At 72.9% G+C, this 56273-nt stretch carries 51 protein-coding genes and 1 pseudogene (1 of these 52 running past the window's edge); 23 read left to right on the top strand and 29 right to left on the bottom strand.

What is annotated here, in order from left to right; genetic code table 11:
- Window positions 1–354 carry the 5' portion of a hypothetical protein gene (locus tag IF19_RS0132825; RefSeq protein ID WP_030119288.1) on the bottom strand. 231 nt of this gene lie to the left of the window's left edge, so the window shows 354 of its 585 coding nt (coding positions 1–354); its start codon is at window positions 352–354; the stop codon falls past the left edge of the window.
- A gap of 487 nt (window positions 355–841) precedes the next feature.
- Here IF19_RS0132825 and IF19_RS0132820 point away from each other — a divergent pair, with 487 nt between their 5' ends.
- Entirely contained in the window at window positions 842–2347 is a 1506-nt protein-coding gene (locus tag IF19_RS0132820) for a glutamate-cysteine ligase family protein (protein WP_030199300.1), read from the top strand.
- A 318-nt stretch (window positions 2348–2665) separates the two neighbouring features.
- On the opposite strand, the gene IF19_RS0132815 is transcribed toward IF19_RS0132820, so the two are convergent.
- On the bottom strand, window positions 2666–4459 hold the full coding sequence (locus IF19_RS0132815) for a substrate-binding domain-containing protein (protein WP_169749629.1): 1794 nt from the start codon (window positions 4457–4459) through the stop codon (window positions 2666–2668).
- Window positions 4460–4641: 182 nt separating this feature from the next.
- Between IF19_RS0132815 and IF19_RS0132810 the strand changes: the two genes are divergently transcribed.
- Entirely contained in the window at window positions 4642–5421 is a 780-nt protein-coding gene (locus tag IF19_RS0132810; protein WP_030119291.1) for a CPBP family intramembrane glutamic endopeptidase, read from the top strand.
- 38 nt (window positions 5422–5459) lie between these two features.
- On the opposite strand, the gene IF19_RS0132805 is transcribed toward IF19_RS0132810, so the two are convergent.
- Complete coding sequence (locus tag IF19_RS0132805) at window positions 5460–6281, bottom strand: PhzF family phenazine biosynthesis protein (protein WP_030119292.1); 822 nt, start codon at window positions 6279–6281, stop codon at window positions 5460–5462.
- Window positions 6282–6586: 305 nt separating this feature from the next.
- Here IF19_RS0132805 and IF19_RS0132800 point away from each other — a divergent pair, with 305 nt between their 5' ends.
- Complete coding sequence (locus IF19_RS0132800) at window positions 6587–7147, top strand: dihydrofolate reductase family protein (protein ID WP_030119293.1); 561 nt, start codon at window positions 6587–6589, stop codon at window positions 7145–7147.
- 86 nt (window positions 7148–7233) lie between these two features.
- On the opposite strand, the gene IF19_RS0132795 is transcribed toward IF19_RS0132800, so the two are convergent.
- Window positions 7234–8670 carry an MFS transporter gene (locus IF19_RS0132795; protein ID WP_078581030.1) on the bottom strand — a complete coding sequence of 479 codons (1437 nt, stop codon included), beginning with the start codon at window positions 8668–8670 and terminating at the stop codon, window positions 7234–7236.
- A 384-nt stretch (window positions 8671–9054) separates the two neighbouring features.
- On the bottom strand, window positions 9055–9450 hold the full coding sequence (locus tag IF19_RS0132790) for a RidA family protein (protein WP_030119295.1): 396 nt from the start codon (window positions 9448–9450) through the stop codon (window positions 9055–9057).
- A gap of 184 nt (window positions 9451–9634) precedes the next feature.
- Between IF19_RS0132790 and IF19_RS0132785 the strand changes: the two genes are divergently transcribed.
- Window positions 9635–10609, top strand: a complete 975-nt coding sequence (locus tag IF19_RS0132785) for a helix-turn-helix transcriptional regulator (RefSeq protein WP_030119296.1) — start codon at window positions 9635–9637, stop codon at window positions 10607–10609.
- Between the two features lie 67 nt (window positions 10610–10676).
- Here IF19_RS0132785 and IF19_RS0132780 read toward each other — a convergent pair whose 3' ends face one another.
- The 7 genes from IF19_RS0132780 to IF19_RS0132750 all read right to left on the bottom strand — a co-directional run bounded on the left by IF19_RS0132780 (window position 10677) and on the right by IF19_RS0132750 (window position 16106).
- Window positions 10677–11411, bottom strand: a complete 735-nt coding sequence (locus tag IF19_RS0132780) for a formylglycine-generating enzyme family protein (protein ID WP_050494060.1) — start codon at window positions 11409–11411, stop codon at window positions 10677–10679.
- 172 nt (window positions 11412–11583) lie between these two features.
- Window positions 11584–12150 (bottom strand): DinB family protein, encoded by a 567-nt coding sequence (locus tag IF19_RS0132775; RefSeq protein ID WP_030119299.1) that lies wholly within the window; start codon window positions 12148–12150, stop codon window positions 11584–11586.
- A 55-nt stretch (window positions 12151–12205) separates the two neighbouring features.
- Complete coding sequence (locus IF19_RS0132770) at window positions 12206–12496, bottom strand: barstar family protein (RefSeq protein ID WP_030119300.1); 291 nt, start codon at window positions 12494–12496, stop codon at window positions 12206–12208.
- A gap of 406 nt (window positions 12497–12902) precedes the next feature.
- Window positions 12903–13160 (bottom strand): hypothetical protein, encoded by a 258-nt coding sequence (locus IF19_RS0132765; protein WP_050494061.1) that lies wholly within the window; start codon window positions 13158–13160, stop codon window positions 12903–12905.
- A gap of 336 nt (window positions 13161–13496) precedes the next feature.
- Window positions 13497–14105, bottom strand: a complete 609-nt coding sequence (locus IF19_RS0132760; RefSeq protein WP_030119302.1) for a Fic family protein — start codon at window positions 14103–14105, stop codon at window positions 13497–13499.
- Window positions 14092–14814: a hypothetical protein gene (locus tag IF19_RS0132755; RefSeq protein WP_030119303.1), complete on the bottom strand. Its 723-nt coding sequence runs from the start codon at window positions 14812–14814 to the stop codon at window positions 14092–14094. The genes IF19_RS0132760 and IF19_RS0132755 overlap by 14 nt, the downstream gene beginning before the upstream one ends.
- Window positions 14815–15242: 428 nt before the next feature.
- Window positions 15243–16106 carry a sigma-70 family RNA polymerase sigma factor gene (locus tag IF19_RS0132750; RefSeq protein WP_030277930.1) on the bottom strand — a complete coding sequence of 288 codons (864 nt, stop codon included), beginning with the start codon at window positions 16104–16106 and terminating at the stop codon, window positions 15243–15245.
- A 97-nt stretch (window positions 16107–16203) separates the two neighbouring features.
- Here IF19_RS0132750 and IF19_RS0132745 point away from each other — a divergent pair, with 97 nt between their 5' ends.
- From IF19_RS0132745 to IF19_RS0132730, 5 genes and pseudogenes are all read left to right on the top strand, one after another.
- A complete protein-coding gene (locus IF19_RS0132745) occupies window positions 16204–16494 on the top strand; it encodes a hypothetical protein (protein WP_128647721.1) in 291 nt (96 codons plus the stop codon).
- On the top strand, window positions 16491–16844 hold the full coding sequence (locus IF19_RS0132740; RefSeq protein WP_030119307.1) for a DoxX family protein: 354 nt from the start codon (window positions 16491–16493) through the stop codon (window positions 16842–16844). Before IF19_RS0132745 ends, IF19_RS0132740 begins: the two co-directional genes overlap by 4 nt.
- Window positions 16841–16996: pseudogene (locus IF19_RS1000000137290) on the top strand (IS481 family transposase); the annotation flags it as partial. The gene IF19_RS0132740 and the pseudogene IF19_RS1000000137290, both read left to right, overlap by 4 nt.
- A 172-nt stretch (window positions 16997–17168) precedes the next feature.
- Window positions 17169–17699: a hypothetical protein gene (locus tag IF19_RS0132735; RefSeq protein WP_030119308.1), complete on the top strand. Its 531-nt coding sequence runs from the start codon at window positions 17169–17171 to the stop codon at window positions 17697–17699.
- 398 nt (window positions 17700–18097) lie between these two features.
- On the top strand, window positions 18098–18706 hold the full coding sequence (locus tag IF19_RS0132730) for a PadR family transcriptional regulator (RefSeq protein ID WP_078581036.1): 609 nt from the start codon (window positions 18098–18100) through the stop codon (window positions 18704–18706).
- 96 nt (window positions 18707–18802) lie between these two features.
- On the opposite strand, the gene IF19_RS0132725 is transcribed toward IF19_RS0132730, so the two are convergent.
- A complete protein-coding gene (locus IF19_RS0132725; RefSeq protein ID WP_030119310.1) occupies window positions 18803–19234 on the bottom strand; it encodes a type II toxin-antitoxin system Rv0910 family toxin in 432 nt (143 codons plus the stop codon).
- A 79-nt stretch (window positions 19235–19313) separates the two neighbouring features.
- Complete coding sequence (locus IF19_RS0132720) at window positions 19314–19520, bottom strand: hypothetical protein (RefSeq protein WP_030119311.1); 207 nt, start codon at window positions 19518–19520, stop codon at window positions 19314–19316.
- A 256-nt stretch (window positions 19521–19776) separates the two neighbouring features.
- On the opposite strand from IF19_RS0132720, the gene IF19_RS0132715 reads away from it, so the two are divergent.
- Entirely contained in the window at window positions 19777–20319 is a 543-nt protein-coding gene (locus IF19_RS0132715) for a Clp protease N-terminal domain-containing protein (protein WP_030119312.1), read from the top strand.
- Window positions 20320–20403: 84 nt separating this feature from the next.
- Entirely contained in the window at window positions 20404–21459 is a 1056-nt protein-coding gene (locus IF19_RS0132710; protein ID WP_050491133.1) for an EamA family transporter, read from the top strand.
- A gap of 186 nt (window positions 21460–21645) precedes the next feature.
- On the opposite strand, the gene IF19_RS0132705 is transcribed toward IF19_RS0132710, so the two are convergent.
- Window positions 21646–22377 (bottom strand): pyridoxamine 5'-phosphate oxidase family protein, encoded by a 732-nt coding sequence (locus IF19_RS0132705; protein ID WP_030119314.1) that lies wholly within the window; start codon window positions 22375–22377, stop codon window positions 21646–21648.
- Window positions 22378–22412: 35 nt separating this feature from the next.
- Here IF19_RS0132705 and IF19_RS0132700 point away from each other — a divergent pair, with 35 nt between their 5' ends.
- Window positions 22413–23744, top strand: coding sequence for an aminotransferase class I/II-fold pyridoxal phosphate-dependent enzyme (locus tag IF19_RS0132700; RefSeq protein ID WP_030733108.1), 1332 nt, complete (start codon window positions 22413–22415; stop codon window positions 23742–23744).
- Here the strand turns inward: IF19_RS0132700 and IF19_RS0132695 are convergent.
- Window positions 23731–24897 (bottom strand): DMT family transporter, encoded by a 1167-nt coding sequence (locus tag IF19_RS0132695; protein ID WP_078625103.1) that lies wholly within the window; start codon window positions 24895–24897, stop codon window positions 23731–23733. The two genes, IF19_RS0132700 and IF19_RS0132695, sit on opposite strands and share 14 nt — an antisense overlap.
- Before the next feature lie 73 nt (window positions 24898–24970).
- Here IF19_RS0132695 and IF19_RS0132690 point away from each other — a divergent pair, with 73 nt between their 5' ends.
- On the top strand, window positions 24971–25885 hold the full coding sequence (locus tag IF19_RS0132690; RefSeq protein WP_030119318.1) for a LysR family transcriptional regulator: 915 nt from the start codon (window positions 24971–24973) through the stop codon (window positions 25883–25885).
- Between the two features lie 107 nt (window positions 25886–25992).
- Here IF19_RS0132690 and IF19_RS0132685 read toward each other — a convergent pair whose 3' ends face one another.
- Window positions 25993–26430, bottom strand: coding sequence for a pyridoxamine 5'-phosphate oxidase family protein (locus tag IF19_RS0132685; RefSeq protein WP_030119319.1), 438 nt, complete (start codon window positions 26428–26430; stop codon window positions 25993–25995).
- A 240-nt stretch (window positions 26431–26670) separates the two neighbouring features.
- Between IF19_RS0132685 and IF19_RS0132680 the strand changes: the two genes are divergently transcribed.
- On the top strand, window positions 26671–27351 hold the full coding sequence (locus IF19_RS0132680; protein WP_030119320.1) for a cysteine hydrolase family protein: 681 nt from the start codon (window positions 26671–26673) through the stop codon (window positions 27349–27351).
- Between the two features lie 34 nt (window positions 27352–27385).
- Here the strand turns inward: IF19_RS0132680 and IF19_RS0132675 are convergent, their stop codons facing one another.
- From IF19_RS0132675 to IF19_RS0132630, 10 genes are all read right to left on the bottom strand, one after another.
- Complete coding sequence (locus tag IF19_RS0132675; protein WP_078581043.1) at window positions 27386–28519, bottom strand: DUF4185 domain-containing protein; 1134 nt, start codon at window positions 28517–28519, stop codon at window positions 27386–27388.
- A 37-nt stretch (window positions 28520–28556) separates the two neighbouring features.
- Window positions 28557–29546, bottom strand: a complete 990-nt coding sequence (locus IF19_RS0132670; protein ID WP_030119322.1) for an alpha/beta hydrolase — start codon at window positions 29544–29546, stop codon at window positions 28557–28559.
- A gap of 95 nt (window positions 29547–29641) precedes the next feature.
- Entirely contained in the window at window positions 29642–30364 is a 723-nt protein-coding gene (locus IF19_RS0132665; protein ID WP_030119323.1) for a C39 family peptidase, read from the bottom strand.
- 235 nt (window positions 30365–30599) lie between these two features.
- On the bottom strand, window positions 30600–31622 hold the full coding sequence (locus IF19_RS0132660; protein WP_030119324.1) for a winged helix-turn-helix domain-containing protein: 1023 nt from the start codon (window positions 31620–31622) through the stop codon (window positions 30600–30602).
- Between the two features lie 320 nt (window positions 31623–31942).
- Window positions 31943–32752: an SAM-dependent methyltransferase gene (locus tag IF19_RS0132655; protein WP_030119325.1), complete on the bottom strand. Its 810-nt coding sequence runs from the start codon at window positions 32750–32752 to the stop codon at window positions 31943–31945.
- 166 nt (window positions 32753–32918) lie between these two features.
- Entirely contained in the window at window positions 32919–34571 is a 1653-nt protein-coding gene (locus IF19_RS0132650; protein WP_030121588.1) for a SpoIIE family protein phosphatase, read from the bottom strand.
- A 274-nt stretch (window positions 34572–34845) separates the two neighbouring features.
- Window positions 34846–35109 (bottom strand): hypothetical protein, encoded by a 264-nt coding sequence (locus IF19_RS0132645; RefSeq protein ID WP_030119328.1) that lies wholly within the window; start codon window positions 35107–35109, stop codon window positions 34846–34848.
- A 14-nt stretch (window positions 35110–35123) separates the two neighbouring features.
- A complete protein-coding gene (locus tag IF19_RS0132640; protein ID WP_050501547.1) occupies window positions 35124–39149 on the bottom strand; it encodes a hypothetical protein in 4026 nt (1341 codons plus the stop codon).
- A gap of 88 nt (window positions 39150–39237) precedes the next feature.
- Entirely contained in the window at window positions 39238–40845 is a 1608-nt protein-coding gene (locus IF19_RS0132635) for an AbfB domain-containing protein (protein WP_050494063.1), read from the bottom strand.
- Window positions 40846–41505: 660 nt separating this feature from the next.
- Window positions 41506–42990, bottom strand: coding sequence for a short-chain fatty acyl-CoA regulator family protein (locus tag IF19_RS0132630; protein WP_030277950.1), 1485 nt, complete (start codon window positions 42988–42990; stop codon window positions 41506–41508).
- Window positions 42991–43296: 306 nt separating this feature from the next.
- Here IF19_RS0132630 and IF19_RS0132625 point away from each other — a divergent pair, with 306 nt between their 5' ends.
- The 3 genes from IF19_RS0132625 to IF19_RS0132615 all read left to right on the top strand — a co-directional run bounded on the left by IF19_RS0132625 (window position 43297) and on the right by IF19_RS0132615 (window position 47015).
- Window positions 43297–44814 (top strand): MmgE/PrpD family protein, encoded by a 1518-nt coding sequence (locus IF19_RS0132625; protein ID WP_030119334.1) that lies wholly within the window; start codon window positions 43297–43299, stop codon window positions 44812–44814.
- A gap of 76 nt (window positions 44815–44890) precedes the next feature.
- Window positions 44891–46024: a bifunctional 2-methylcitrate synthase/citrate synthase gene (locus tag IF19_RS0132620; protein ID WP_030119335.1), complete on the top strand. Its 1134-nt coding sequence runs from the start codon at window positions 44891–44893 to the stop codon at window positions 46022–46024.
- 136 nt (window positions 46025–46160) lie between these two features.
- Complete coding sequence (locus tag IF19_RS0132615; RefSeq protein WP_030119336.1) at window positions 46161–47015, top strand: isocitrate lyase/PEP mutase family protein; 855 nt, start codon at window positions 46161–46163, stop codon at window positions 47013–47015.
- 94 nt (window positions 47016–47109) lie between these two features.
- On the opposite strand, the gene IF19_RS0132610 is transcribed toward IF19_RS0132615, so the two are convergent.
- Window positions 47110–47883, bottom strand: a complete 774-nt coding sequence (locus IF19_RS0132610) for a glycosyltransferase family 2 protein (RefSeq protein WP_030119337.1) — start codon at window positions 47881–47883, stop codon at window positions 47110–47112.
- A gap of 178 nt (window positions 47884–48061) precedes the next feature.
- Here IF19_RS0132610 and IF19_RS0132605 point away from each other — a divergent pair, with 178 nt between their 5' ends.
- The 4 genes from IF19_RS0132605 (at window position 48062) to IF19_RS0132590 (ending at window position 53164) form a co-directional block, all read left to right on the top strand.
- Entirely contained in the window at window positions 48062–48490 is a 429-nt protein-coding gene (locus IF19_RS0132605; RefSeq protein ID WP_202479085.1) for a universal stress protein, read from the top strand.
- On the top strand, window positions 48487–49569 hold the full coding sequence (locus tag IF19_RS0132600; RefSeq protein WP_030121593.1) for an adenylate/guanylate cyclase domain-containing protein: 1083 nt from the start codon (window positions 48487–48489) through the stop codon (window positions 49567–49569). The genes IF19_RS0132605 and IF19_RS0132600 overlap by 4 nt, the downstream gene beginning before the upstream one ends.
- Before the next feature lie 313 nt (window positions 49570–49882).
- Window positions 49883–51922, top strand: a complete 2040-nt coding sequence (locus tag IF19_RS0132595; protein ID WP_050494065.1) for a SpoIIE family protein phosphatase — start codon at window positions 49883–49885, stop codon at window positions 51920–51922.
- 408 nt (window positions 51923–52330) lie between these two features.
- On the top strand, window positions 52331–53164 hold the full coding sequence (locus tag IF19_RS0132590) for a PIG-L family deacetylase (RefSeq protein WP_030119341.1): 834 nt from the start codon (window positions 52331–52333) through the stop codon (window positions 53162–53164).
- Between the two features lie 70 nt (window positions 53165–53234).
- Here the strand turns inward: IF19_RS0132590 and IF19_RS0132585 are convergent, their stop codons facing one another.
- Window positions 53235–54845, bottom strand: coding sequence for a sensor histidine kinase (locus tag IF19_RS0132585; protein WP_030277947.1), 1611 nt, complete (start codon window positions 54843–54845; stop codon window positions 53235–53237).
- Between the two features lie 114 nt (window positions 54846–54959).
- On the opposite strand from IF19_RS0132585, the gene IF19_RS01000000135180 reads away from it, so the two are divergent.
- A complete protein-coding gene (locus IF19_RS01000000135180) occupies window positions 54960–55730 on the top strand; it encodes a response regulator (protein ID WP_030119344.1) in 771 nt (256 codons plus the stop codon).
- Between the two features lie 207 nt (window positions 55731–55937).
- A partial coding sequence (locus IF19_RS0132575) for a Mur ligase family protein (protein WP_248782510.1) occupies window positions 55938–56273 on the top strand: 336 nt, incomplete at its 3' end.

Here is a 56273-nt window from a genome sequence, read left to right as displayed (position 1 = left end):
AGCGGCGGAGGTCTCCGCCTGCCGGACGGCCAGCTCGGTGGAGGCGAGATAGGGGCCCTCGAAGAAGTGCGAGAACGTCCAGCCGTCGGGGGTGAGCACCGTGTCCGCCGCGGCGACCGGGCGGCCCTCGCTCCGGATCAGGAAGCGCCAGGCCGCGAGATGCGTCAGCGGCGCCGTCCCGTCGGTGGAGGCCCGGCCCAGCACGTGTACGGGGAGCGGGAGTTCGGGGCTCAGCGGTCCCTGGACGGACCGGAGAGCGGATGTGCGGGCCTCGCGGACGGCCGTGGGAGAACCGAGGGCCGCGAGAACGCTGCGCAGGGCGGGCGCGGGGGCCGGGAGGACATGCAGCGGCATGGTGGGTCGCCTCTCACTTCGGAGACACGGTGACGCTTGGGCGGGTGCGGACGACATTGTCGGCATGCGGAAGGGCCGGAACAGTCCGGTGACGGGCGAGCCGTAGCAGCTCTCTGCCTCGTTGAGCGGAGTTTATATGACACTTGTTCACGCAGTGTTTCCGCTAGCAGTCGGGGATATGTCGCGCAAGGCGCCATCCGGTCTTCGCGACGCGTTATTCCTGGTGATTTGGCAACCGGTCACCGGCTGCGACCTGGCATTCTTCCGGCAGTGCGGTAGGCCGAAACTCGCCGCTTTTATTCGTGTGCATGCTCCGGCGGAAAATGCCGCGTGCCGCATGCCCGGTGAATGTGCCTCCGGTCTCCTTCTCCCAGACTATCGGGTATCGGAGGCCCGTGGGGACGTTACGGATCACTCCCACTGGGCATTATCGATCGTGATGCGAGCGGCCTGGCCCGCGGGCCGCCACTGGAGGAGGGACCCCTAGATGGGGGAGAAGGTCGTGGCGGGAGCCGTTGACCTGTCCGATCGACAGGCATACCGCGCCAAGCTCAACCAGTGCCTGGAGGGACTGGGCAGACTCCTCGCGGAGCGGAGGTTTGACCGTCCGCGGAACCTGATGGGGCTGGAGATAGAGCTGAATCTGGCGGGTTCCGACGGGATGCCCCGGATGATGAACCAGCAAGTGCTCCAGCGCATCGCCAGCCGGGATTTCCAGACCGAACTGGGCATGTTCAACCTCGAAGTCAATATCGTTCCGCACCGCCTCGGCGGCCGGGTATTCGATCAGCTCTCGGAGGAGTTGCGCACCGGTCTCGCCTATGCGCACCGCAAAGCGGGGGAGGTGGACGCGGGGATCGTGATGATCGGAATCCTCCCCACCCTGGGGGAGCACGACGTGGTGTCAGCGAATCTCTCGGACGTCGACCGCTACACCTTGCTCAACGATCAAATGGCGGCTGCCCGGGGGGAGGATTTCCTCCTCGACATCGAAGGCGTCGAGCGGCTGGTCTGCACCTCGCCGTCGATCGCCCCGGAGGCGGCCTGCACGTCGGTGCAGCTCCATCTCCAGGTGACGCCGGACCGGTTCGCCGACGTGTGGAACGCCGCCCAGGCGATCACCGGCGTCCAGATCGCGCTGGGCGCCAACGCCCCGTTCCTCTTCGGCAAGGAGCTGTGGCGGGAGTCCAGGCCGCCCCTGTTCCAGCAGGCCACCGACGTGCGCCCGCCGGAGCTGGCGAACCAGGGCGTGCGGCCGAGGACGTGGTTCGGGGAGCGCTGGATCTCCTCCGCGCACGAGCTGTTCGAGGAGAACCTGCGCTACTTCCCGCCGCTGCTGCCGATCTGCGACGACGAGGACCCGCTGAAGGTGCTGGACGAGGGCGGGGTGCCGGAGCTGGCCGAGCTGGTCCTGCACAACGGCACGGTCTACCGCTGGAACCGCCCGGTGTACGGGATCGCCGACGGCGTTCCCCATCTGCGGGTGGAGAACCGCGTCCTGCCCGCCGGGCCCACGGTCACCGACGTGATCGCCAACGCCGCGTTCTACTACGGTCTCGTCCGGGCGCTCGCGGAGGAGTCCCGCCCGGTGTGGAGCCGGCTGCCGTTCGAGGCCGCCGAGGAGAACTTCACCGAGGCGTGCCGGCACGGCATCGAGGCCGAGATGCTCTGGCCCCGCTCCGGGCGCTCCGGCGGACTGACGAAGATCCCCGCCGTGCGGCTGGTGCTGGAGGAACTGCTGCCGCTGGCCGCCGCCGGGCTGGACGCCTGGCACATCGAGCCAGCCGACCGCGACCGCTACCTCGGGGTGATCGAGGAGCGGTGCAGGCGGCGGGTCAACGGGGCCTCCTGGCAGGTGGCCACGTACAACCGGGCCCTGGAGGCCGGCCTTCGGCGGGAGGCGGCGCTCGCGGCCACCACCCGCCGCTACGCCGAGCTGATGCACGCGGGGGAGCCGGTGCACACGTGGCCGGTGGGTTTTCCGGCGCCCTGAGGCCGGGAGGCGCGCCGGGGCCGGTGCGTGGGCCGTCCCGGTGCCGAGGCCGGTAGGCGTGTCGTCGTGGCGGTCCGGAGCCCGACGGGCCTCTCGGCGCGCCCGGGGGTGATGTGGTGGGCGGCGGGTCAGGGTTCCGGGCCCGTCCGCCCGCCGCTCCGTGCTGTACCGCGCAGGGGTGCTGCTCCGCCGCGGCGAGCTCCCGGGTCGAGGGCCGCCGCGCCGGGGCCGCTGCGCCGAGGGCCGCCGCGCCAGGAGGCGGTCGGTACAGCGGCCCGGGGGTCGGCGCCCGGGGGGCGCGGCCGGCCCGGCGCGCGGTCACTCCTGGCCGGCGCGGCCGTTCTGGCCCGCCGTCATGATGGCTTGCAGGATCACCCCCTGAATCTCCGCCGGGTCGCTCACCTCGTAACCGTCGCCGCCGGTCACCCGGGCGATCTCGGCGACCTCGTCGCGGTCCGCCTCCGGGCCGACCGCGATGGCGATGACCGGGACGGGGCGCTCCGGATCGACGAGTTCCTTCAGCCTCGCGACCAGCGCGCTCCGCGAGATGCCGTCCTCGTCCTGGTTGGAGCCGTCCGTGAGGACCACCAGAGCGTTGAACTTCCCCTTGACGTACGTCGAGCTGGCCTCCTGGTACGAGGCCAGCACGGTGTCGTACAGCCCGGTCGCCCCGCCCGGAACCGGCTGCAGTCCCGCGAACGCGGCGGTGAGTTTCTGCCGGTGGGTCCCGCCGCCCGCCGCCGGGTCGCCGAGCCGCCGCGTCGGCATGAGCCGCCGGTAGTCCTTCTCGCCGTCCAGCGTGGTGGCGAACTCCCACAGCCCGATCTCGTCGTTCGGGGTGAACTGGTCCAGCGCCTGGATCAGCGACTCCTTGGTGACGTCCATCCGGGACTGGCCCCGGCCCGGCACGAGCGTCGCCATGGAGCCGGAGGCGTCGACCACTGTGGTCAGCCGGGCGCTCTGCACGGTTATGGTCCACATCCCCAGGGTCTCCTGGAGCTCCTCGGCCGACGGCGCCTCGGCGGGCGGCTCGGCGTAGGGCTGGGGCTTCCTGCCGCCGGCCGCGGCGACGAGGGAGTCCGCCGCGCTTCCGTCACCGGCGCGGAACCCGTGCTCGGCGAAGGTGGCCGCGGCCTTCTCGTCGCTCAGCAGGTTCATGAACCGCAGGGCCGCACGGGACTCCGGAATGCTCAGCTCCGGCTCGTTCACCAGCGTGTACGGGTAGTCCAGCAGCGGTGTCCCGTCCTCGGGGTAGAAGAGGTCCAGCCTGCCCCCGCCGGTGGCCTCCGCGTTGTGCGTGAACGCGGCCTGCTCGGAGATCAGGACCGCCTGGTTGCGCTTCGGGTTGCCCTGCTCGGCCCCGGAGTCGCTGCGCGCCAGCGTCTCCAGCACTTGGGCGTCCCCGTCCGACATCCGCTCGGCGAGCACCTTCGCGGTCTCCGCCACCCGGGTGTCGCTGTCCCCGCCCTGGCGTGCGGACGAGGCGCCGATGCCGGCGAGGGCCAGCAGCCCGGTCGCGCTGCGCGCCGGGTCCGCCGACCCGAGGCGCACCCGGTCCGAACCGAGCGTCCCGGCCACCAGTTCGGCCCAGGTGTACGTCGTGCGGGGCCAGCCGAGCGCCTGCGAGGCGGACGGCACCATGCCCACGGCCACCGGCGAGGAGGCCACCGAGTCCGACGGGGAGACGGGGATGCCCTCGCCCAGCCCCTTGGCCCGCTCCAGCCACAGTTCGGAGTCGGGCAGCCAGACCTGGAAGTCGGGTTGGGCGTCCCCGGCGGCGAGGGCGGCGGCCACCTTGTGCGCGTCGCGGGCCAGGACCTCCACCTCCAGGCAGCGGCCGTCGGCCCTGACCTCGTCCGCGCGGGCCCGCTCGGCCACGGACCGTACGGCGGGCGCGATGTCGGGGGAGGCGACCACGGACAGGTGCACGGCGGAGTCCTCGCAGGACTCGGAGAACGACCACAGGCCGCCCTTGGCCGCGACGGCCGTGCCCGTCGCCACGGAGAGGACGAGCAGGGTGGCGATCACGACCGTACGCCGCCGGCGCCCGGGGCGCGGGTGGTCCCGCCGTCCTTCCGCCGCGTGGCTGTCGGGCAAGCTATGACGTCCCATGTCGGTGGTTCCCCCAGAGGATGAAACAACGAAAGAGGGGACCCGACCATCAGCGATGGTGGTCGTCCCCCGGCCTGTCACGCATGATCTTCGTACCTGTATTCGAGACCCTAGCGGGACGGTCGGTGGGATGAGACGCGATTGCAGAACAAAAGGCAGGTGTACAGGTGGAGTCCGGGCGTGTGGCTGATTCTTTTCCCCAAGTGGCCTTGTCGCGAAGGATCTTGCGGTCCGAGGCGGTGCTGGTCCTGGCGCTCTCGCTGGGCGCCAGCGGAGTCTCCGCCCTCATCAGTTTCGTCGGATCCCTGACGAAACCGGGCGGCCTGAAGGACCAGGCGGCGACGCTCAACGGTTCCTACGCGCCGGGCCGCCCCTGGCTGGATCTCGCATGGCAAATGTTCGGGATCGCAACGGCTCTGGTGCCGGTGGCCCTGGTGGCGCACCTGCTGATCCGCGAAGGCGCGAGCATGCGGGCGATCGGTTTCGACCGGGTGAGGCCCTGGTCCGACCTGGGCCGCGGAACCATCGTCGCGGCCGGTATCGGCAGCGCGGGTCTCGCCTTCTATCTGGTGGCCCGCGCCACCGGGTTCAACCTGACGGTCGTGCCCGAGTCCCTGCCCGAGGTGTGGTGGAAGTTCCCCGTACTGATCCTCTCGGCGGTCCAGAACTCCGTGGTGGAGGAGGTCATCGTCGTCGGGTATCTGCTGCGAAGGCTCGGGCAGTTGGGCTGGACGCCGATGGCCGCCCTGGTGGCCAGTTCGGTACTGCGCGGGTCGTACCACCTGTACCAGGGGATCGGCGGCTTCATCGGCAACGTGGTGATGGGCGTCGTCTTCGTGCTGCTCTACCGGCGCTGGGGCCGGGTGGGCCCGCTCGTCGTCGCGCACGCGCTCCTGGACATCGGGGCGTTCGTCGGATACGCGCTGCTGGCGGGCCGGGTCGACTGGCTGCCGACGCCCTGAGCACGGCGGATCGGGGCCGGCCCCGGCGTCGGACGCCGTCAGAGCGCGGTGAGCAGTTCGCCGTCGATCACCGTGACCGCCGTACCGGTCAGCAGGGTGCGCTCTCCGCGCAAACCGGTACGGACCAGGCCCGAGCGGGCGGATGCCTGGAGGCCGGTGAGGTCGTCGCGGCCGAGGCGGGCCGACCAGAAGGGGGCCAGCGCGGTGTGGGCGCTGCCGGTGACCGGGTCCTCGTCGATGCCGACGCCCGGGAAGAAGCAGCGCGAGACGTAGTCGTAGCCCCGGGCGGGGTCCGCGGCGGCCGCGGTGGCGATGACCCCGCGCCGGGAGTGGGCCACCAGCGCCGCGCAGTCCGGGGCGAGCCCCCGTACGGTCGCCTCGTCGCGCAGCTCGACGAGCAGGTCGCCGATGTGCTCGCCGGTGTCGTGCACCGAGACGGGGTCCGCGCCGAGGGCGTCCGCGAGACCGTACGGCACCGGCTCCTCGGTCAGCGGGGAGGTGGGGAAGTCCAGCGTGAGGCCGCCGTCCGGGCCCGCCGTCGCGGTCAGGACGCCGCAGCGGGCGGCGAAGCGGACAGGCCCCGTGGCGCGCCCGGTGGTGCGCAGGACGTGGGCGGTGGCGAGCGTGGCATGGCCGCACATGTCCACCTCGACGACCGGGGTGAACCAGCGCAGCGCCCAGTCGGCTGCGCCGCCGGGCGGCAGGGGGTGGGCGAAGGCCGTCTCGGAGAGGTTGACCTCGGCGGCGATCTCCTGGAGGCGTTCGGCGGGCGGGAACCCGTCGCTCTCCAGCAGGAGCACACCGGCGGGGTTGCCGGAGAAGGGTCGGTCGGTGAACGCGTCGACGATACGAATCCTCATGGGGCGACCGTAGAGCGGCGGCGCGCAGACGGACCAAGGCCAATTCCGGGTGTCTGGCCCCGTCCGGGTGCCGGGATGCCTACGTGCCCGGGTGTACGGGCCCCGTCCGGGTGTCGGGATGGCCGTGTGTCCGGGTGCCCGAATGCCCGGGCGTCGGCGCGTCCGGATGCCCGGATGCCCGGGCGTCCGCCGGGCGCGCCCCTCACCGATGAGTCTTCGGGGCCGGAGGAGTCACCAGGAGGAAGACGTACGTCCACCGCGTCATCAGGCGTACGGTTCCGGCACCGAGGAGAGAGAGGAACGTCATGCGCACCCTGGCGATCACCCAGAACATCACCGTCGACGGCTCGATCGAGATGATCACGGACTGGTTCGACCCTCAAGGCCAGGCGGCCGTGGACATGAGCGACGTCCTGGAGGAGAGCCACCGGCAGGACGACCGGGCCGACGCGCTGCTCCTGGGGCGGCAGACGTTCGAGGACTTCCGCGGCTACTGGCCGGTGCAGACCGAGGACCCCACGGGCATCACCGCCTACCTCGACCGCGTGGCCAAGTACGTCGTCTCCAGCACCCTCACCGATCCCGGATGGCAGAACTCGACGGTGCTGACCGGCGATCCCGTCGAAGCGATCCGGCGCCTCAAGGCCGAGGAGGGCCAGGACATCGTTCTGACCGGCAGCATCACCCTGGCCCACACCGTGATCGCGGCGGGGCTGGTCGACGAGTACCGCCTCTTCGTCTATCCCACCGTCCAGGGCCGGGGCCGGGGGCTCTTCCCCGAGGGGTACGAGGTCCCCCGGCTGCGGCTGCTGGAGTCGAGGGCGTTCCGCAGCGGGATCACCCTGCAGCGGTACGCCCCGGCCTGACACGGCACGGCGCGCTACGGCGTACGGCGGCCCGGCCCGGGCCCGCGCGGTGCGGGCCGATCCGGCGTACGAGCCCCGGCCGCGTGTCACGTGGCCGGAGGGCCTCCGTCCGACGGGGCCGGAAGCGTGCGCCCCAGGCGGGCCAGCGGGGACACGGCCATCACGACGGGGGACAGCATCATGCCCGCGGCCGCCGCCAGGAGACCGCCGCGCAGTCCCCACTCCTCGGCGAGGAGGCCGCCGAGGAGTGAACCGAGCGGGGTGCACCCCATCCCGACGAAGGTGATCGTCGCCGCCGCGCGGCCCTGCATCCCGTCCGGGGTGACGGCCTGCCGCACCGACATGACCGTGACGTTCACCAACTGGCTGAAGGTCCCGAACACGACATTGGCGCCGAGAAGCGCGGCAAGGGTCCCGGTCGAGGAACCGTGCAGGGCCGGAACGCCCAGCAGCGCCCCGTTGCCGAGCGCGGCGGCCGCCACAAGCACCGGGCCGTGGCCGAGCCGGCGCGGCAGCCGCGCGGCCAGCACCGAGCCCAGGAGCGCGCCCGGACCGGTCGCGGCGAGAGCGAGACCGATGGCGGCACCCGTCAGTTGCAGCTCACGGGGGAGGAAGAGCAGATAGACGGTCATCGTGGCGGCGAAAGAGAGCTGGAAGGCGGCCGAGGCCACGCAGACGGCACGGAGCCAGGGGTTCGCGGCGACGAAGCGGAGGCCCTCGCCGACGCGGTGGCGGAAGCCGGTGGGGCGGGGCGGGTGCGCCGTCGCAGCGCGCTCGGGAAGCGCGGACCCGTCCTCGAAGGGCGCTGCCTCCCGCTCCGGCAGCGCGGGGCCGCGCCCGGTCACGGCTTCCGTCCGGCGGATCCGGCGCAGGGACGCGAACGACACCGCGAAGAACAGCGCGCCGAAGGCCACGGCGGCCGGCGCCGGAAGCGTCGACACCAGCGCCCCGCCGAGCGCGGGCGCGCCGATCTGCGCGGCGGACCGGCTGCCCTCCAGTGCGCTGTTGCCCTGGACGAGCTGATCGTGCCGCACCATCCGCACGAGGGACGCCTGGTACGCCACGTCGAAGAGGACGGACAGCGCCCCGACGGTGAACGCGACCACGAACAGGGCGGGCAGGCCGAGCGCCCCGAGCAGTCCGGCCACGGCCGCCAGGCCGAGGACCACGGCCCGGGCCGCGTCGGTGAACACCATCACCGTGCGGGCCCGCCACCGGTCCACCCACGCGCCCGCCGGGAGCGAGAGCAGCAGGACGGGGGCCTGGGCCACGGCGAGGAACAGGCCCAACCGGCCCGCGCTCGCGTCGAACGCCAGGACGGCGAGGAGCGGCAGGGCGACGAGCGTCGTGTGCTCGCCCAGCTGGGACGCCGTCTGCCCGGCCCAGAGACGGCGGAAGTCGGGGTCCCGCCACAGGCTCGGCGGCGCGGTGCGACCGGAGCCGGGACTACCGGAGGCGGACGGCCCGCCGGACGAGGAAGCGGAGAGATCGCGGGAGGGAGGCGTGGGGGAAGCGGAATGCACGGGGAACCTCGGGAGTCGCCGAACGCGAACCGCTGCCCCGGCGCGCGGAAGCGTACCGGGGCACCGGAGGGGAAGGGCTCGCTGTGCCGCGACATCGAGATCGAGGGCAGCACGCGATGACCGGGCCGAACCGGCCCACGACGTCAGCGCGTGCTCGAACGACCGGGCATGTCTCTCCACTTCGCAGGGGCCGCAAGGGTTGCAGGGGCCGCAAGGGTCGCAGGGCATCCGAAAAGGCTTCGGCGGAACGCTAACGTGCGGCCCGCGGGAACGAAAGCGGTTATGAGGGCGACGGGCTGCGAGACGGCACGCGGCGCGCCCGACGCCCGTACGGCCGGGGCGGATCGAGGAGCCCGATCGAGCCGTACGGGCGTCAAGAACGCGTCACGCGACGGCCGTGCCCTCCAACTCGACCAACAGGCTCGGCAACGCCAGCCGCGTCACCCCGAGCACGGTGCTGGCCGGCGCCACCCCGGCCGCGCCCAACCGCCCGGCCAGCGAACCGTAGTGCCGGAGGAGGAGGTCGACGTCGGTCGTGCAGACGCCCAGCCGGACGAGGTTCGCGAGCGACATGCCGGCCTCGCTCAGCACGGCCTCCAGATTGTCGATGCTGAGCGCCAACTGGGCCGCCATGTCGCCCTCGTGCCGCGGCTTGCCCTCGTCGTCCGTCGCGGTCTGCCCCGCGATGTACAGGGTCCGGGTCTGTCCGGACACGAGCTCGCCCTGGTTGAAGCCCAGGTTCACCGACCAGGTCACCGGGTTGACGGCCGTTCGTTCCACTGCCACTTCGGCTCCGTTCGCTTCGTTTCACGGGTGCCCGCCCACGCACGTCCACGCGCCGCCGGGGCAGCCGTCGGCCGGCCTCGGCGCCGTGCGGGGTGGTGCGGCGGCGTGCGGTGTCGTGCGAGGGAGCCTGCCAACCATTCATGACACCCTTGGTCAGGTATTTCGCTACGGTTCTCGTATGCGCGCCGATCGGCTGGTCTCGCTCGTCCTGCTGCTGCGTCAGCGCGGCCGGCTGACCGCCGACACCCTGGCCCGTGAGCTGGAGGTCTCCCCGCGTACCGTGCTGCGCGACATCGAGGCGCTGTCGGCGGCCGGTGTCCCGGTCCACTCCGAACGCGGCCGTCACGGCGGGTTCGCGCTGCTCCCCGGCTTCCGTACCGAACTCACCGGGATGAACCACGATGAGGCCCTCGCTCTGCTGGCCGCCGGATCGGGGCGCGGGGAGCAGGCGTTCGGCCTCGGCTCCGCGCTCGCCTCGGCGATACGGAAGGTGGTCGACGCACTCCCCGAGAGCCACCGGGCGACCGCCGGCGACGCGGCTCAGCGCCTTCTCGTCGATCCGGATACCGATCTCCTCGCCCGCCGCGCGGCCGTCGAGGAGGTGGACGGCGCGACGATGATCGCGGTCCGTCGCGCCGTACTCGCCGGGCGCCGACTCCGTATCCACTACGCGGCCGCGGACCGGGCGCCGCAGTGGCGCACGGTGGACCCGATCGGCCTGGTCACCGTACGGGAGCGGGGGTATCTGCTGGCCACCCGGTCCGGAGAGGACCGCACCTACCGGCTGTCGCGCGTGCGGGCCGCCGAGGAACTGCCCGAAGCCGCGCAGCGGCCCGACCGGGTCGATCTGGACCGGATCTGGCGGGAGCGTTCGGCGCGGTTCCTCTCCGGCGGCGACCACCTCTCCGTACGGGTGCGGGTGCACCCGGGACGGCGGGAGGAGTTGCTGGGCACCGTGCTGGCCGTCCGCGCGGAAGCCCCCGACGCGGACGGCTGGTCGCGGCTGGAGGTCACCTTCCAGGACGCCCGGCACGCCGAATGGGCGCTGTGGCACCTCGGCCCGGACGCGGAAGCCTTGTCGCCGCCGTCCCTGCGGCGGGCCCTGCACGACCGCGCCGCCGGGATCGCGGCCCGTTACGCGGACTCGGCCTGAGGGCCGTTCCGGCCGCGCGCTCCATCGCCGACACCCGTGCGGGGGCAGCCTGTTGCCCGCCGCGCGCTCACACCCCGCTGCTTCGTCCGGCCCCGCCCGTGCCATGGGCGGCGGCTGTCCGGGTGTCCTGCGGCGCCGGTGAACGCGCCAGGCGGAAGCCCACGTCGTCGACCTGGAAAGACGGGTGGCTGCGGCGTCGCGCGGAGGCCCGGCAGCTCCAGTGCTCGTCGAACCAGCCACCGCCCCGGAGCACCCGGTAGGCACCGTAGACCTCGGCGTCGTAGACGTCCCAGCACCAGTCCCAGACGTTGCCGAGCATGTCGTGGAGCCCCCACGCGTTGGGGCGCTTGCCGCCCACCTCGTGCATGCGCTCGGCCGAGTTGCCCCGGTACCAGCCGATCTCGTCGAGCTCTCCGTAGCGTGGTCCGCTCGTACCGGCGCGGCAGGCGTATTCCCACTCGGCCTCGGTCGGCAGCCGGTAGCCGTCGGCCGAGGTGTCCCAGTCGATCGCGTCGGACTCGGCGCGGATGCGGTACGCGGGCGTGAGACCGGTCTGCTCGGACAGGGCGTTGCAGAAGCGGACCGCGTCCCACCAGGAGACGCCCTCGACGGGCAGCCGATCCCCGCGGCCGGTACTCGGCCGCCGCCCGGCGACCCGTGCGTACAGCGCCTGGGTGACCGGGGTCGCGGCGAGCCGGTAGGGCGCGAGCTCGACCGTCCAACTCCGCCGGGTCCGGCGGTCCGCCAGCGTCACCTGCCCCGCCGGGATGGCGATCATCTCGTTCCCCGTCATGGTGTCCATGATCAGGAGAGCGTAGGGGATGCCCGCCGACGGCCGCCCGTGATTCCGCCGCGGTTCCGCCTCGGCAGAGGCGACCGTCCCATGTGTCAGGGCAGGGTGACGCGATGGACAGTGGACTCCCTCCGCTGGAAGCCCGCCCGCGACTCGTTCACTCGGCGAACCCGGTCGTCGGTCAAGGGGTTCGATGCGGTACCGGTCCGACCTGCCGGCGGTAGAGGTCGCGCAACAGGGATATCTCGGCACCGTGATGGATCAGTTCCCTGTTGACGTGCAGGACCCTGTTCTCCAGGGGGAACCGCTCGGGGCCCACCGCGGGCGGAAGGTCCAGGTCGGCGTCCGCGAGCTTGCGGACCCCCGCGTTCCATCTCCCGTACATCTCGTCGAGCTGGTCCAGCGCCTCGTCAGCGGTTCCCGCGTAGGCGAATGTCCGGGAGTCGACCTCCTGGCCCTCGAAGTACCAGCAGACCCGGTAGCCCAGGCACGAGACGATGATGTGTCCCAGCCGCCACGCGATCGTCGTCACCGGCGCCGGCTCCGGGGCGGGGGACGCGGAGTCCATCGACCATGTCCCCGAGCCCTCCGCTGCCGGTGCGGCCGTCGATCCACCCGGGCGGACGCTCCAGCAGCCGTCGACCGGCTCCCAGAAGTACTCCTCGTCGGTGAGGCCGTCCAGCCGGGGCCGCAGGTTCTTGTGCCAGTACCAGTCCAACTGGTCCGCGAGCCGCTCGCTTCTCGTCATCGCCGCACCCTACAGAACCGCGGCGAAGTCCGACCGGCCCCCGCTGGACCGCGCGTCAGGTGAAACGCACGGTCAGTCTCTCGTCCGGCGCGTTCGACTCGTCTTCCTCGGCGGCTCGGACCAGTACGGATGCGATTGCCTCGAACGCCTCGTCGCCCATGCGGCCACGACTGGCTTCGGCGTTCTCCCAGACGATCTCGACCGGACGCTCCACATCCCTGGCCAGGCGGTCCCACAGGGCGTTCAGGTTGTGCCCGTAGTACGGACCGAAGTCCAAAGGCCCGGCAAGGGACCGGTGCAGGTCCGCCTGGCTTCCGATGCGTGTCCCGTCCATGACGATGCGCATGGTCCTCCACCCCTTCGACCAGCCGAGCGACTCCACGAAACCCCCGACATCCTTTCGGCGTCCCCGCCGCGAACCCTGGAAGTCGAACTCCGCTGAGGCAAACCGCCATCGATCAACCCTCACGGGGATGCGTCGAACTCCGGTGGGACGGGACGGCGGCTGACCTGTGACAGTGAGCGTTGATCGATGGCCCATGATGGAGGATCAACGCTGGTTGGGCACCGCAGGTTCACCATTCGGCGTACAGGTGGACGGGGGGGGGCACCTCTCAGCGTGTTCGAAGAGGCTGCCCTCACCTTCTTTGACCTGGCCTTTTCCGCCAATGGGACGCTCGTACGCCGATCGGGGCTCACTGGGATCGTCGTTCGTGGTGCGTTGTCGGCAAGGGGGCCGTCCGCGTGCATGTTCAGATCCAGTTGCCCCAGCCGAACGTTGCGATGTAGGCCCGTCGGATGGCGTCCCAGCCGCGGCTGCTGCCGATGCGAATCACTGTCGCCGCAAGAATGAACCAGCCCGCGAAAACACCAGTAATGATCAAGGTCCATCGAGGGCCCGAGAAACTGGCCACCACGATGAGAGCGACGACGGTCACGCCCAAGCCCACATGGGCGGCGGGGAGATCCGACCGCAGGGCATCGCGCACTGAGCGGCGTTCGGCCCGCATGTCCCGGGTGTACCGGGAAGATGCCGAGCCGTCGCCGTTCTCTCCGTCAGAGCTGTGCTCCACGAGGCCCCCTGTTGATCCAGCCGCGACTACCCGGGCAGCCTGGGCCGAGCTGTGATCCCGGTCAGCATCGGCCTTGCGTCGGGGTTTCGGCGTGTGAGGCTACCCGACGTAATCCAGGCGTTCGCCCGGGAGCGATGGGTGTTGTCGGACCGCCAGGCTTCTTGAAGGAGTTCTTGAAGGTCCTGGGATGCTTCCAGCGGTCCGCCCGGCGATCTTCAGGAACCGGTGGTTTGTTGAAGTCCGGCGGAAAGTCGGCGCCCTCTCCCGAACGCTTCAGCGTCGGCGGCGGTTGAGCACCCCGATGAGAGTGGCAAGGTCGGCGGCACCGGCAGGGTCATCCGCGTAGCGGGTGGTCTGGAGGGGGTCGACCTCAGGAAGGACGATGTCCTCCCGGGCCAGGACATAGACCAAGATCAACAGGGCGGCGCGGGCGTTGCCATCGGCGAAGGGGTGGAAGAACGCCACATCGAGGTAGGCGCGGGCCGCGCGGGCCGCCAGCGGGACGTCCGGGTCGGTCGTCTCGTTCAGACAGGAATCGAAGCTGGCCCGCGTGTGAGGCGTCAGACCGTAGCGCTCGCGGCCGGCCTTCGCCCAGGCGTCGCTCACACGGAACGGTGCCCTTGTCGCAGCAAGGACTTCGCGTTGCCAACGGGCCAGCAGGGCGAAGTCCAGCAGGGTCTGGCCTGCGGCGTCCTCCCGGGCCAGGGCGTACGCGGCAAGGAGACGCTCAGCGCGCATCGGGTCGCGCCGGCGCACCGGTCCCTCGCACCAGGACCGGAACCCGTCGCGGCCGGCCAGGCCCCGTTGCAGGGCCGGTGAATGCCGCCAGTCGACCTCGCGGCGCACGCGCAGCCAGACCGAGAGGCTGTCAGTAGCGGTCATGGAGCTTCTCCAGCGCCTCCCACTCGCGGTGGTCCCGGTACGGGGCGTGGCCGGTGAGGCCGACGGCGAGATTCTCGCCGACCGACTCGATCAGCGTCTGTTTCGGGGCGACCCAGCTCTTGAACCGGCCGCCGATCGCACGCTCCACCGCTTGCGCGGCTTCGGCCCGGTCCATGCCGGTGCTGGTGAGAAACCAGCCCAGCACCATCGAGGTCTGGCCCTGCCAGGCATTGTCCGCGCCCGAGTCCATGGTGTGGGTCACGAGCCGGACGCAGGCCCGTTCCAGGTGCCAGCTGCGATCCTCGGGTGAGGCGTCCGGCGGCGGCGCCAGTTCGGTGAAGCGCTGGGCGGTTCGCTCCAGCCACTCCCGCCACTCCAGCAGCGCGGCCACGACACGTGCCGCGGTCTCGTCGGGGGTCGTCACCGAGCTCGGCCCGCCGGTCCAGCTGCCGATGGGCCCACCGCTGCAGTGGTACCAGTTCCATCCCCAGGCCCAGGTGCCGTATCGCTCCCGGATGATCGCGTCCACCTGGCTCGCGCACCAATGTTCTCCCTCCCACCAGCCGGCCATGGTGGAGAGCACAGGTGGTACCCACTCGCGGACCAGCGAGCGGAGGTGCTTCTCCTCGTCCTCGTCCCAGGCGAACGAGTGGCGGGCGGGGTCGACCGCTTCCCAGTCCCGAATGTCCTCGTAGGTGATGGGGGGCACGCGGTTGGCGGGGAAGGGCAGAGTGTCACGGTTGTACGTCAGGGCTGGCCACTCTTTCTGTCCGATGTGATCGACCGATCAGTCTCGGCGCGATGCCCCTGGAACCGCCAACGATTTTCGGACCGCGTCGGCTTGTCCGTCATGCCGCTGCTGCGCTCCTCATCCGTCAGTGCACCCACGTCGGACAGAACACGCCCGAGAGCTGCTGCGCGACACCAACGCCCGTACCGCCTGGCTCCTGGAGGCCGTCATGGAGGGCGACGGCTTCGCCGGCGGCCCGGCCCTCCGGGCGAAGTACGGCGACAACGCGCTGAAAGGCCCATCCCGGTCCATCACGAAAGCCATCAAGCGCGGCGCAGAACACGGCGAACTCGGGCCGCCCGGCTCTGACGCCCTGGACCGCCCACGGGACGTCTGGTTGTCGCGGGTCAGGAGGTTGTCGACGCGACCGGGGCTGTGTACACGTGATCTCGTTCTGCTGGGCGCAGCTTGATTCTGGTGATCTCCTTGCCGGTGGTGACGAATTCGAGGGTCGCGAGTGGGTGTCCGCCGGGCGCGATGAGGTACATGCTTCGCGCGTCGACCGTGATAGGACACGCGGCTCGAATCCGGTCGCGGAAGAGTCTTGTCTCGGTCGCGATCGCGGTCGACCCAACGACGTGGGTGCGGGCACCACGCGGCAGCAGCGCTGCGTCGGCGTCACGGACACTGTCCGGAGCAAGCACCTGGATCATTGCGCGCGTGTCTCCTGTCTCAGCTGCTGCCAGAAACGCTTCGACGATCAGGTGGGCACCGCGATCCACGTGCTCGACCGGCTGGGCGCCCGCGATGCGCTGCCGGGCCCGGCTGGCGTGCTTCTTCGCCGCCGGCACGGTTCCGCCGAGCACATTCGCGATGTGATCGAACGGCACCGAGAACAGGTCGTGCAGGACATACGCCACCCGTTGCGGCGGCGTCAGCTGGTTCAGCAAGACCATCAGCGCACGGGAGATGCCCTCTTTCCGCAGGAGGGCCTCGTCCGCCGTGAGCTGTTCGGCGGGAACGGCTGCCGCCAGCAGAGGCGCTTCGTTACGGCGGCGTCGCATCCGCAGTTCATCGAGGCACACGCGGGCGGTCACTGTCCGCAGCCACGCGGCAGGGTTTTCGATCTCGGCGTCGGATCGCGTGGTCGTGGTCCGCAGCCACGCTGTCTGGACTGCGTCCTGCGCATCGTGTGACGAGCCGAGCATGCGGTAGGCGACCGACAGCAGTTGTGGCCTGGCGGACTCGAATTCTCCGACCGTGATGGGCATCGGGTGTCACCTTCTCGATCTGGCGAACGTCGGGACGGTCGGTTCAGAACCATGCCCGTTCGCATCCCGAGGAGATGACAGCACGATGAGCCTACAGATGGTGCGCTTCAACGCCGCCGTGGACCCCGCCGCAGAGCTGCGTGACCGCCTGACCGGTGTCTTCGCGGACCTCGACGCAGCGTCGACGACCGGCCCGACCTCTACGGCATACGCGAGCGGTTCGGGAACCGGCTTCGTCTCCGCGCTCGAACTCACCGACCCGACAACGAACCCGCTCCTTACGCTGCCCGAAGCACCGCGGCTACGAGACGCGATCAGCCGGGCAGCCGGTGGCCTCATCGCGCCCACGCCTGAGCCGTTCACGATCGCGGGGGCGTACAAGTCGTGAACCTCATCCTTGTGATCGCCACGGTCGCGTGCATCGCAGCCAACCTGGGCATCGCCATCGCGGACTACGGCCGAGCTCCGTTCGTGCTGGCCAACTCAGCTGAAGTGCGGCTCCCCTCAGCGATGCTGCCGTACGTCGCGACGCTCAAGCTCGCAGGAGGCGCAGGTCTTGTCATCGGCCTGCTCGGGGCGCATCCGCTTGGCCTGGCGGCCGGAGTCGGACTCGTCGCCTTCTTCATCGGAGCAGTCATCGCCCACATCCGTGCTCGGGTGTTCCACAACATCGCGTTCCCTGGTGTGTTCCTGGCGCTCGCGGCTGCGAGCACCGCGTTCTTCGCGAGCAAGATATGACTCACGCCGGCGCGCCCCTGTCAGTCGAAGGCCGCCGACGCCTGATCGAGCGGTGCACGACCCGCCCGATCGCGCACGTCGCCGCAGAGACGGGGATCTCGCGGGCGTGTGCCTCGACGCATCCTCGACGGCGGTGGGCGGCGCGCCCGCGGACGTGGCTCGGACCAAGCACGAGCGGCCGCACGATCCAAGGCTCGGGAATTTCACGCTCGCTGGAACCGAAGTGGTGGGCAGCGAGCCGCAGCAACATGTTCACCTTGAACCGCGTCCTCGACAAAGACGCAACCACGTGAAGGTCATTTCCTGAGCGACGACGGAGTTCTTGTGCCCCTCATCACCGAGTACAGCACCAACGCCCGGCCGGGCTACAGGCTCGTGGAGGTGTACGACTCGGATGCCTTCCTCGGGGACGACGAGTCGTTGCGGCAGTCCAGGACTCAGGTGGTCGCCGGGAACGGCTATCACCTCTACCTGCGGACCAGCCAATCCGACATCGACGTACAGGTCACCATCAGGATCTGGGATACGCCCCGGAGGCCCCCGGAAGACGTTGAGGGCACGATTCCTGTCTCTCTGGAATCAGAAACGGGCCAACTCGTCGTCAACCAACTCACCTTCGGACCGGCAGGCGTGATGGACCTGCCCCGACCCGGCGTCTACAACGGACACGCGGCATGGAGCGGACGAGAAGCCACGGCCGGCTACTACAACACATGCATCCAGCGCGGGGCCGAGGAGCAATGGGACGCGGAACAGATCGGAGCAGCATGGAGGCAGTGCCCTACGACTGAGCGGTACAGCCTCGATCTCTGGTTCGTACGCGAATCCGAACCAGAGGGCGACTGGGACGAATAGCCCGCGCGCCACGGCAACCCCGGTGCTGAGTACCCGCACGAGTTCCCGAAGACCCGCGTCGAACCGATCGACCACCCCCCCCCCGGACGCCTTCTCGCCTTCCTGGACGGAGCCCTGGCCGTCCTCGACCCGACGTGCTTGCCATCCACAACGTCACCGCCGCCCTCCTGCCCTGCGGCACCGCTGGCCTTGACGTCTGCGCGCGGATTGTCGCCGCGGGGAAGGGCGGGCGTCGCTCTCTGAGGACGGGCAAGCGAGGCATCGCGCGTCCGAAGACACGAACTGGTGGAGGGTGCTCCTTGTCGACCGGCGACGACGGCCGGCGTGTCTTGCCGTTCGACTGTTTCCGATATATCGTTGACGTATCGCGACAGATCAACGATGAGAGGGGCGTAGAGATGCGTTCACATGGACACGGACATGAGCAGGGATACGGGCGCTTCGGCGCCGGAGCGTTCGGGCGGGGCGAGGGCGACGGCCGTCGGGCCGCGTTCGGGCCGTTCGGGCCGCCGTTCGGCGGCGGGCCCTTCGGTGGCGGACGCGGGCGGGGCGGCGGTGGCCGGGGGAGGGCGCGGCGCGGTGACGTGCGGGCGTCGATCCTGGCTCTGCTGAAGGACCGCCCGATGCACGGCTACGAGATGATCCAGGAGATCGGCGAGCGCAGCGGCGGGGCCTGGCGGCCCAGTCCCGGCTCCGTCTACCCGACGCTCCAACTGCTGGAGGACGAGGGGCTGATCACCAGCGCCAGTGAGGGCGGCAAGAAGCTGTTCACCCTCACCGAATCCGGGCGGGGCGAGGCCGAGAGCGGCCCGGACGCCCCGTGGGAGGAGGCTGGGCGAGGTGTCGACTGGGAGAGCGCCAACGAGATCCGGCAGGCCGGCTTCGGCCTGATGGAGGCGTTCGGGCAGGTCTGGAAGACTGGATCGGCCGATCAGCGACAGAAGGCGCTGACCGTCATCAACGACGCGCGCAAGCAGTTGTACCTGATCCTCGCCGACGAGCGCTGAGCCGGTGACGGCAGGCGGCGCAGGCGAGGGGGAGGCGCTCGGACGGCCCCGCGGAACGGACTCCGCGGGGCCGTCCGCATGTCGTGCCGGGCACGGTCAGGGGGCGACCAGCCCCGCGATCCTGCGCAGCGACTCCTGGAGCGCGGCCGTCGCCGAGTCCTTGAGCTTGCCGCCCATCAGGGAGACCGCCGCGCCCGTGAACTCGCCGTCGATGCGCATCGTGGTGCCGGCGCCCTCCGGCGTCAGCGCGTACCGCATGGCCAGGGTCACCCCCATCGGCCCCTTGCCCCGGGTCGCCAGCAGGCGGCCCTCCTCCAGTTCGCCGACGGTCCAGGCCACCTCGGCCGGGAAGCCCATGAGCTTCATGTTCTCCTCGTAGGTGGCCCCGGTCCTCAGCTCGGCCGGGCCGCCTCCGGGGAAGCTGGTGTGCGTCGCGTTCCACTCCCCGTACGACGGGAAGTCCGTCAGGCGTGCCCAGAGCTTCTCGGCGGGCGCCTCGATGCGTGCCTCGGCGCTGACTTCGGCCATGCGATCACCCCTGGTTCGTCCGGATGCGGTGTCGCGGAACGTAGCGGAGGGCGCCGGAACATTCCATACTGATGAACCGTCAGTTCCGCCGGGATTCCTGCTTCGGCTGCCGGTTCCGCCAGATCACCGCGGCGTCGAAGCGGTCCGAGGCCCGGGGGTGCGGGCCCTCGTCGTGGCAGTGGAAGGCCGTCCAGAAGAGGTCGGCGGGCAGGGCGTCGCCGGGGGCGTACACGCGGTAGACGTACTGCAGCCCGTCCTCCGCGAGTAGGGCCACCATCCAGAACACCCCTTCCTCTCCTCCCTCCGCTGCGTGGTGTCGTCGTGCGCGCTGTGGCCTGAGGGACGTGTGCGCGGGGTGTTGTGGTTGCCGGGCGCGGCATGCGAAGCGAGGCGGCGCGCGTCCTCGGCCGGTGCCGTCGCTCCCCGCGGCGCGATCTCATCCGCAAGGATGACGGATCGCACCGGCGACCCCAACTTCGGTGGGATGCCCAATGGGCCGCTCCGGCGATGCCTGTCGCCGGGAGGGCTGGTCGGATGAAGAGGTGCACCACCGGACTCCGCCCCCGCCCGAGCAGGCCGCCCCCCACCGCGCCGAGCCCGATGCCCGCTTCACCGACGAACTGGCATCGGTGCTGTCGGCCGCGCGCAGACGCGCGCTGCGCGACGGGGACCGGCAGATCGACACCGCCCACCTCCTGCACTCGCTGATCGAGACGGATCCCGAGGTGCGTGAGGCGTTCGACGGCGGGCCCCGGTTGGCCAAGGTGCTCGGCTACCTCGTGCAGCGCAGCATCGGCTACGGGCTCCGCTGGCAGGGCTCGGTCGAGGACTCCGGCGCCGTCCCGGTGGTCGGCGACCCGGCGGCGGACGGCTGGTCGCCCTCCGCGCTGGCCGCGATGGAGGGCGCGCTGTCCCGGGCGGCCTCGCGCGGCGAAGGGCGCGCCACCGGCCTCGACCTGCTCGCCGCGCTGGCCTCCGACGCCGCATCGCGCGCGGTGGAGGTGCTCGGCGGCGCGGGCGTGGAGGCGGCGTGGCTGACGGAGCGGGTGGCCGCGATCACCGCCGAGGGGGCGCGGCCCGTCTGAGCTGCCGGGAGGCCCGCCGCCGCGCCCCGTCTCGACAGGTGTCACCAGGGTGACGGTACTGTTCGCTGCTGCCATGATGTGCCGATGCACGCGTCTTCGGGAGTTCAGGGCAGAAGCGCCGGGCTGGGGCTCGCCCTGGTCTCGGCGTTCGCGTTCGGCGGGTCGGGAGTGGCGGCCAAGCCGCTGATCGAGGCGGGGCTCGACCCGTTGCACGTGGTCTGGCTGCGGGTCGCGGGCGCCGCCCTCGTCATGCTGCCGGTCGCGTGGCGCCACCGGAACCTCGTACGGGAACGGCCCGCCCTCCTCGCCGGGTTCGGCCTGTTCGCGGTGGCCGGGGTGCAGGCCTTCTACTTCGCCTCGATCTCCCGCATCCCGGTGGGCGTGGCCCTCCTGGTCGAGTACCTGGCGCCCGCGCTGGTCCTCGGCTGGGTCCGCTTCGTGCAGCGCCGGCCCGTCACCCGGGCCGCCGCGGTCGGTGTGGTGCTGGCGGTCGGCGGACTCGCGTGCGTGGTGGAGGTCTGGGCCGGGCTGAGCTTCGATCTCCTCGGACTGCTGCTGGCCCTCGGCGCGGCCTGCTGCCAGGTCGGTTACTTCGTCCTCTCCGCCCACGGCGACGGCCAGGGTGACCACGACACCACGGGGGAACGCGCCGAACCGCCGCACCCCGTGGGCGTCATCGCGTACGGACTGATCGTCGGCGCGGTCGTCCTCACCGTCGTCGCACGCCCCTGGGGCATGGACTGGGCCCTGCTCGGCGGCGGCGCGGACATGAACGGGGCCGCCGTCCCCGCCTGGCTGCTGCTCGGCTGGATCGTGCTGCTCGCCACCGTGCTCGCGTACCTCACCGGGGTCGTCTCGGTCCGGCTCCTCTCGCCCCAGGTGGCCGGGGTCGTCGCCTGCCTGGAGGCGGTCATCGCGACCGGGCTGGCCTGGGTCCTCCTCGGCGAGCACCTCTCCGCGCCGCAGCTCGTCGGCGGCTTCACCGTGCTGGTCGGCGCGTTCATCGCCCAGTCGTCCGCGCCGAAGCCCCCGACGGGCCCGGTCGCGGCCGGGGCGGGCGCCGGCGTGCCGGCGGAGCCCGCGGCGGACGAGCCGTCCGGCGGACCGGTCCGGTTCTCCGGCGGACCGGCCGGGGATTAGTGCGCCGGCCACGCGTCTGACTGTGCCGCCGCCCGCCGCCCGCCGCCCGCCGCCCGCCGCCCGGCCCGGCGCGGGCGGCCACTCCCGACGCGGGCGGCCACTCCCGACGCGGACCCGCGCCGGCGATCCGGGGCCCCTCGCCCCGTCGTTGCGGCGCAGCGCCGGAGGGCTCGCCAGGTGCGCGGGTCAGAGCGTCGCCAGATAGTCCGGTACGCCGATGGCCGGGTCGAGGTCGTCCGCCGGGACCGGTGCCGCGTAGCCGCGGGTGAGCGGCACGATGCCGGTCCAGTGGGGGAGGCCGGCGTCCTCGGGCTCGTCGTTGGGGCCGCCGGTGCGCACCTTCGCGGAGACCTCGTCGAGATCGAGCCGGATCACGGCGGTCGCCGCGAGTTCCTTGGCGTCTGCGGGCCGGGAGTCGCGGGAGCGGCCCGGCACCACCTGGTCCACGATCGCGTCCAGGGCGAGCCGCCGCTCCTCGGGGTCGGTCACCGTCACGGCCGTGCCGTGCACCACCACCGAGCGGTAGTTCATCGAGTGGTGGAAGGCGGACCGGGCCAGGACGAGGGCGTCGACATGGGTGACCGTCAGGCAGACCGGCAGCCCCGGGTCCGCGCTCCTCGCCGAGCGCAGCGGCCGTGAGCCCGTCGAACCGTGGACGTACAGCCGCTCGCCCACCCGGCCGAACAGGGTCGGCAGGACCACCGGCGCGCCATCGCGTACGAAGCCCAGATGGCAGAGGTACGCCTCGTCGAGGATCGAGTGGACCAGCTCGCGGTCGTAGGAGGCGCGTTCCTTGGAGCGGGTGGGGACGGTCCGGGCGGTGGGAACGTACGGGGCCGCGACGCCGGGGCCCGGAACGTCGGTCTCCGTTTCCGGCCCGTCGGAAGCCGTGCCTTCGGGCGTTACGCGGTTCTGCATTGCGGACTCCATTGCACTAGTGCATAATGATGTTTGTGCTAGGAGAGTATCGGATCAGTGGGCGGCGCGCATCGGAGATTGCCGCCAGCATCGAGCGCGGCGTCGGCAGCGGAGACCTCCCGCCCGGTCATGTGCTGCCCCCCATGCGGGAGTTGGCCACGCGACTGGAGGTCAACCCCAATACGGTGGCGGCCGCCTACCGGACGCTGCGCGAACGCGGGGTGATCGAGACGGCGGGCCGCCGGGGGAGCCGGATCCGTTCCGCGCCGGCCAGTACGTCGCGCGGTTCGCTGCGGGTCGAGGCGCCGCCCGGTGTGCGGGACCTGGGCGAGGGCAATCCCGATCCGGCGCTGCTGCCCGATCTCGGGCCGGCACTGGCCGCCGCTGCCGCCGCCGACGCGGAGAGCCGCGGGCTGTACGGGCAGGCCCCGGTGGTCGCCGAGTTCGCCGCCCGCGCCCGGTCCGCGATGGACGCCGACGGGGTGCCCGGCGGCCCGGTCGCCGTGGCGTCCGGCGCCCTCGACGCGATCGAGCGGGTGCTCGCCGCGCACCTGCGACCGGGCGACGCGGTGGCGGTGGAGGATCCCGGCTGGGGCGGCATGCTCGACCTTGTACCGGCGCTCGGGCTGCGCCCCGTGCCGGTCGGGGTGGACGACTCCGGCCCGCTGGTCGCGGACGTGGAGCGGGCGCTGCGGGCCGGGGCGCGGGCCCTCGTCGTCACCGACCGGGCGCAGAACCCGACCGGCGCGTCGCTGGACGCGCGCCGCGCCCGCGACCTGCGCGCGGTGCTCGCCCGTCATCCCGACGTGCTGCTGATCGAGGACGACCACGGGCACGCCATCGTCGACCTGCCGCTGCACCCGCTGGCCGGGGTGACGGCCCACTGGGCGTTCATCCGGTCGGCGGCCAAGGCGTACGGCCCCGATCTGCGGGTCGCCGTGCTCACCGGGGACCCCGTCACGGTCGACCGGGTGGCGGGGCGGCAGCGTCTCGGGCCCGGCTGGGTGAGCCGGCTCCTCCAGCGGGCCGTGCTCCACCTGTGGACCTCGGACGCCGTCGACACCCGGGCGGTGGCCCGTTCCTACGGCGACCGCAGGGACGCGCTCGTCCACGCCCTCGCCGAGCGCGGCGTCGCGGCGTACGGCCGCAGCGGGATGAACGTATGGGTGCCGGTCAGCGACGAGACCGGGGCCGTCGCCCGGCTGCTCCACGCGGGCTGGGCGGTGGCCCCGGGCGCTCGCTTCCGGCTGGACACGCCCCCGGCGGTGCGGCTCACCGTCTCCCCGTTGGGCGCGGCGGACATCGGGCCGCTGGCGGACGCGGTGGCGGCCGCCGCGGGGCCGGCCCGTCCGGTCAGCTTCGGCTGAGGCAGGCGGCGGCCTCCGGGGGGTCCGGGAGGGCGGTGCGCGCGTCGCCGGGAGAGGCCGTGTGCGTGGTCGGCGTGTTCTCCGCAGGGGCAGGGGCAGGGGCAGGGGCAGGGGGCGGGGTTGCGGTCGAGGTGGCGGGGCGGGCGCGGCTCTGGGTGAGCGCCGCCCCGATGAGCACGATCAGGGCGCCGACCGGGGTGTTCCAGCTCAACTGTTCACCGAGCAGCGCGACACCGGCCGCCGTCGCGATCACCGGGATGAAGTAGGTGACCATCTGCGCCGTCGTCGGACCGACCTCCTGGACCAGGCCGTACTGCAGCAGCACCGCGAGGCCCGTCCCCAGGGCGCCCAGGGCGAGGACGGAGAGCGTCGGCAGAACGGGGAAGGACGTGGGGGCGGAGGTGAACAGAGGGGTCACCACCGCCAGTTGCGCCGTGCCGAGCAGAAGCTGACTGCCTGTCAGCGCCAGTGTCGACGACCCCGTCCCGGCCAGGGTGCGGCGGACGTAGATCCAGCCGACCGGGTAGCAGAACGAGGCGAGCAGCGCCATGCCCGTCCCCGGCAGGTCCAGGCCGGAGAAGCCCTGCCAGGCGCCCAGTACGGTGAGGACGCCGAGGAAGCCGACGCCGAGTCCGGCCACCCGGCGGCGGGTCGGCCGGTCCTCCGAGAGGGCGACCACCGAGAGAGCCATGCCCCACAGCGGTGAGGTCGCGTTGCAGATCCCGGCCAGCGTCGAGGGGATCGTCAGCTCCGCGTACGAGAACAGGGAGAACGGCAACGCGTTGAGGAGCAGCGCGGCGACCGTGAGGTGCACCCAGGTCCGGGCCGAACGCGGCAGCCGCTCCCGGCGCATCGCCATGGCGGCGACCAGGACCGCCGTACCGGCCAGCAGCCGGCCGAAGGTGACCTGGAACGGCGCGTACCCCTCGGTCCCGACCTTGATCAGCAGGAAGCTGAAGCCCCAGATGAGGGAGAGCGCCACGAACCGGACACGCCAGTCGAGGGCCGGTCGCGGGGTGGACGGCCGCCGGTCGGCGAGCGGAGCCCGTGCGGTCGCGGCCGGAGGCGGGAGCGGGGCGGTCGAAGCGGACGGTGCGGGCGGGGAGGGCGGTGATGCCGGGGGCGTGGCGGCCGGCTCGCGGGGGGCGCTCATGGGTTCAGCCTGACGAACACCTCCTCGTAGAACAAGCGAATCTTTCTGCGGTGGATCGCGTAGCATCGCTTACATGTTGAATCTGGAGCGGCTGCGCACCCTGGACGCCCTCGCCCGCCACGGCTCGGTGACCGGCGCAGCCGACGGGCTGCATGTCACGACGTCGGCGGTCTCCCAGCAGATGGCCAAGCTGGAGCGGGAGGTGGGGCAGCAGCTGCTCGCCAAGATCGGCCGCGGCGTGCGGCTCACCGACGCCGGACGGCTCCTCGCGGACCACGCGGCCCGGATCCTGTCGCAGGTGGAGCTGGCCCAGTCCGACATCGAGGCCCAGCGGGGCGAGGTGGTCGGTGAGGTGCGGATCTGCGCCTTCCCGACGGCGGCGCGCGGGCTGTTCCCCGCCGCGCTCACCTCGCTGCGCGCCGACCACCCCGATCTCACGGTCCACACGCAGGAGTTGGAACCGGAACGAGGGGTGCGCGCCGTCCTGCGCGGGGACATCGACCTGGCCGTCGTGCTCGACTGGAGCAACAAGCGGCTTCCCGTGCCCGGCGGGCTGACCAAGGTGGAACTCGTCGACGACGCCCCGGACATCGCCATGCCGGCCGGACACCCGCTGGCGGACCGTGACGAGGTGGAGCTGGAGGACTTCGCGGACGACCCCTGGGTGTCGTGGCCCGAGGGCGAATTCTGTTACGAGTGGCTGATGTTCACGCTGCGCTCCCGGGGCATCGAGCCGCGCATCGCGCATCTTGCGGGCGAGCACCACACGCAACTGGCGCTGATCGCCGCCGGGTTCGGCGTCTGCGTGGCTCCCCGGCTGGGGCGTGGCCCGGTCCCCGACGGGGTGCGGCTGGTGCCGGTGCGGCGGACGATGCGGCGGCACGTCCACGCGGTCTGGCGCACGGACGCGGACCGCCGCCCGTCGGTCCGAGCGGCGGTGAAGGCGTTGCGGGTTGCGGGGGAGGGCGTCATGGCTGCCGGGGGGTGAGCGGGGCCGGGGGTCTCCTGTGGCCCCGGCCCGTGCCCTCGCGGGCACCTTGCGTACGCGGGCGTCCGGGTGTTTCGGGTGTCCCGCGTGTCGTCGGAGGCCCGGTGTCAGGCGAGGTCGGCGAGTTTGCGGAAGTCCCAGGAAGTGATCTTCTCCGGAGTGAGCCGCAACCAGGCGTGCCGCCCGTCGTGCGGCATCTCCGTGATGCCGAAGTACTTGACCGGGAACAGCCCCTCGGGCCCGGCGAGTTCGGGACAGGGCTCGCCCGTGCGCGGCGCCTCGCCGACGAACTCCACCCGGCCCGTCAGCTCCACACCGCGCAGTTCCTCGTATCCCTCGCCGTCGTCGACCACCACCGCGATCCTGGGGTCCTTGAGCAGGTGCGACCAGCGCAGGCTGCGGGTGATGGAGTACAGCCAGAGGGAGCCGCCGTCCCAGAGGAACCACAGCGCGCCGATGTGCGGAGCGCCGTCGGAGCCGATCGTGGCGACCCGGCAGGTGCGCTGCTCGCGAAGATAGGCGTCCCGCTCCTCGGGGGTCATCATGATCCGACGGCCACGACGCTGCGTGCCCGAAGGGCTCGGAGTGTCCGACGCGTGCGGGGTGGCCGGGGCGTTCGAGGCGCCCGGGATATCGGTCATGGTCGTCCCCTCCGACGGCAGCTGATCAGCAGTCAGGAATCATGGACGCTCTTCCTTCATGACGCAATGGCCGCTACTCTCGCGTGCCCCGAGCCGTCCGAGAACGTCCGCACCTTCCGGAGGCGGACCGAGGGAGGAGCGCCCGTGCCGTCGAGGGAAGTGCCGGAGCAGCTCACCGCACTGCTTGACCCCGCCACCACCGTCCTCCTGACCGTCGAGTGCCAGCAGGGCGTCGTGGGAACGGACAGCGCCCTGCCCGAACTCGCCGCCGTCGCCCGCTCGTCGGGGGCGCTGGCCAACGTCGCCCGGCTCGTCGCCACCGCTCACGGCGCCGGTACGCAGGTGATGCACGCGGTCGCCGAGAGCAGGCCCGACGGGCGGGGCGGCAACCGCAACGCCCGGCTCTTCCGCGCCGCCGCCCGCCTTCCCGTGCAGCAGCACACCGGCAGCACCGCCGTCCGGGTCGCGCCCCCGATCGAGGTGGCCGAGGAAGACCTCGTCGTACGCCGGCTGCACGGTCTCTCACCCCTGGCCGGAACCGGTGTCGACCCGCTGCTGCGCAACCTCGGCTGCCGCACCCTCGTCGTCACCGGAGTATCGGCCAACGTCGCCGTCCCCAACGCCGTCTTCGACGCGGTCAACCTCGGCTACACGGTCGTCGTCCCGGCCGACGCCATCGCCGGCGTCCCCGCCGAGTACACCCCCGCCCTGGTCCGCAACACCCTCGCACTGGTCGCCACCGTCACCACGACGGACGCCGTCCTCCGCGCCTGGAGACGACCGGGCGCGCGGCCGGGGACGAGCCCGGTGGCCGGGCCGGGCTGAGGGGAGCGGCCCGACCCGTTCCATCGGGACGTGTTCAATACGTCAAGCCGTTCACCCGGTACTGCATCACCCGGTAGTTCCGGTTGTCGTACCACTGGCTGACCGCGATGTGGAGATCGTCGAGCCCGGAGCCCGGAACGATGAAGCCGCCGTACGGGCTCGCCACGGCGTTCCCGGTCTCCCGGCCGGGCACCGTGGGGACGATCATGGCCTGCTCCGCCGTGGTGAACAGGTTCGAGGTCGGCGACGCGAAGATCTGCGCACGGATGTCCAGCGGGCTCATGTTGAGCCAGGTCAGCGCGTACCGGCCGGCGACGGCCCGGAAGCAGATCTCGCCCCAGCGGCGCGGCGACGTGATGGTCGTCGGCGGGTTGCCCCAGCCCCAGGCCCCGCCCGCGTACCCCCACGGCTCGTAGGCTGCCGGATCGCCGGGGGAGTCCTGGCGGACGCGGTGGAGCAGCAGTCCGGAGACCGCTTCCCGGTTGAAGGCGGTGGAGAGGACGTACAGGTAGCCGTCGTCCGCGACCGCGTACGTCTTCTGCTGGAACTGGCCTCCGTGCAGCCCGGCCGGCCACTGGCACAGATACCGCCAGGTCCGGCCGCTGTCGTCGGAGCGCCAGAAGTCTGTGTGGTGGGTCCGGTAGATCACCCCGCGCATCAGGTGCATGTACATCGTCCGTCCCACCGTGAACACGTCGGAGGGGATGGCGGTGGTACCGCCCGTGTGTCCCTCCGGGACGAGGCCGACGGCGCGTGAACCCCCTACCGCGCCGTCGACCACGAGCGACCCGGGCGCCGCGTTCGACGAACGCAGCCCCACCGGCGACCGCCAGTCCGGCCCGCCGACACCACCCCCGTCGAAGGTGTCGCCGCACACGAACAGCATCGAGCCGTCGGGACACCGCGCCGGGATGCCGAGATCCGTCCAGGGCGCGGCGAACCGCCCGGTCAGCGCCGGGCCGGTCAGGTCCCGCACCTTCGCGCCGGTGACGCGCTTCGCGGCGGGCCCGGCGACCGCCCCGGGAGCACCGGCCGCCAGAGCCGCCGCGGCGACGCCCCCGGCCGCGGCGGAGCGCAGCAGCAGACGGCGGCTCGGTGCGTTCGGACCGTCCGGGCCGGGGGCCCGCCCGTCGTGCCGGGCGGGTCGCGGCGCGTGCTGTTCGGGCATGGGGGCTCCCGGGGTCGGCGGAGGGGGCGGGCGCGGATCAGGCCTTGCGGAGGCGGGCGACGATCCCGTCCAGGTCCCGGCGGAACAGGTCGGGGCGGACGAAGTGGCCGCCGGGCGCCTCGTGCCACTCGTGCGGGATGCCGGCCGCCCCGAGGACGCCGCGGAACTCCCGCTGCCCGGCCAGGACCTGGGTCTCGTTGACGGTGTCGAACCAGTTGACCGGGTCGGGGCTCGTCCCGGCGACCAGGAACACCCGCTTGTTCCGGTAACTCTCCACACGCTGAACGGGGTTGTCGGCGCTGACCCGGGCCTCGTTCCACAGCGGCGCGCCGTAGACCGTGCCGCCGCCCAACTCCACGGCCGCCGACGAGAGGTTGGCCCAGTGGGTGACGAGTCCCGCGTCGCGGCGCAGGCTGGCCGGGCCCGAGTGGGAGCTCACCGAGGCGAAGTGCCCGTAGTACTTGGCCGCGTACTTCAGCGCGCCGAACCCGCCCATCGAGAAGCCGGAGACCGCGCGGCCGTTGTACTCGGCGTACGTACGGAAGTTGGCGTCGACCCAGGGCAGGAGCTGGGAGATGTGGAAGGTCTCCCAGTTGCGGGGGCCGACGTTGGAGCTGACCGGGTTGGAGTACCAGCCCGCGGCCCCGCCGTCCGGCATCACAACGATGAGCGGCTTCCCGGCGGTCCAGGCGCGGATCCCCATCCGGTCGAACGTGATGAAGTCCTGGCCGGTGCCGCCGCCGTGGAACAGGTACAGCACCGGGTACCTGCGCCCACCGGTGTGGTAGCCGTCCGGCAGCAGGACGTTGACGCCGGGGTTCCAGCCGACGGCGTCGGTCGCGAACCGGAAGTACCGCATGCGCGGGTCGCGTTCGTCGCGGTCCACGATGCGCAGGCCGAACCCGTCGCCGACCGCGTGGGCGGCGGACGCCGACGCCAGGACGCCTCCCGCGCCGAGCGCCGACGCGGCGGTGATGCCGGCGGCTGCCTTGATGACGCCTCTGCGGGTGGGCCGGTGCGTGCTCAACATGACCTCCAGGTCGGGGAATGCGTCTGCCGGGTGCGGGCGGCGCTGACGGCCGCCCGCGCGACCGGGTGAATGCCGTTCGGATGGTGCCGGGTTCAGGCGCTGTAGCCCTTCGGCGGGATCAGCGTGGCCAGTTGGTCGAAGGAGAGCCAGTAGATCTGGTTGCCGCTGAACGACGCGGGGTCCGCGATGAGGACGGTGCGGTCGACCGCGTCGTAGCCGAAGACGGTGAAGTAGTGGTAGATCGTCTGACCCGGCGGATAGCCGGGCGGCTGGTTGCCGGGCGGGGCGACGATGTTGGCGACCAGCGGGTAGCCGCGGTCGACGTCGAACACGATGTCGTGCCACAGGAGGTCCCGCTGCGCCTGGGTGGGCGGGTCGTTCGGCATCTCCTTGGTCTCGTACCAGCCGCCGCCCAGACGGGCGTTGAGCACCCGGGTGATCTGGCCGATGTGGTCCGTGCCCGCCTCGGTGGTGCCGAGCTGCGCGGCCAGCTCGCCCTGGGTGGGCGCGGCCGTGCGGGCGGAGAGCGCGATGCGGGTCGCGGCGGGACCGCACCAGTAACCGGTCTGCTGGACCTGGTAGTCGATCTCCAGCCAGCGTCCGGCGCTCGTCCGCCCGGCGTCCACCCGCAGCTCGGCGCCCGGTTCGTCGTAGCCGGAGACGAGGGCCGTACCGGCCGCGGAGTCGTGGGCCCGCACGTCGACCACCGGGACGGCGGCAGCGGGGGCGGGGGAGGGCGAGGCGTGAGCGGTGCCGGGAAGCAGCAGGGCGCCGAGGGCGATGGCCGCGGCGGCGGGGACGAGTCTCGCGCGCATGAGGGCTCCTGTGGGGGCGGGGCCGTACGGGAACACCGGCACGGGACGCCGTGGGAAGCGTCCTGCCGGGTGCGGTGCTGTGCGGTGACTGGGATCAGCGTGGTGGCGTGGCGACGCCGGGCACAAGCGGTGTAAGCCCAGGCTTACGGGGGCGGGCCGGGCGCCCGGACGCCTCTGGCGCGAGAGCGGGAGACGCCCCCGGCCGCCGATCGGCGCGAACGGTGCGGCTTCGGAGCTACGGGCGGGGTTCGGCGCCCTGGCCGCGACCGGTGCGGTGGTCCTCCGCCGCCAGCAACGCACGTCCCTCGGCGGTCGCGAGGTGGAAGGCGCGTCCGCCGGTGCGGACCGTGGTGGTCAGACCCGCCGCGCGCAGCACGTTCATGTGCTGGCTCACCGCCGGATGGGTCACCTGGAGCATCCGGGCCGCCTCCACGGTGGAGCAGCCGCCGCGGGTGGCCCGCAGCAGGTCCGCGCGGGTCTGCCCGAGCAGACGGCCGAGAGGCCCCCGGCCCGTCGCGGGCCCCGCCGCGGCCGGAGGGGCCGCCCAGTCGGCCGTGTGGTGGATCGGGTGGACCAGGACCGGCGGCAGATCGCCGTCGGCCAGTGTGGTCGGGGCGGGCCAGCAGAAGAACGACGGCTGGAGCAGGAGACCGCGCCCGCCCAGCCGCAGGTGCTGGTCGACCGGGTAGGTGACCTCCAGCACGGGCGGCCGCCAGCGCACGTCAGGCCCGAGACCGGTCAGCAGCGCCTCGGTGCCGCCGTCCATCAGGTGCCGGGTCCGCAGCGCCCGGTCGGCCTCCAGATCCGCGCGGACGTGCTGCCAGTGCGGTACGAGGGCCTCCGCCTGGTAGGCGTGGAGCGCTTCGCCCAGCCGCGCGAGCGTATCGGTGTCACCGTCGGCCAGGGAGGACACCCAGGACGGGAGCCGGGCCGACCCGGCCAGCCGTGCCAACTCCGTCCGCAGGCGCCGGCGCGGGGTGCCGAGCAGGGTGTCGACGGCGGACCGGAGCGTGGAGCGGTCACCGCAGGCGGGGGTGAGGAAGTCGGGGGAGTACCCGTGGGGCGGCAGCAGCGGCGTGAGCAGTCGGCGGCTCTCCGGGAGCCGGGGGCGCACCCGTCGTCTCCAGGCGCCGAACACCCGCTCCCCGTCAGTGCGTTGGAGCGTCTGCACGCTGTTGGTGATCTCCCACAGGACGTCCGGCCCCGGAGCCACCCGCACCCGGGTCAGGTCCTCGGGCGTGAAGTGGATCCGCAGCATGGGCGCTCCATCGGAAGGCGGGGCCGGTGGCCGCCCCCGGCCGCGCGGCCGACGGGTCCGCCGCGCGAGCACCGGCGGAGGACTGGCCCCTACCCGGCCGCGCGGCGCGATATGCCGTGCGGGCCGTCACACCGGAGCCCTGTGAGCCCTCATGCCGAAGCCGTGCGGGAGGTCATGCCGATGCGGTGCCGATGGGGCGCCGGAGCCGTGCCGCCGTCACGCCGGAGCCCTGCGGGCCCTTACGCCGACGGGGCGCGACCGGCCGCCGCGGCCGGGCGCGCCCCATCCGATGTCCCCGGGCGAGCCCGGGCCCCGCCGTCTCAGGGCTTCCTGGCGACCGCCCCGTACATGGCGATGTCCCTGCCGTCGACGCCGTCCTGTTCCGGGCCCGGGCGCCAGGTGTGGACCTGGGTGACCGCCGGGTCCACCAGCTCCAGCCCGTCGAAGAACGAGGTGGCGGTGGCCAGGTCGCGCAGCGCCATGGGCATGCCCTGCTGGCGGTACTCCTCGGCCACGCGGCCCACCTCCTGGGGGGCGAAGTCGCCGGTGCCGATCGTCATCGCCAGATAGCTTCCGGAGGGCAGCGGGTCCAGGAGCCGCTGGACCAGGCGGCGGTCGTCGGGCGGCAGGATGAAGTGCATGATGCCGATCACCATGAGGCCCACCGGCCGTTCCAGATCGATGAGTTCGCGGAACTCGGTGCTCTCCAGAATGGCCTCGGGGTCGTGCATGTTCGCGTCCACATAGGCCGTGGCGCCCTCCGGTGAACTCTCCAGCAGGGCCCGGGCGTGCGCGAGGACGATGGGGTCGTTGTCGACGTAGACGACATGCGACTCCGGAGCCACCTCCTGCACGATCTCGTGCAGATTCGGCGAGGTCGGCAGGCCCGTCCCGACGTCGAGGAACTGGCGGACGCCCTGTTCCTCCGCCAGGTAGCGGGCGGCGCGGTGCATGAACCGGCGGTTCTCCAGCATGTGCACGGGCAGCGCGGGCCAGTGCCGGACCATGGCGTCGCCGGCCTCCACGTCGGCGGGGTAGTGGTCCTTCCCGCCCAGGATGTAGTCGTACACACGGGCGGAGTGCGCCCGTGAGCTGGCGAGTCCGCCCTGGCGTTCGTTCGGCGTGTTCATGCGGAGCCTCTCGTGTTCATGCGGAGCCTCTTTCGCCCGGGGCGTCGCGTCCCGGGCGGCCTTCTCGACGGTATAGACGGGCAACAGGGGGCGCAAACGAGGAGGCGGGCCCCCGCCGGGCCCGGCCCCCCAGCGGGCCCCCCAGCGGGCCCGGCCTCCGGCCCGGTCAGCGGTCCGGCCGCACCTGCAGGGCGATGACGGCGATGTCGTCGCGCCGGTGCTGCACGGGCGGCAGCAGACCGCGGATCAGGTCCGGCAACGGCAGGCCCCTGCGGGCCAGCGCGTCGGTGCGCGTCCGCAGCCGCCGCAGGTTGTCGCCGATGTCGGTGTCCGGCGTCTCCACGAGCCCGTCCGTGTACAGCACCAGGGCGTCGCCCTCGCGCAGGACCGCGTGGAGCGTGGTGCGGTCGAGGGCGTCGGCGACGCAGAGCGGCGGGTCCGGCGCCGTGAGCCCGTGCAGGTACCGCGACGGCTCCCCGGCCGGGAGCAGCAGGGGCGGCGGATGCCCGGCGTTCGACAGGGCGATCCGCCAGTCGCCACCGGCCTGCCGGCGCAGCACCGCGTGCACCGCCGTGACCATCGACGGGCTGTCCAGCGCCTGGACGACCCGGTCGAGGCGGCTCAGCGTTCCGGCCGGGCTGGCGGCCGGGCCGCTGTCGTAGGCGAGCCCCCGCAGGATGCTGTTGACGCGCCCCATCGCGGTGGCCGCGTCGAGGTCGTGGCCCGCGATGTCGCCGATCGACAGGGCGAGGGCGTCGGACGAGAGCCGGACGGCGTCGTACCAGTCACCGCCGACCTCCGCCGCCGAGTCGGCCGGATGGTAGAGCGCGGTGATGGTGAGACCGTCGACGGACGGCGGGGCCGCCAGGAACGACTGCTGCAGGGCGAGCGCCTTGCCGCGGATGCTCTGGAGCTCCATGGTCCGCCGCAGCGGGCCGCTCATCTGCTGGAAGACGTCCTGCAGCAGCGAGAGGTCCGCCTCGTCCGGCGGCGGGTTGCCCCGGCAGGTGGCGATGGTCGCCAGCGCGACCGTGCGGCCGTCGACGACGACGGGCAGCAGCGCCACGCCCGTCGCGCGGGCCTCCCGCAGCCACTGGACGGCGGCGCCCGAAAGACCGTCCTCGGGCGGCCCGTCCGGCGGGAAGACGACCAGCCTCGCCCGCTGGTTCTCGATGGCCTCACGGGCGATCGGACCCAGCAGGAAGTCCGGCTCCAGCGGAGGCAGGGGAGGCAGTCCGGGGGCCAGCCCCACCCGCTCCGGCGACGTCACGTCCGGCACCCGGTCGGACGGCCGTACGCCGAACTCCACCCCGTTCTGCACGCGGAAGACGGCCACGGCGTCGGCCAGCTCGGGCACCACGGCCGCCGCCGTCGTCAGGAACGCCTCGGACAGATCGTGCGCCGCCGGCACCGCCGCCATCCGGGCCAGCAGCTTCTCGCGCATCCGGGTCCGCCAGTGGCCCTCGGCGTCGGAGGCCGTTCCGACCCACTCCACCTCCCCGCCCTGGTCCACCACGGGCGCGGCGATGATCTTGACGTGGCGGAAGCGGTCGGGCGCGCCGTCGAGCCGTACCCGGACGATCGTGTCGAGCGGCGTCCGCCGCCGGGTGGCCCCGCGCCAGGCCCGCTGGAACCAGCCCCGGTCCTTCGGATGCACGGCGTCCATCCACGGGCTGCCGTTCTCCGGGCGCCACAGCTTCTCCGCGATGCCGCCCCCGGCCAACAGAGTGACGACACCGTCGGGCGACATCACCCACACCGACTGCGGCACGGCCGACATGAGCGCCTGGTACCGCCTGAGGAGATGTTCCTCGTTCACCGCCGCCTCCACCTCCTCGGGGCAGGCGGCACCGCGCCCCCGGCCAGGGGCAGCGGGCCCGGGCCGGGCGGGCAGCGCAGTGGATCATCGCCACTCATGCTCCGATGATCCCCCGCATCCGGGGCATCAGCACACCGACCGGACACCCTCCCGTCACCTCGCCGCCGGGCGCCGGCCGAGGAGGCGGGGACAGCGCACGCGTGACGCGCCGGGCGAACCGGCGGAGGGCCGCATCCCGGGTGGGATGCGGCCCTCCGCCCGACGACTGCCGGAACTATCCGGCGGCGCCTTCCCTGAGCGAGCGGGCGATGGCGCGGTCGTCGGCCAGAGCGCTCAGCCGGACGGGGTCGCGCTCGTCGTCCAGGACGACGGCCCGGACGACAGTCCCGACGGACGACTCCTGGTCACCGTCCGGCCAGTGCGGGTCCTTGGCGTTGACGATCTGACCCGCGGTGCCGTCGGGGAGCACCACGTCCAGACCCCAGGGGCGCACCGCGAGGACGCGCACGTCGTACTCGTGGTGGAGCGTCGGCGACATGTCGGTCGGTCTCCTCATGGCTTGGGAATCCAGGTCCGGTCGACGGTGAGGCGGTTGAACTCGGTCAGGCGCGAGTAGGGGATCTCCCACTCGATCCTGGGGGTCCCGTTCGGTCCCCCCCAGTCGTAGCGCTTGGCGTCATCCGCGAACTTCACCAGGAACTGCATGTCCATGTCGTACCGGTACATTCCGGAGGCGTACGTGCCGCGCCCCCAGTACTCGGCCGCGACGCTCTGCTCGCCGAAGTAGATCAGATCGTTGCCGCCCTCCACCCGGGAGGCGGGGTTCGGGCCGTGCAGCTTCTCGTACGCCACGTCCACGGTCTTCGGGGTCCGGAAGATGGGGAACACGCAGCCCGTGTCCGACTTCGGCTTGTCATCGGCCCGAGCGGCGGACCGCTGGACCGTCGACGCCTTCGAGGCGCCGGACTTGCCGCCGCCGGAGCCGCGGTCGCAGGTGGCCTTCAGCCGTTCCAGCTTCTCCTTGGCGCCGTCCAGCTTGTCGGTGAACGTGTCGACCTTCTTGCGGGCCTTGTCGACCTTCTCCAGGAACTCCTTGATGCCCCAGATGGCCTTGCCGATCCTCGGCAGCTTGCTCCCGATCTTCACCAGCTTGACCGGGCCGGCGTTCTGCACGATCGCCCAGATGCAGATCCCGATGTCCGGATCGTCGATGCACTCCATGATGTCTTCGGCGAAGAGCTCCACCAGGATCTCGGCGCCGTTGTCCTTGAGGTAGTCGAGCAGGTCCTGGCCGGAGAGGTTCCGGGCTGCTGCCAGCTCCTCCTCGCTCAGGCCGGCCTGCTCCAGCGCGTACGCCGTGGCGAACTGCAGGATCAGCTGCAGCAGGGCGTCGGTGCCGCTGCCGGGGTCGCCGCCCCCCTCGCCGCCGGGCTGTGGATCGGTGTACTTCGGGTTCTTCTTCGCGGCTTCGGCCAGCGCCTGGCGCTGCGCCTCACGTTCGGCCTCCTCGGCCCGCTCGGCCGCCTTCTTGGCCTCCTCGGCGTAGGATCCCGCGTTCTTGGCGGCCTCCTCCGCCGACTTGGCGTGCTTCTCCGCCGACTCGGCGAGTCTGCCCGCGTCGGCGGCGTCCTGCTCCGCCCGGGTGGCCGCACCCTGGGCCGTCGCGGCCTCGCGCTCGGCCAGGGCCGCCGCGCTGCTCGCGGCGGCGGCCTCGTTCTCCGCCCGGGTGGCGGCGGTGCGGGCGCGTACGGCCTCGACCTCCGCGGCCTCCGCCGCGTTGCGGGCGGCCGTGGCGTCGGCGAAGGCGCGCTCCGCCGCCTGACGGGCCAGCTTGGCATCGGCCTGGGCCTGGGCGTCGGCCTGGTTGGCGCGGCTCGCGGCCGCACGGGCCTTGGCCCCGTCCTCGGCCGCCTGGGCGGCGGACTTCAGCGCGGCGGCCGACGAACGCGCCGCGTCCGCGGCCGACCGGGCGGCGGCGGCAGCGGCCTGGTACGCCGGCGCCACCTCCGCGTTGGCCCGGTCCGCCGCCGCCTTGGCGGCGTCGGCGGCCCTGACCGCCTCCGCCGCACGGGACTCCGCCTTGGCGACCTCTTCCTGGCCCGTCGCGATGGCCGCTCTGGCGACCTCGGCCGCCAGGTCGGCTCCGATGTCGGTGCCCGAGAACGGCGCGGTGAGCGTGATGGCGGTGTCGGCCGGGTCGGCGATGCCGGCCGCGGTGGTACGGGCGGAGGCGGACGCCTGGACGGCGATGGACGCCTGGAGCTGGGCCATCGCGGCCTCGCTCGTCGCGCCGTCGGCCTCGTCGCGGGTGTGGTGGGCCGCCTGGAGCGCGTGGTTGGCGCGGATGGTGGCGAGCCCGGCGAGACGTACGGCCTCATGGGCGGCCATACCAGCCCGGCCCTCCTGGGCGGTGGCCTCGGCCGCCTTGGAGTTGGCGCGCGTGGCCGCCGCGTGGGTGGCCGCCGCCTCCCGCTGGGCCTTGTTCGCCGCGGCGTTCGCGGCGGAGGCGGCCGCCTCCGCCTTGGACGCGGCCGCGTTGGCCCGCGAGGCGTGTGCGGTGGCCTCGGTGGCGGCCGCACGTGCGCGTGCCGCCGCACCGGCCGATTCGATGGCCGCGGAGCGGGCGCGGACCGAGGCGTCGGTCGCCGCGTTCGCCGCGCTACGGGCCTGGGTGGCGGCCTGCTGGGAGGCGGCCGCGTCGCTGCGGGCGGCGTCCGCGGCCGCCCGGGCGGCATCGGCCTCGGCGGTGCCGCGGGTGGCGGCCTCCATCGCCTCCGTGGCGCGCAGCCGGGCCTGCTGGGCGTTGTTCGCCCGCTCGGCGGCCGCGGCCGCGTCCCGGGCCTTGCGGGCCTTGGTCTCCTCGCCGCGGGCCTTCTCGTCGGCCTGGGAGGCGATGCCCTCCTGCGTGGCGGCGCGGTCCCTGGCCTCGGACGCCTTCGTCGCGGCGGCCTGGGCCTCGGCGCGCTTGGCGGAGGCGGTACGCGCCTCCGCGTCGGCCCTCGCCCGGGCCTGGGCGGCGGCGGCCTGCTCCTGCTCGGCCCTCACCCGGGCGGCGGCGGCGAGGGTGCGCTCGTTCTCCGCGACGACCCGCTGCTCGGCGGCGATCTTCGCCTGCCGCTCGGCCTCGACCCGGGCGTCACGGGTCTTCTGCGCGTGCTCCCACGCCTCCTTCTCCGCCTTCTCCGCGTCGATGCGGGCCTGCCGGCCCTTCGCGGCGGCGGCAGCGGCGATCTTCGCCTGGGCCTCGGCCTGCCGGGCCATGGAGGCGGCGGCCTTGGCGTGCTCCTGGGCGTTGGCCCGCCAGGCCGCGGCCTGCTTGGCGTGCAGCTCGGCCTGGTTCTGCGAGTTGAGGCCGGCGGCGTCGGCGGCCGTGGCGTCGATCGCGTGCCGGGCCGTCTGGGCGGCGCGCGACGCGGCGTCGGCCGCCGCGGCCATGCCCGTGGCGATCTCGGACCACTGGACGCCGTAGGTCAGCCCGGTCTCCACCAGGATGTCGGCCTGCACCTTGGCCTGCCCGGCCGCCACCTGGGCCTGCTTGGCGGCCGTGTCGGCGAACCCGACCTGCTGGGTGGCCCGCTCCTTGACCGCCGCGTAGTCCGACAGCCGCTTGCCCGCCTTGTCCGCGGCCAGCATCCGGTCCGCCTCACGGGAGGCGGCGGCGGCCAGGCTCATGGCGTTGGAGGCGTTCTTCAGGGCGCGTACGGCGTCCCCGTGCACGGCGATGAGCTTGGTGCGGGCCCCGGCGGCGCGCGCGGTGTTCTCCGCCAGCTTGCGCAGCCGCTCCGCCGCCTCCAGGGCCTCCTTCTGCTCCTTCTCTCGGGCGGCCCGGTCGTCGGAGTCCTTCTGCGCCGCGACGAGGTAGCCCTTGTCGAGGAACTCCGCGATCACCTTGTCGTCCCCGGAGGCGAGGGCGACCTTGGCGGCCAGCTTCACCTCGGGGCCCCCGGTGGCGGCGAGCATCTCGACGCGCTTGCGGTTCTCCTCGGCGCGCTTGCGCTCGTTCTCCTCGGTCTCCTTGTCCCGCTGGCGCGCGATGTCCGCGCCGAAGGCGAGGAAGTCGGCGCGGTCCTGCGCGGTGCCCTTCAGCACCCGCTCGACCTCGGAGTTGAAGAACGGCCCGCCGGTGCCGCGCAGCGCCTCGATCTTCGTGCGGTTCTCGGCGTCCGCGGCCTCGCGCTTGTCCTTGGCCCGCTGACGTGCCTCCGCCTCGCCGCGCTCCAGGAAGTCCCGGATCGCGTTGGGGTCGCTGCTCTCCAGCGCCTTCCTGGCGGCCTCCCGTACTTCCTCCTCCTCGTCGAACTCGGCGTAGTCCTCGACCAGTCGCCGGTCGGCGTCGGCGCTGAGCCGGGCGAGCCCGGTGAGCGGGGGCGCGGGCGGGGCGGGGTCCTTACCCGCCGAGGCGAGCAGGGCGGCGAGCGACGTCACGGACACCGGGGCCCGCTCGGGCGCGGCGGCTTGGGCGGGGGTGGCGAGCCCGCCCAGCACCGCCGCGGCGGCCGTCATCGACACGGCCTTGACGACGGCCGACCGTAGGCGGCCGGGGCGTCGTGCGGCTCCGAGCCGGGGTCTTCCTCTCACGGGAACGTCCTCCTGGACATGCCGGGCCCCCGGGGAGGGGGCCCGGCCGGTGGAATGAAGCGAAGGGTGCGGGAAGGGGCGTTACGGGTCAGGAGGCGGCGGGCGGGACGACCTCCCACGCCGGGAACCGGGTCAGCAGGTCACGCCATTCGCCGTACCGGCCGTCGGGGAGGAGCTCGTTCCGCGCGTTCACCCTCACCTGGTAGCCGGCGGTGGCCTGCCAGGTGAACCACGCGCCGGCGGGCTTGTTCGGGACCCAGCCGTTCAGGTTCGGGCACCACGTGGCGCTGTCCTTGAACGCCTTGGTGTCGTTGTTCGCCCCCAGGACGACCGCCCCCTGGGCCGTGGTGCCCTTGAGGTAGTGGCCCGGCATGCTCGCGGCCTCGAAGGAGAAGCAGCCGGCCTGCCCCGCCAGCGAGGGCAGCACCAGCCAGGTGGAGTTCTGCCGCAGCGGCACGTTCTGCGGGGAGGGCGGCGGGCCGACGGTGACCGGCTGCCCGGCCGCACCGGAGTGGCGCAGCGTCAGCCAGCTCTCGGGGGTGGTGGTGACCCGCATGGCCAGCGACTGGCGCCGGGCCCGCTTCTGCCCGCTCTCCGAGAGGAACTCCGCCACCCGTACGTCACCGGCCGCCAGCGCGGCCTTCGCCGACGCCACCAGGTTCGGGGTGAACGGGCTCTGCTCGGCGGTCGCGAGGATCTGCCGGGCCAGCACCCGGTTGGCCTCCGCGACCTTCTCGCGCCGGGCGTCGTCGTCCCGCTTGTAGGCCGCGTCGGCTCCGGTGTGGATGAACGCCTGCCAGGCCGCCGCGTCACTGCTGAGCACCGCCTGCTGCGCGGCCCGGTACAGCTCGGACCCGTTCAGGTCGGCCGGGGCCATGCGCAGCATCTCGCGGATGAAGTTGTCGTCGGCGAGGTCGAGGAGGCTCTGGGTGACCGGGACCCGGAACAGGGCGGCCACGTTCTTGCGCGCCGCCTCGTTCCGGCGGCGCTCCGCCTCCTGCCGGTCCTTCTCCTCCAGCTCCTCCAACTCCTTGGCCACGTCCTTGCGGTGGGCCTCCCGAGCACCGTTGACGATGAACTCCCGCCAGGCGGCGGCGTCCGCCGCCAGCGCCCTGGCGGCTGCCGCGCGGACCTCCGGGCCGGACGCCTCGTGCCGCAGGACCGCCCGGACGAAGTTGTCGTCGCTCAACGCCAGCAGCTCAGGGGTGCTCGGGATGCCGATCACCAGCAGCGCCTGCTGCCGCGCCAGCCGTGCCGCGCGCTCGGCGTCCGCCTTGTCCCGCTCCCGCTGCTGGTCCTGCCGGTACGCCTCGTGAACGCCCGTCACGATGAAGGCGACGTGGTCGGCGGCCGCCGTGCTCGCCATCGCCCGCTCCGCCCCCGTACGCACCGAGTCCAGCTTCTCGCCGCCCTCGTCGGCCTTCTGCCAGAGCGCGTGGATGAAATCGTGGTCGCTGAGCAGGAGGACGTCCGGCGTCGGGTCCAGCCGGACGACGGCGGCGGCGTCGACCCGCTGGATCTCGGTGGTGCCGATGCCCGCGGCCGCCCGTGCCGCGGGCCCGGCGGGCGGTCTGCCGGAGGGTTCGGCGGAGGCGATGCCCTGACCGCTCACCGCGAGGGACACGGCGACCGCCGTCGTCGCCAGGGCGCCGCGGGTCAGTACGCCGCGCAGGGGTCGTGCGGAGCTTCTTCGCATACGAGTTCTTCCGTTCTTCGTTCGTGGGAGGCGGAGACGTCCGTCCGTGAAGGCGGAGACCGGAGCGCTTCTCCCGGCAGAACGGGAGCTCACGGTCGTCACCGGCTGCGGGGAGGGGTGCCCGGCCGTGGAGGCGGGCAGGGGTGAACAGCGCTCGACGACGTCGAGCGCCTGCGGGAAGACGCGGTCACCGTGGTGTCAACGGCGGTGCCACGAGGCGTACTTGAGGAAGGAGCCGCCGGGTGCGGCGCCCGCTCAGGAGTCGAGTGTCATCGCGGGAGTCCGCGGCCGTGTGCGCCGATGGCAGTGGCCTGCTCGTGTTGTCCGCAACGCTTCCCCCCGGAATGCAGCTCGCGCGGACGCCGTGAACGCGGGGGGCGAGGACGCGGTCCCCGGGCCGCGCGGTCGGGGCGCCCCGTCGGCCTTGATCGAGGCCGGCGGAACGACCCTAGCAGTCGGGATGATCATCGGAGCGCGGTTTTCGGGCGGGCTTGGCCGATATGCAGCGTCAGCTGTTCGGGCAGGGGAAGCGCACCCTCCAGGCCGTGGTACCGTCACCGACCGGCGACGTGAGCAACCCCGACGGTCACACCGGCGATCGGCGACGCGGGCGTTCCCGCCGGTCACGCTGTCGATCGGCGACGCGGGCATTCCCGCCGGTCACCGTGCCGGGCCGTTCCCCGCCCCGCGGCTGCCGCCGTTCTCCGCCTGGTACGGCACGACCGGGTACGGCACATGCGTCCGCCGGTCCGGGTCGATCGCCAGCCGGCCGCCCGCCGGGGGCCGGGCCCGCTGGGCGCAGTCGCGGCGTTCGCAGATGCGGCAGCCGAGGCCGATCGGGGTCGCCGCCAAGGGGTCGTCGAGGGCGACGCCCTCGGCGTACACGAGGCGGTGGGCGTGGCGGAGTTCGCAGCCGAGGGCGACGGCGAACTCGGAGCGTGGGGCGTGGTGGCCGTAGCCGCCCCGGGTGATCGTGCGGGCGACCCAGAAGTAGCTTTTGCCGTCCGGCATTTCGGCGACCTGGGTCAGCGTGCGGCCCGGCGCGGAGAACGCCTCGTACACCGTCCAGAGCGGACAGGTGCCGCCCAGGCGGGAGAAGTGGAAGTCGGTCGCGGACTGCCGTTTGGAGATGTTTCCGGCCCGGTCCACCCTCAGGAAGGAGAACGGGACTCCTCGGTGCCCGGTGCGTTGCAGGGTGCTCAGCCGGTGGCAGACGGTCTCGAACCCGACGCCGAAGCGGGCGGAGAGCAGCTCGATGTCGTAGCGGACGGCTTCGGCCGCCGCGAGGAAGGCGGCGTACGGCATGAGCAGTGCCCCGGCGAAGTAGTTCGCCAGGCCGATGCGGGCCAGCTCCGACGACTCGGGTGAGGTCAACTCCGTTGCCGAGTCAGCGAGTTCGTCCATCAGGGGGCGTTGCTCGAGGAAGGCCAGTTGGATGGCGAGCTGGAACGCCCGCTGGCCGTCGCTGAGCCAGGGGGAGAGGTGGAGGAGCCCGGTGTCCGGGTCGAAGCGGCGGGCGTCGGCGGTACGGCCCGGCGCCGCCTGGACGACGTGCACGCCGTGGCGCTCGGCGAGCAGGGCCGTGAGGGGGTCGGCCGTCCGGCCGGGCCGCGACGCCAGGGCCTGCGCCGTACGTTCGGCCGCCGTGTCCAGGGGGCCGAAGTGGTTGTGGTGGGCGTAGAAGAAGTCGCGGACCTCGTCGTGCGGTTCCGCCGGCGGCAGCAGCGTCCGCCCCGTCTCCGGGGAGGCGAGGGCGGCGGCCTGTTCGGCGGTCTCGCGGTAGCGCAGGTGCAGGGCGACCAGGGCGCGGGCCACCTCCGGGTGGTCGCGGGCCGCCTCGGCGATCTCCTCGACGGCCGGCACGGACACCCCGCACGCCTCGTCGGCCAGGGCGGCGCGCAGATCGGCGGCGAGACGGTCCTCGGCGGCGTCGGAGAAGAACTCCGCGTCCACGCCGAACACCTTGGCGATCTGGAGGAGCACGCTCGCGGTGAGCGGCCGCTGGCCCAGTTCGATCTGGTTCGCGTAGCTGGCGGAGATGCCCAGCGCGCGGGCCATGTCGACCTGGTTCATGCCGTGCTCGCGGCGCAGGCGGCGCAGCTTGGCGTGTGCGTAGACCTTGTGCTCGTTCGCTCGCCGGGCCATGGCTCCCCTCCTGGTCAACCGCCCTCCGGAGACGGGGCACGGGGGCGGACGCGGTTGCGAACTTAGCATCCGCCGTCTTCGCAGGATTCGCAGATTCGCCGCGGATTCCTGGTGGGACTCCGCAGCTTCGACCGGTGGTGGCGGGGCCGCCGAACGGGCACCGTCCATGGTGTCGGCCTGAGGGTCGACCCACCGACCCATCGACCCATCGGTCTGTCGGTCGGACGGCTCATCGGCCTGTCGGTCCGGTGGTCCCGGCCACGCGGCCCGCCCCGGCCACCCCGTCCCCACCTCGCGAGGAGTCCCGTGATCGACCACCAGGTACGCGTCCACCCCAGTGCCGCCCGGCTGCCCCGCGAGGAGCAACTCGCCTGGAAGCTGGCGGTCGTCGCCACCGGCACCCAGGAGGCCGGGGAGCTGGACCCGGACGCGGCGGCCATGGCCGCCAACCGGATCATCGACAACGCGTCCGTCGCGGTCGCCTCCCTGCCGCGCCGCCCGGTCGCCGTCGCCCGCGCCCAGGCCCTCGCCCATCCCGCCGCGACGCCCGGCGCCTCCGTCTTCGGGACCACCGGCCGGGTCTCGCCGGAGTGGGCGGCCTGGGCCAACGGCACCGCCGTACGGGAGCTGGACTTCCACGACACCTACCTGGCCGCCGACTACTCCCACCCCGGCGACAACATCCCGCCGCTCCTCGCCGTCGCCCAGCACACCGGGCGCTCCGGCGCGGACCTGCTGCGCGGGATCGTCGCCGCCTACGAGGTGCACGTGGCGCTGGTGAAGGGCATCTGCCTGCACGAGCACCGCATCGACCACGTCGCCCACCTGAGCGCCGCCACCGCCTGCGGCCTGGGCGCCCTGCTGCGGCTGCCGACCGAGACGGTGTACCAGGCGGTCCAACAGGCGGTGCACACCACCACGGCCACCCGGCAGTCCCGCAAGGGCGAGATCTCCAGCTGGAAGGCGTACGCCCCCGCCTTCGCCGGAAAGGCGGCCATCGAGGCCGTCGACCGGGCCATGCGCGGCGAGACCTCCCCCTCCCCGATCTACGAGGGCGAGGACGGCTTCCTCGCCTGGCTGCTGAACGGCCCGGAGTCCGACTACACGGTCCGGCTGCCCGAGCCCGGCGAGGCCCGCCGCGCGATCCTGGACACGTACACCAAGGAGCACTCCGCGGAGTACCAGGCCCAGGCGCTGATCGACCTGGCGCGGCGGCTGCGCGAGAAGACCGGCCCGCTGGACAAGGTGCGCTCCGTGGTGCTGCACACCAGCCACCACACCCACAACGTCATCGGCTCCGGTGCGAACGATCCGCAGAAGTACGACCCGACCGCCAGCCGCGAGACCCTGGACCACTCGGCCCCGTACATCCTGACCGTCGCCCTGGAGGACGGAGGCTGGCACCACGAGCGCTCCTACGCCCCCGAGCGCGCCGGCCGCCCGGAGACCGTGGAGCTGTGGCGGAAGGTCACCACGGTCGAGGACCCGGAGTGGACCCGCCGCTACCACGATCCGGACCCGGAGCGCCGGGCGTTCGGCGGCCGGGTCGTGATCACGCTGGAGGACGGCTCGGTGGTCGAGGACGAACTCGCCGTCGCCGACGCCCACCCGGCCGGGGCCCGCCCCTTCGACCGCCCCGCGTACGCGCGCAAGTTCCGCACCCTCGCCGAGGGGATCGTCGCCCCGGACGCCCAGGACCGCTTCCTCTCGGCGGCCGAGCGCGTCGCCGAGCTGTCCACCACCGGCCTGGACGGGCTCTTCCCGGCCGTGGACACCGAGGCCGTCGCCGCGTACGACGCCACGCTCCCCACGGGCCTGTTCTGATGGCCCGCCCCCGTACCGCCCCGTACACCCCCGGCGCGCGCCCGACGGCGCCGCCGACGATCCGGAGGCACACCCCATGACCGCCACCGCACCGGAGATCCACCGCGGCCTGGCCGGTGTCGTCGTCGACACCACCGAGATCTCCACCGTCGTCCAGGAGACCAACTCCCTCACCTACCGGGGCTACGCGGTCCAGGACCTCGCCGCCCACCGCTCCTTCGAGGAGGTCGCCTACCTGCTCTGGCACGGCGAACTGCCGGACCCCGCCCAACTGGCGGACTTCCAGGCCCGTGAGCGCGCTCTGCGCCCCCTGGACCGCAGCACGCTGGAGCTGCTGACCCGGCTGCCCGACACCTGCCACCCGATGGACGTCCTGCGCACCGCCGTCAGCTTCTTCGGCGCGGAGGACCCGCTGGAGGACGAAGGCAGCCCGGTCGCCAACCGGGCCAAGTCCCTGACCCTGCTGGCGAAGCTGCCCACCGTGGTCGCCGCCGACCAGCGCCGCCGCCGGGGTCTCGCGCCGATCACGCCGGACCCGGAGCTGGGGTACGCGGAGAACTTCTTCCACATGTGCTTCGGCACGGTGCCGGAGCCGGAGGTGGTGCGCTGCTTCGAGATCTCCCTGATCCTGTACGCCGAACACAGCTTCAACGCCTCGACGTTCACCGCCCGCGTCGTCACCTCCACCCTCTCCGACCTCTACAGCGCGGTCACGGCGGCGATCGGCGCGCTGAAGGGCCCGCTGCACGGCGGCGCCAACGAGGCCGTGATGCACATGCTCAACGAGATCGGCGACCCGCAGCGGGCAGGGGGGTGGCTGGACGAGGCGCTGGCCTCCAACCGGAAGATCATGGGCTTCGGCCACCGGGTCTACAAGCACGGCGACTCCCGCGTCCCGATCATGCAGGAAGCCCTCGACCGCCTCGTCTCCCGCGCGGGAGACCCGGAGGTGACCCGCCTGGCCACCCTGCACGCGGCCCTGCGCCACGCCATGGTCACCCGCAAGGGCATCCACCCCAACCTGGACTACCCCGCCGGGCTCGCCTACCACCTCATGGGCTTCGACATCCCGATCTTCACGCCCATCTTCGTGATGAGCCGGATCACCGGGTGGACCGCCCACATCACCGAGCAGCTCGCGCACAACGCCCTGATCAGACCGCTCGCCTCCTACGACGGCCCTGTCCAGCGACCCGTGCCGCCCGCCTGAACCGCCCGCCCGCCCCGCGCACGGCCCCGCCCGGTGTACGCGGGGCGGGCAGGCGGACGCCGTATACAGGATGCGGCGTCCGCAGCCCCGGAGGAGCGACCCCGCGCCCCCGGCAGACCCACCCCAGGAGCTCTTCATGCCGCAGCGACCGACCACCCGCCTCCGCCGGCTGATCGGGGGCGACGGCATCCACGTCGCCCCCGGCGCGTACGACGGTCTGAGCGCACGGCTCGTGGAGGAGAGCGGCAGCGAACTCCTCTACGCGAGCGGCGGCGCCATCGCCCGCAGCTTCGGGGTGCCCGACATCGGTCTGCTGAGCCTCACCGAGGTCGTCGCGCGCATCGAGCAGATGGTGGAGGTCACGAGCCTCCCGGTGATCGCGGACGCCGACACCGGCTTCGGCAACGCGGTGAACGCCGTGCGGACCCTCGCGCTGTACGAGCGCGCGGGCGTGGCCGGGATGCACATCGAGGACCAGACCTTCCCCAAGCGGTGCGGCCACCTCGACGACAAGTCGCTGGTGAGCACCGACGAGATGGTCCGAAAGGTGCGGGCCGTCCACGAGGCCCGCACCGACCCGGACTTCGTCCTGATCGCCCGTACGGACGCCATCGCCACCGAGGGGCTGGACGCGGCGGTCGAGCGGGCCCACGCCTACGCGGAGGCCGGTGCGGACGTGATCTTCGTGGAGGCGCCGGAGACCGTCGAGCAGATCGAGCGGATCGCCGAGCGCGTCCCGCAGCCGAAGCTGATCAACATGTTCCACGGCGGCAAAACCCCGGTCGTCCCCAGGGAACGCCTCCGGGAGCTCGGCTACCGGCTGGTCATCGTCCCCTCCGACCTCCAGCGCGCCGTGATCACCGCCGTGCGGCGGACCCTGGAGGCCATCAACCGCGACGGCGACAGCGGCGCCGTACGCGAGGACCTGGCCTCCTTCGCCGACCGCGAGCGCGTCGTCCGTACGGCCGAGTACCTGGCCCTCGGCTCCTGAGCGCCCGCCGGGGCGGACCGTTCCCGGGCCGCCCGCCGGGCCGGGGAACCGGCAGTGTGCCGAGCGGCGCCGGAGCGCCCGCCCGGCCACGCGGCTACACGCGCGAGTTGCGCAGCGACTGCCAGACGGCGCCGGCCAGGGCCCCCGTCGCCCGGGGGACCGACAGGTGCTCGTGCGTGCGGTAGAGGTCCCAGTTGTAGCGGACCAGCGACAGCTTGCGGGAGGACAGCGACCCGGGCCGCGCGGCCCGGTAGACGGCGAGCGGTTCGGCCAGGCCCCGGGCGTCGTGGCCGTCCCGCATGATGCTCAGCCACAGCGCGTAGTCCTGCCGCTTGCGCATCTGCGGCATCAGCCGGGTGCCGAGGACCTTGCGGTCGTACATGGCGGTGAGGGCGCCGATGTAGTCCCGGCGCAGCATCGCGCGGTAATCGGCGTGCGCCCGCGCGCGGATGACCCGCCCGTTCGGGGTCCAGTCGGTGCTCTCGCCGGCGTGGTCGGCGTCCATCTTGAAGTACGAGGTGAACGTCAGCGGCGCATCGCCCTCAGCGGCGAACGCGAGCTGCTTCTCCGTCTTCTCCGGGAGCCACATGTCGTCGGAGTCGAGGAAGGCGATGTAGTCCCCGCGCGCCCGCTGCATGGCGAGATTGCGCGCCCGGCCCGCACCGCCCTGCTCGGGCGCCGTCTCCGGCAGGACGCGCTCGTCCTGCTCGGCGAACGCGCGCAGCAGTTCCATGGAGTCGTCGGTCGACCGGTCGTCGGTGATCAGCAGCTCCACGTCGCCGTGGGTCTGTGTGAGGACCGACCGGACCGCCGGACCCAACGTCGCCGCGGAGTTGTACACGGGCATCACGACAGACACCAGGGGCACGGGGGGTTCTCCTCACCGGATCGGGAACGTCCCATTCAAGCATCCTCCGGTGGCCGGATTCGCCGGGCGGTCGGCCGGGGCCCGGCACGCTCCTTTACCTTCTGCGCGCCCTAAGCTTACTCTGGAGTAAGTAACGGGTCTCCCAGGGGAGTTGCGTGTGAGTTCCTATCGAGTCGTCATGGTGGGCACGGACGGGTCCGCGTCCTCGTTCGCCGCCGTGGAGGGGGCGGCCCGGCTCGCGGCCGCCTGCGGGGCCGAGCTCGTCGTCGTCTGCGCCTACCAGCCGATGCACGGCCCGGAGCTCTCCCGGGCGCAGGACCAGCTCGGCGCCGAGGCGTACCAGGTGGTGGGATCGGCCCCGGCGGAGGACACCCTGCGGGCCGCACGGGACCGTGCGCGCGAGCAGGGGGCGCCGGAGGTGCGGACCCTCGCCGTTCAGGACGACCCGGTGCCCGCCCTGGTGAACGCGGCCGCCGAGCACGGGGCGGACCTGCTGGTGGTGGGCAATCGGGGCCTGCGCTCGCTCGCCGGCCGCATCCTGGGGTCCGTACCCGCCGACATCGCGAGGAAAGCCGGTCTCGACGTGCTGATCGTGCACACCACGTGAACCACCGGGACCCGGGCCACCCGGCGGGGGCGACGCCCGGCCCGTCGGTCCCGCCCGCCGTCGCCCTGCGGGACCTGGTGCTGGGCGCCACTCCCCGGTGGACGCGGGGCGACGTCGCCGAACGGGCCGGGGTGGGGCTGGAGCGGGCCGAGCGTGTCTGGCGCGCGCTGGGGTTCCCCGCCGTGGAGGACGGCGAGCGGGTCTTCACGGACGCCGATGTCGAGGCGCTCCGGGCGGTGGCGGGTCTGATCGAGGCGGGGCTGGTGACCGGCGAGAGCGAGACGATGGTGGTGCGAGCCGTCGGGTACCACCTGTCCCGCCTGGCCGAATGGCAGATCGACGTGTTCCTGGGATGGCTCGGCAGGGCCCCCGGATCCGGCACGGCCCGTGGCGACGAAAGCCCGCTGGAGCGGGCCGCGGAGCTGCTGCCGGAGCTGGAGGCGCTGCAGGCGTACGTCTGGCGCCGCCACCTCGCCGCGTACGCCGAACGGATCCCGACGGCGCCGGGACCGGCCGGGGAGCGGGACTCCGCAGCCGCCCCGCCGCTCCCCGGGGAGGCCGGGCTGCGGCACAGCGCCGTGGGGTTCACCGACATGGTGGGGTACACCCGGCTGACGCGCGGACTGGAGGGCGCCGAGCTCGGGCGGATGATCGACAGCTTCGAGAGCCTGACCGGCGACGTGATCGCCGAGGGGCGCGGGCGGGTGGTGAAGACCATCGGGGACGAGGTGTTCTTCGTCTGCGAGTCCGCGTCCCGGGCCGCGGACATCGCCCTGGAGCTGACGGCCCGCGCCCAGGACGCGCCCGAGCTGCCCCGGGTCAGGACCGGGCTGGCCTACGGGGAGGTCCTCGCCCGGTACGGAGACCTGTACGGGACCGCGGTCAACGCGGCGGCCCGGCTGACCGCGGTCGCCCGCCCCGGCACCGTCCTCGTCGACACGGCCTTCTCCGGCGAGCTGGCCGGGCGGCCGGAGTACGAGCTGAAGGGGCTGCGCCCGGTCTCCGTACGCGGCTTCCCCCGGCTGCGTCCGGTGCTGCTGCGACCCACCCGGGAGGGGCGGCGCAAGGCAGTCCGCTGACGGGGGCCCGCACCCCCGGCGAGGCGGGCGCGCCGCCGCCGGGGCACGCCCGCGGACGCCCACGGTGCCGGAATGTGTGCGCTACGGGATGCCCGGACACCCGGAGAGGGCGCAGCATGGACGGGAGGGCTGAGCCCACGGCGCTCCGTGCGCCGGCGGGCTCCGGGCGTGGAGGGAGCGTGCGATGGTCCACGGCACACCGCACGAGGCCGCCGGTCCCGGCGCGGCCGGGGGCGGCGACGGCGCGGCACGGGTTCCCGACGCGCCCGGGGCGGCGGGGAGCGGCGAGGGAGCCGGGGGCGACGACGGAGCGATGCCGGGCCGGGCGGGCGGCCTGCTGGACTTCCTGAACGTCGCCGCGGTCGTGGTGGACATCGAGGGCCGGATCGTGTTCTGGAGCCCGCAGGCCACCGACACCTTCGGGTTCACCGCCGAGGAGGCGCTGGGCCGGTACGCCGCCCGGCTGCTGCTCAGCGAGGAGAACCGGCACCGGGCGACCGAGCTGTTCGCCACCGTGATGGCGACCGGACAGAACTGGGCGGGAACCTTCCCCGTCCGGCACCGCGACGGCGGGACGCGGCGGGTGGAGTTCCGCAACGTACGGCTGCAGGACGACCTGGGGGACGTGTACGCGCTGGGGATCGCCGTCGACCAGAGCGCGCTGCACGACGTGGAGGGCCGCCTGGCCATCTCGGAGCAGCTGGTGTCCCAGGCGCCGGTCGGATTCGCCCTGCTGGACGCCGATCTCCGCTACCGGCTGGTCAACCCCGCCCTGGAGCGGATCAACGGGGTGCCGGCCGCCGACCACATCGGCCGCCGCCCCCGCGACATCCACCTCAGCGGCGAGGTGGAGAGGATCGAGTCCGCGCTCCGGCAGGTACTGCGGACGGGCGACCCGCTGATCGACCAGTACATCGTCGGACGCACCCGGGCCGACGCCGACCGCGACCACGCGTGGTCGGTGTCCTACTACCGGATCCAGGGCCCCGGGGGCAGGGTGATCGGGGTGGCGTCCTCGGTCGTCGACGTCACCGAGCGGCACCTGGCCGCCGCCGAGGCCGAGCGGGCCCGGAAACGGCTCGCGCTCCTCGCCGACGCCTCCGCCCGGATCGGCACGACGCTCGGCGTGGAGCGGACCGCCCGGGAACTCGCCGAGGTGGCGGTCCCGGACCTCGCGGACGTCGCCGCGGTCGACATCCTGGACGACGTGCTCACCAGCCGCGTCCGGCCCCGCACCGAGGAGGGCCCGGAACTCTTCCGGGCGCTGGCCGTCACCTCCGCGTTCCCCACCGAGGTCACCGCCGCCGCCGACCCGGTGGGAGAGGTCGCCGCCTACGGACCGGAGCGGCTGATCACCCGCTGCGTACGCACCGGCCGGCCCGTGCTCGTGGCCCGCTGCGAGGCGCGGGACCTGCGGCACATCGCCCGCGACGCCGACGCCGCCGAGGCCCTCGCCCGCTCCGGCGCGCACTCCTACCTCGCGGTTCCCCTCATCGCCCACGGCGAGACGCTCGGCGCCGTGGACCTGCTGCGCACCCGCAACCCCGCCCCGTTCGACGACGACGACGTCCTGCTCGCCCGGGAACTGGCGGCCCGGGCCGCCATCGCCATCGGCAACGCCCGCTGGCACCAGAACGTGCGCACCGCGGCCGAGACCCTCCAGCGCAGCCTGCTGCCTCCCGCGCCCCCGAAACGCCCCGGCCTGCGAGTGGCCTCCCTCTACCGGCCGGCCCGGTCCGCCAACGAGGTCGGCGGCGACTGGTACGACGTCATCCCCCTGGCCGGCGACAAGACCGCCCTCGTCATCGGCGACGTCATGGGCAACGGCATCGACGCCGCGGCGGCCATGGGCCAGCTGTGCACCGCCGCCCGCGCCTACGCCGCCCTCGACCTGCCGCCGGACGACATCCTCCGCCACCTCGACCGGCTCACCCACGGCCTGGAGCACTACATCGCCACCTGCCTCTACGCCACCTACGACCCCGGCACCGGCCGGTGCCGCATCGCCAACGCCGGGCACCTGCCCCCGGTGCTCGTCCGCCCCGGCCACAAGCCCCGCCTGCTGCCCCTGCCCCCCGGCGCCCCGCTCGGCGTCGGCGGCGTCGGCTTCGACACCGCCACCGTCCCCCTGCACACCGGGGACCGGCTCCTCCTCTACACGGACGGCCTCGTCGAGACCCGGGACGACCCCATCGACGAGCGCCTCGACCTCCTCCTGCGCACCATCGGCTCCCTCGGCCCGTCGCTCGACGACACCTGCGCCCGCCTCGTCGACTCCATGCGCAGGCCCGAGGACCCCGACGACGTCGCCCTCCTCCTGGTCGAGCTGGCCGAGACCCGGCACGACGCGTGAGGGCTTGCGCCCTCACCCCGTGAACGGAGCGGTCCGTCCCGGACGTGGTGGCAGGGTGGCGTTCCCCCCGGGCGGAACTCAGCGGCGTCGCACGGGCGTTCCTGGCGACGGCCCACCGCCACAGGCGGCGCGGGCAGCGCGTGCGGTGCGCGCCGGTTTCCGTCATCACCGTCCCGGCCGTGGCCGCCCCCGCCGGCCGCCGTGGAGGACGCCGTCTCCTCCGCTTCCCGTCCCGGAACGGGAACACCCGGCCCGGTCGGTACGGTTGCACCGACCGGGCCACCGGCGGGGGCGGGGCCCGCCGGGGGCCGCACGGTCGCCGCGGCCCTGCCCGCCGTCGTCCGGCCGCGCCCCGCGGTACGCCCGCCGGGCCCGCGGAACCGACGCACTTGTATGGAGGACTGTGTGATGACCGACCGGCCGTTGACGCTCATGGCTGTGCACGCCCACCCGGACGACGAGGCCACCGGAACCGGAGGGGTCCTGGCACGGTACGCGGCCGAAGGCGTGCGCACGGTGCTGGTGACCTGTACCGACGGCGGTTGCGGCGACGGACCGGGAGGCGTCAAGCCGGGTGAACCCGGGCACGACCCGGCGGCCGTCGCCCGCATGCGGCGCGAGGAGCTGGCCGCGAGCTGCGAGGTTCTCAAGATCAGTGACCTGGAGATGCTGGACTACGCCGACTCGGGCATGACGGGCTGGCCGAACAACGACGCCCCCGGGTCCTTCTGGAGCACCCCGGTGGAGGAGGGCGCCGCGCGCCTGGCCGACCTCCTCCGGCACTACCGGCCCGATGTGGTCGTCACCTACGACGAGAACGGGTTCTACGGTCATCCCGACCACATCCAGGCCAACCGCATCACGATGGCCGCGCTGGAGCTGACGGGGCTGACCCCGAAGGTGTACTGGACGACGGCCCCGCGCTCCATGATGGAGCGCTTCGGCGAGGTCATGCGGGAGTTCGGCGAGGACCTGCCGGAGCCCGATCCCGCCGAGGCCGCCGCGCTCGCCGAGATCGGGCTCCCCGACGACGAGATCACGACCTGGGTGGACACGACCGCCTTCAGCGGCCAGAAGTTCGACTCGCTGGCCGCGCACGCCAGTCAGGGCGAGAACATCTTCTTCCTCAAGATGGGCAGGGAGAGGTTCGGCTCGCTCATGGGCCTGGAGACCTTCGTCCGGGTCAGGGACACCACCGGCGCGCCCGTACCCGAGAACGACCTCTTCGCCGGCCTGCGCTGAGCGGTCTCCGGCGCCCCGCGCGGGCGGTCGCCCGAACGGGGCGCCGGAGGTCCGGCGGTCGGGGCCGCGGTCAGCGCCTGGCGTCGGCCTCCGCGGGCAGGACCTCCTCCGGTGCGGCCGACGGGCCGGGGATCTGCGGCGGTTCGGGCGCCAGGGTGAAGGTGATGCGGGCCCCGTCGCGGTAGTCCGGATCGATGGTGATGGCGCCGCCGTGGAACTCGACGATCTTCTTGCACATCGCCAGACCGATGCCGCTGCCGCTGTAGACGTCCTTGGTGTGCAGCCGCTGGAAGATGACGAAGATCTTCTCGGCGTACTCCGGCGGGATGCCGATGCCGTTGTCGGTGACCGTGAAGCGCCACAGCCCGTCCTCCCGGGCGGCGGCGATGTGGACCCTGGGGGCCTCGCCCGGGCGGCGGAACTTGACGGCGTTGCCGATGAGGTTCTGCCAGAGCATGACCATCTGGCTGGGGTCGGCGACCAGAGTCGGCAGAGGATCGTGAGTGATCTCCGCCCCGGCCTCCTCGATCGGGACGCTCAGCGCCGACAGGGTCTCGTCCACCGTCCTGTCCAGGTCCACGCTCTGGTGGGCGTTGTGGACCCGGCCGACGCGGGAGAAGTTGAGGAGGTCGTTGATGAGGACCTGCATGCGGTTGGCGCCGTCGACGGCGAAGTCGATGTACTGGTCCGCCCGTTCGTCGAGTTGGCTTCCGTAGCGCCGCTTCAGGAGCTGGGTGAAGCTCGACACCTTGCGCAGCGGTTCCTGGAGGTCGTGCGAGGCGACGTACGCGAACTGCTCCAGTTCGGCGTTGGAACGCTGGAGGTCCGCGGCCTGCGCGTCCAGGCGCAGCCGCGCCTCCTCGGTGAAGGCCAGCTCGTACACGAGGCGTCGCCGCATCGACTCGATCTCACCGCTCAGCCGCCGCAGATCGGCCGGTCCGGTCGGGGTGATGGGGTGGTCGAAGTCGCCGGCGGCGATGAGGCGGGCCTCCGCGCCCAGGTGCTCCAGCGGCGCGTTGATGCCCCTGCGCAGCCCTTCGAAGACGAGAGCGGCGAGAGCCACGATGAGCAGCGCGATGGCGCCGAACACCCAGTTGCGCAGGACCATGGTGGATTCGAGGTCCGCCCGGGCCCGGACGCGGTCCGCGCGGAACCTCTCCTGCTGGTTCTCCAGGGCGGCGCGGACGTCGTCGAAGGCCGCTTTGCCGTCGGCCAGCCGTTCCGCGGCGGCCGGGGAGGGCGCACCCGCCGGGGCGGCGGCGACGGGCCGGGCGATCCTCTCCTGCCACCTCGCCACGGCGTTCTCCACCGCTTCGAGGTCGGCCAGCCGCGCGGGGTCGCCGTGGACGAGTTCCCTGATCGACCGGATGTGCGCCTCCTGGTCGGCGAGTCCCTGCCGGTAGGGGGTCAGGAAGTCGGCCGTGCCGGTCAGGCCGTAACCGCGGATGCCCGTCTCCTGGTTCACCAGGGCCGTCTCCAGGCGGAACGCGGTGGACAGGGCGGGCGACCGTACGTCCGTGAGGTCGTCGCTGATCGACTGGGTCCGCCCGAGGACCACGCCGCCCACCGCCCCGAGCAGCGTCAGCACGACCAGGGACGTGGCGACCCCCACGCGCAGCCAGCGCCGTGTCGTCCAGGCGGCCAGTCTTCGGGTACGCGGCCGCTGGTCCTCGCCGGTCATCCTGAGCTCTCCTCCGATGGGGAAGCCGCCCTGGTGGGATGCGGCCAGCTCACTCTAGACCCTGGCGACAACGGATGTTGTCATCAGGGAACGCGGGGGCCTACAGTGCCGGGTATGCCGGGCATGGACTTCGTACTGCGGACCACTCCTCAGGAGACCGCCGACATCGCGGACGCGAGGATCGGCGACCTCGCGCACCACCTTGCCCGTCACCTGCGGGACGACGGGGCGCCCGCCCCGGCCGAGGATCCGGCCTACGCGCTGACCGTCCTCCACGTACTGGACCAGCTGCAGCGGGCCACCGAACGGCTTCAGCGGCTAGCGGCGGCGGACGCCGCCCGTGCCGGTGCCGGCTACCCGCAGATCGGCGCCGCATGCGACATGACCCGCCAGGGTGCGCGCCGCCGCTGGCCGGGACTTTTCCACCACTCCAACGAACGACCCACGGAGCATCCGACGATGACCACTCCCATCCGCCCCTTCGACGTGCTGCTCGTCGAGGACGACGTCGCCGACGCCATGCTCATCGAAGAGGCCCTCTCCGAGCGCGGGGCCCGCAACCTGGTCCAGGTCACCGACGGAGTCGCCGCGCTGGAGCACCTTCGAGACCCCGACGCCGCCCGTCCCGACCTCATCGTCCTCGACCTGAACATGCCCCGCATGAACGGTCACGAGCTGCTCAAGATCCTCAAGGCCGACGAGGAGCTCCAGGCGATCCCCGTGGTCGTCCTCACCACGTCCACCGCCCCGGACGACGTCACCGGCGCCTACACCAGCCACGCCAACGCCTACGTCAACAAGCCCGTGAATCTCGCGGAGTTCGAGCTGGCCGTGCAGAGCATCGACGCCTTCTACCTCGACACCGCGACGCGGGCCCGCCCGTAGACGAACGGAAGCGGCCTGCCGGGGACGGGAGAGCAGGCCGCGCGGACGGGCGTCCACCGGGATCTCCCGGCAGCCGGGCAGAGCGGCCGGCGCCCTTCCTTCTTCGACCCGCCCGGTCGACCGGGCGGTCCTGAGGGGCGGGCCGCGCCCGGTGTGTATCGCCGGTGACCTCGCGACGTGCACGCCGGGCGCGAGTACCGGTGCTCGATCGACCTGGTCCGCCACCGGTTCGCCGGCAGCGACCCGCTCGCTCGTGAGGCCGCGGCAGTGGTGGCGTCGCGCTACTTCGGCGAACCGGGCCGGGCGATGGACCTGATCGCCGTCACCGGGACCAACGGGAAGACGTCCGTCTCGTACATGACCGAGTCGGTGCTGCGGCTCGCCGAGCAGGCCCGCGTCGGAGTGATCGGCACCGCGGGCAGCCGGATCGGGGACGAGGTCATTCCGATGCCGCCCTCGGTGCTCAGCACTCCGGAATCGCCCGATCTCCAGTACCTGCTGGGGCACATGCGCGACCGGGCGTGCGGAACCGTCGTCCTGGAG

The sequence above is a fragment of the Streptomyces californicus genome, assembly GCF_000717645.1.
Lineage (GTDB): Bacteria > Actinomycetota > Actinomycetes > Streptomycetales > Streptomycetaceae > Streptomyces > Streptomyces californicus.
This window is presented reverse-complemented; position numbering and strand designations above follow the sequence as displayed.

Excerpts from the sequence above, each read along its gene's own strand:
- IF19_RS0132820 (WP_030199300.1), top strand. The coding sequence starts at position 842 with ATGGGGGAGAAGGTCGTGGCGGGAGCCGTTGACCTGTCCGATCGACAG.
- IF19_RS0132815 (WP_169749629.1), bottom strand. The coding sequence starts at position 4,459 with ATGGGACGTCATAGCTTGCCCGACAGCCACGCGGCGGAAGGACGGCGG.
- IF19_RS0132805 (WP_030119292.1), bottom strand. The coding sequence starts at position 6,281 with ATGAGGATTCGTATCGTCGACGCGTTCACCGACCGACCCTTCTCCGGC.
- IF19_RS0132800 (WP_030119293.1), top strand. The coding sequence starts at position 6,587 with ATGCGCACCCTGGCGATCACCCAGAACATCACCGTCGACGGCTCGATC.
- IF19_RS0132785 (WP_030119296.1), top strand. The coding sequence starts at position 9,635 with ATGCGCGCCGATCGGCTGGTCTCGCTCGTCCTGCTGCTGCGTCAGCGC.
- IF19_RS0132780 (WP_050494060.1), bottom strand. The coding sequence starts at position 11,411 with ATGGACACCATGACGGGGAACGAGATGATCGCCATCCCGGCGGGGCAG.
- IF19_RS0132775 (WP_030119299.1), bottom strand. The coding sequence starts at position 12,150 with ATGACGAGAAGCGAGCGGCTCGCGGACCAGTTGGACTGGTACTGGCAC.
- IF19_RS0132770 (WP_030119300.1), bottom strand. The coding sequence starts at position 12,496 with ATGCGCATCGTCATGGACGGGACACGCATCGGAAGCCAGGCGGACCTG.
- IF19_RS0132765 (WP_050494061.1), bottom strand. The coding sequence starts at position 13,160 with ATGCGGGCCGAACGCCGCTCAGTGCGCGATGCCCTGCGGTCGGATCTC.
- IF19_RS0132760 (WP_030119302.1), bottom strand. The coding sequence starts at position 14,105 with ATGACCGCTACTGACAGCCTCTCGGTCTGGCTGCGCGTGCGCCGCGAG.
- IF19_RS0132750 (WP_030277930.1), bottom strand. The coding sequence starts at position 16,106 with ATGCCCATCACGGTCGGAGAATTCGAGTCCGCCAGGCCACAACTGCTG.
- IF19_RS0132745 (WP_128647721.1), top strand. The coding sequence starts at position 16,204 with ATGGTGCGCTTCAACGCCGCCGTGGACCCCGCCGCAGAGCTGCGTGAC.
- IF19_RS0132730 (WP_078581036.1), top strand. The coding sequence starts at position 18,098 with ATGCGTTCACATGGACACGGACATGAGCAGGGATACGGGCGCTTCGGC.
- IF19_RS0132725 (WP_030119310.1), bottom strand. The coding sequence starts at position 19,234 with ATGGCCGAAGTCAGCGCCGAGGCACGCATCGAGGCGCCCGCCGAGAAG.
- IF19_RS0132710 (WP_050491133.1), top strand. The coding sequence starts at position 20,404 with ATGCACGCGTCTTCGGGAGTTCAGGGCAGAAGCGCCGGGCTGGGGCTC.
- IF19_RS0132705 (WP_030119314.1), bottom strand. The coding sequence starts at position 22,377 with ATGCAGAACCGCGTAACGCCCGAAGGCACGGCTTCCGACGGGCCGGAA.
- IF19_RS0132695 (WP_078625103.1), bottom strand. The coding sequence starts at position 24,897 with ATGAGCGCCCCCCGCGAGCCGGCCGCCACGCCCCCGGCATCACCGCCC.
- IF19_RS0132690 (WP_030119318.1), top strand. The coding sequence starts at position 24,971 with ATGTTGAATCTGGAGCGGCTGCGCACCCTGGACGCCCTCGCCCGCCAC.
- IF19_RS0132685 (WP_030119319.1), bottom strand. The coding sequence starts at position 26,430 with ATGATGACCCCCGAGGAGCGGGACGCCTATCTTCGCGAGCAGCGCACC.
- IF19_RS0132675 (WP_078581043.1), bottom strand. The coding sequence starts at position 28,519 with ATGCCCGAACAGCACGCGCCGCGACCCGCCCGGCACGACGGGCGGGCC.
- IF19_RS0132665 (WP_030119323.1), bottom strand. The coding sequence starts at position 30,364 with ATGCGCGCGAGACTCGTCCCCGCCGCCGCGGCCATCGCCCTCGGCGCC.
- IF19_RS0132660 (WP_030119324.1), bottom strand. The coding sequence starts at position 31,622 with ATGCTGCGGATCCACTTCACGCCCGAGGACCTGACCCGGGTGCGGGTG.
- IF19_RS0132655 (WP_030119325.1), bottom strand. The coding sequence starts at position 32,752 with ATGAACACGCCGAACGAACGCCAGGGCGGACTCGCCAGCTCACGGGCG.
- IF19_RS0132645 (WP_030119328.1), bottom strand. The coding sequence starts at position 35,109 with ATGTCGCCGACGCTCCACCACGAGTACGACGTGCGCGTCCTCGCGGTG.
- IF19_RS0132635 (WP_050494063.1), bottom strand. The coding sequence starts at position 40,845 with ATGCGAAGAAGCTCCGCACGACCCCTGCGCGGCGTACTGACCCGCGGC.
- IF19_RS0132630 (WP_030277950.1), bottom strand. The coding sequence starts at position 42,990 with ATGGCCCGGCGAGCGAACGAGCACAAGGTCTACGCACACGCCAAGCTG.
- IF19_RS0132620 (WP_030119335.1), top strand. The coding sequence starts at position 44,891 with ATGACCGCCACCGCACCGGAGATCCACCGCGGCCTGGCCGGTGTCGTC.
- IF19_RS0132615 (WP_030119336.1), top strand. The coding sequence starts at position 46,161 with ATGCCGCAGCGACCGACCACCCGCCTCCGCCGGCTGATCGGGGGCGAC.
- IF19_RS0132605 (WP_202479085.1), top strand. The coding sequence starts at position 48,062 with ATGGTGGGCACGGACGGGTCCGCGTCCTCGTTCGCCGCCGTGGAGGGG.
- IF19_RS0132595 (WP_050494065.1), top strand. The coding sequence starts at position 49,883 with ATGCCGGGCCGGGCGGGCGGCCTGCTGGACTTCCTGAACGTCGCCGCG.
- IF19_RS0132590 (WP_030119341.1), top strand. The coding sequence starts at position 52,331 with ATGACCGACCGGCCGTTGACGCTCATGGCTGTGCACGCCCACCCGGAC.
- IF19_RS0132585 (WP_030277947.1), bottom strand. The coding sequence starts at position 54,845 with ATGACCGGCGAGGACCAGCGGCCGCGTACCCGAAGACTGGCCGCCTGG.
- IF19_RS01000000135180 (WP_030119344.1), top strand. The coding sequence starts at position 54,960 with ATGCCGGGCATGGACTTCGTACTGCGGACCACTCCTCAGGAGACCGCC.